40 protein-coding genes and 1 tRNA gene are annotated in these 49,353 nt (G+C 52.4%); 22 read left to right on the top strand and 19 right to left on the bottom strand.

Annotation, left to right across the window (positions count from 1 at the left end; all coding sequences use genetic code 11):
- Window positions 1-31: 31 nt before the first annotated feature.
- From FRY97_RS16075 to FRY97_RS16085, 3 genes are read right to left on the bottom strand one after another with little or no spacing between them, the layout of a single operon-like run.
- Window positions 32-802: an SDR family oxidoreductase gene (locus FRY97_RS16075; RefSeq protein WP_147168585.1), complete on the bottom strand. Its 771-nt coding sequence runs from the start codon at window positions 800-802 to the stop codon at window positions 32-34.
- Window positions 803-816: 14 nt separating this feature from the next.
- Window positions 817-1,185: a DUF4345 family protein gene (locus FRY97_RS16080; protein WP_147168586.1), complete on the bottom strand. Its 369-nt coding sequence runs from the start codon at window positions 1,183-1,185 to the stop codon at window positions 817-819.
- A 2-nt stretch (window positions 1,186-1,187) separates the two neighbouring features.
- Window positions 1,188-1,547 carry a hypothetical protein gene (locus FRY97_RS16085; RefSeq protein ID WP_147168587.1) on the bottom strand — a complete coding sequence of 120 codons (360 nt, stop codon included), beginning with the start codon at window positions 1,545-1,547 and terminating at the stop codon, window positions 1,188-1,190.
- Between FRY97_RS16085 and FRY97_RS16090 the strand changes: the two genes are divergently transcribed.
- Complete coding sequence (locus FRY97_RS16090; RefSeq protein WP_246141770.1) at window positions 1,546-2,124, top strand: winged helix-turn-helix transcriptional regulator; 579 nt, start codon at window positions 1,546-1,548, stop codon at window positions 2,122-2,124. The genes FRY97_RS16085 and FRY97_RS16090 overlap by 2 nt on opposite strands.
- 403 nt (window positions 2,125-2,527) lie before the next feature.
- Here FRY97_RS16090 and FRY97_RS16095 read toward each other — a convergent pair whose 3' ends face one another.
- The 4 genes from FRY97_RS16095 to FRY97_RS16110 form a co-directional block, all read right to left on the bottom strand.
- The gene (locus tag FRY97_RS16095) at window positions 2,528-3,229 is read right to left on the bottom strand and encodes a metallophosphoesterase family protein (RefSeq protein ID WP_147168588.1); all 702 of its coding nucleotides are present in this window, start codon (window positions 3,227-3,229) and stop codon (window positions 2,528-2,530) included.
- Between the two features lie 293 nt (window positions 3,230-3,522).
- Window positions 3,523-3,593: transfer RNA gene (locus FRY97_RS16100), tRNA-Cys, on the bottom strand.
- 158 nt (window positions 3,594-3,751) lie between these two features.
- Window positions 3,752-5,500, bottom strand: coding sequence for a T9SS type B sorting domain-containing protein (locus tag FRY97_RS16105; RefSeq protein WP_147168589.1), 1,749 nt, complete (start codon window positions 5,498-5,500; stop codon window positions 3,752-3,754).
- Window positions 5,490-6,245: a hypothetical protein gene (locus FRY97_RS16110; RefSeq protein WP_147168590.1), complete on the bottom strand. Its 756-nt coding sequence runs from the start codon at window positions 6,243-6,245 to the stop codon at window positions 5,490-5,492. Before FRY97_RS16110 ends, FRY97_RS16105 begins: the two co-directional genes overlap by 11 nt.
- Window positions 6,246-6,691: 446 nt before the next feature.
- On the opposite strand from FRY97_RS16110, the gene secA reads away from it, so the two are divergent.
- The 13 genes from secA (at window position 6,692) to FRY97_RS16175 (ending at window position 28,139) form a co-directional block, all read left to right on the top strand.
- Window positions 6,692-10,009: a preprotein translocase subunit SecA gene (gene secA, locus FRY97_RS16115; RefSeq protein WP_147168591.1), complete on the top strand. Its 3,318-nt coding sequence runs from the start codon at window positions 6,692-6,694 to the stop codon at window positions 10,007-10,009.
- A gap of 189 nt (window positions 10,010-10,198) precedes the next feature.
- On the top strand, window positions 10,199-10,849 hold the full coding sequence (gene deoC / locus FRY97_RS16120) for a deoxyribose-phosphate aldolase (RefSeq protein ID WP_147168592.1): 651 nt from the start codon (window positions 10,199-10,201) through the stop codon (window positions 10,847-10,849).
- Between the two features lie 97 nt (window positions 10,850-10,946).
- A complete protein-coding gene (locus tag FRY97_RS16125) occupies window positions 10,947-11,360 on the top strand; it encodes an SPOR domain-containing protein (protein ID WP_147168593.1) in 414 nt (137 codons plus the stop codon).
- Between the two features lie 10 nt (window positions 11,361-11,370).
- Window positions 11,371-12,804 carry a rod shape-determining protein RodA gene (gene rodA, locus FRY97_RS23000; protein WP_147168594.1) on the top strand — a complete coding sequence of 478 codons (1,434 nt, stop codon included), beginning with the start codon at window positions 11,371-11,373 and terminating at the stop codon, window positions 12,802-12,804.
- 37 nt (window positions 12,805-12,841) lie between these two features.
- Window positions 12,842-13,975, top strand: a complete 1,134-nt coding sequence (tgt, locus tag FRY97_RS16135) for a tRNA guanosine(34) transglycosylase Tgt (protein WP_147168595.1) — start codon at window positions 12,842-12,844, stop codon at window positions 13,973-13,975.
- Between the two features lie 449 nt (window positions 13,976-14,424).
- A complete protein-coding gene (locus FRY97_RS16140; RefSeq protein ID WP_246141772.1) occupies window positions 14,425-15,528 on the top strand; it encodes an LptF/LptG family permease in 1,104 nt (367 codons plus the stop codon).
- A 529-nt stretch (window positions 15,529-16,057) separates the two neighbouring features.
- A complete protein-coding gene (locus tag FRY97_RS16145; RefSeq protein ID WP_147168596.1) occupies window positions 16,058-16,591 on the top strand; it encodes an RNA polymerase sigma factor in 534 nt (177 codons plus the stop codon).
- Between the two features lie 142 nt (window positions 16,592-16,733).
- Window positions 16,734-17,834: an A/G-specific adenine glycosylase gene (gene mutY, locus FRY97_RS16150; RefSeq protein ID WP_147168597.1), complete on the top strand. Its 1,101-nt coding sequence runs from the start codon at window positions 16,734-16,736 to the stop codon at window positions 17,832-17,834.
- A gap of 45 nt (window positions 17,835-17,879) precedes the next feature.
- Complete coding sequence (locus FRY97_RS16155; RefSeq protein WP_147168598.1) at window positions 17,880-18,374, top strand: single-stranded DNA-binding protein; 495 nt, start codon at window positions 17,880-17,882, stop codon at window positions 18,372-18,374.
- A 32-nt stretch (window positions 18,375-18,406) separates the two neighbouring features.
- Window positions 18,407-19,831 (top strand): gliding motility-associated protein GldE, encoded by a 1,425-nt coding sequence (gene gldE, locus FRY97_RS16160; RefSeq protein WP_246141775.1) that lies wholly within the window; start codon window positions 18,407-18,409, stop codon window positions 19,829-19,831.
- A 10-nt stretch (window positions 19,832-19,841) separates the two neighbouring features.
- Window positions 19,842-20,447, top strand: a complete 606-nt coding sequence (gene gldD / locus FRY97_RS16165) for a gliding motility lipoprotein GldD (RefSeq protein WP_246141777.1) — start codon at window positions 19,842-19,844, stop codon at window positions 20,445-20,447.
- A 979-nt stretch (window positions 20,448-21,426) separates the two neighbouring features.
- Entirely contained in the window at window positions 21,427-25,395 is a 3,969-nt protein-coding gene (locus tag FRY97_RS16170; protein ID WP_147168599.1) for an ATP-binding protein, read from the top strand.
- 326 nt (window positions 25,396-25,721) lie between these two features.
- Entirely contained in the window at window positions 25,722-28,139 is a 2,418-nt protein-coding gene (locus tag FRY97_RS16175; RefSeq protein ID WP_147168600.1) for a hypothetical protein, read from the top strand.
- A 13-nt stretch (window positions 28,140-28,152) separates the two neighbouring features.
- On the opposite strand, the gene FRY97_RS23230 is transcribed toward FRY97_RS16175, so the two are convergent.
- From FRY97_RS23230 to FRY97_RS16195, 5 genes are all read right to left on the bottom strand, one after another.
- Complete coding sequence (locus FRY97_RS23230; protein WP_262712244.1) at window positions 28,153-28,281, bottom strand: hypothetical protein; 129 nt, start codon at window positions 28,279-28,281, stop codon at window positions 28,153-28,155.
- Window positions 28,282-29,010: 729 nt separating this feature from the next.
- Window positions 29,011-30,087: a recombinase RecA gene (gene recA, locus FRY97_RS16180; protein ID WP_147168601.1), complete on the bottom strand. Its 1,077-nt coding sequence runs from the start codon at window positions 30,085-30,087 to the stop codon at window positions 29,011-29,013.
- Window positions 30,088-30,320: 233 nt separating this feature from the next.
- The gene (locus tag FRY97_RS16185) at window positions 30,321-30,557 is read right to left on the bottom strand and encodes a hypothetical protein (protein ID WP_147168602.1); all 237 of its coding nucleotides are present in this window, start codon (window positions 30,555-30,557) and stop codon (window positions 30,321-30,323) included.
- A gap of 430 nt (window positions 30,558-30,987) precedes the next feature.
- On the bottom strand, window positions 30,988-31,419 hold the full coding sequence (locus tag FRY97_RS16190; RefSeq protein ID WP_147168603.1) for a DUF2147 domain-containing protein: 432 nt from the start codon (window positions 31,417-31,419) through the stop codon (window positions 30,988-30,990).
- 5 nt (window positions 31,420-31,424) lie between these two features.
- A complete protein-coding gene (locus FRY97_RS16195) occupies window positions 31,425-31,784 on the bottom strand; it encodes an MGMT family protein (RefSeq protein WP_147168604.1) in 360 nt (119 codons plus the stop codon).
- Between the two features lie 99 nt (window positions 31,785-31,883).
- On the opposite strand from FRY97_RS16195, the gene trpF reads away from it, so the two are divergent.
- Window positions 31,884-32,528, top strand: a complete 645-nt coding sequence (gene trpF, locus FRY97_RS16200; protein WP_147168605.1) for a phosphoribosylanthranilate isomerase — start codon at window positions 31,884-31,886, stop codon at window positions 32,526-32,528.
- A 571-nt stretch (window positions 32,529-33,099) separates the two neighbouring features.
- Here the strand turns inward: trpF and FRY97_RS16205 are convergent.
- A complete protein-coding gene (locus tag FRY97_RS16205; RefSeq protein ID WP_147168606.1) occupies window positions 33,100-34,575 on the bottom strand; it encodes a hypothetical protein in 1,476 nt (491 codons plus the stop codon).
- A 145-nt stretch (window positions 34,576-34,720) separates the two neighbouring features.
- Between FRY97_RS16205 and FRY97_RS16210 the strand changes: the two genes are divergently transcribed.
- The 5 genes from FRY97_RS16210 to FRY97_RS16230 all read left to right on the top strand — a co-directional run bounded on the left by FRY97_RS16210 (window position 34,721) and on the right by FRY97_RS16230 (window position 39,918).
- Window positions 34,721-35,803, top strand: a complete 1,083-nt coding sequence (locus FRY97_RS16210; RefSeq protein WP_147168607.1) for a lysylphosphatidylglycerol synthase transmembrane domain-containing protein — start codon at window positions 34,721-34,723, stop codon at window positions 35,801-35,803.
- On the top strand, window positions 35,800-36,291 hold the full coding sequence (gene rfaE2 / locus FRY97_RS16215; RefSeq protein ID WP_147168608.1) for a D-glycero-beta-D-manno-heptose 1-phosphate adenylyltransferase: 492 nt from the start codon (window positions 35,800-35,802) through the stop codon (window positions 36,289-36,291). The genes FRY97_RS16210 and rfaE2 overlap by 4 nt, the downstream gene beginning before the upstream one ends.
- A gap of 29 nt (window positions 36,292-36,320) precedes the next feature.
- Window positions 36,321-37,334: a Nif3-like dinuclear metal center hexameric protein gene (locus tag FRY97_RS16220; protein WP_147168609.1), complete on the top strand. Its 1,014-nt coding sequence runs from the start codon at window positions 36,321-36,323 to the stop codon at window positions 37,332-37,334.
- A 76-nt stretch (window positions 37,335-37,410) separates the two neighbouring features.
- On the top strand, window positions 37,411-38,169 hold the full coding sequence (locus FRY97_RS16225) for a zinc ribbon domain-containing protein (protein ID WP_147168610.1): 759 nt from the start codon (window positions 37,411-37,413) through the stop codon (window positions 38,167-38,169).
- Between the two features lie 249 nt (window positions 38,170-38,418).
- Entirely contained in the window at window positions 38,419-39,918 is a 1,500-nt protein-coding gene (locus FRY97_RS16230; protein ID WP_147168611.1) for a tetratricopeptide repeat protein, read from the top strand.
- Between the two features lies 1 nt (window position 39,919).
- On the opposite strand, the gene FRY97_RS16235 is transcribed toward FRY97_RS16230, so the two are convergent.
- The 5 genes from FRY97_RS16235 to moaC all read right to left on the bottom strand — a co-directional run bounded on the left by FRY97_RS16235 (window position 39,920) and on the right by moaC (window position 44,524).
- Entirely contained in the window at window positions 39,920-40,681 is a 762-nt protein-coding gene (locus FRY97_RS16235) for a DUF547 domain-containing protein (protein WP_147168612.1), read from the bottom strand.
- Window positions 40,682-41,227: 546 nt separating this feature from the next.
- Complete coding sequence (locus FRY97_RS16240; RefSeq protein WP_147168613.1) at window positions 41,228-42,097, bottom strand: ATP-binding cassette domain-containing protein; 870 nt, start codon at window positions 42,095-42,097, stop codon at window positions 41,228-41,230.
- Window positions 42,098-42,120: 23 nt separating this feature from the next.
- The gene (gene modB, locus FRY97_RS16245) at window positions 42,121-42,795 is read right to left on the bottom strand and encodes a molybdate ABC transporter permease subunit (RefSeq protein ID WP_147168614.1); all 675 of its coding nucleotides are present in this window, start codon (window positions 42,793-42,795) and stop codon (window positions 42,121-42,123) included.
- 4 nt (window positions 42,796-42,799) lie between these two features.
- Window positions 42,800-43,957 (bottom strand): NTP transferase domain-containing protein, encoded by a 1,158-nt coding sequence (locus FRY97_RS16250; RefSeq protein WP_147168615.1) that lies wholly within the window; start codon window positions 43,955-43,957, stop codon window positions 42,800-42,802.
- A gap of 87 nt (window positions 43,958-44,044) precedes the next feature.
- On the bottom strand, window positions 44,045-44,524 hold the full coding sequence (gene moaC / locus FRY97_RS16255; RefSeq protein ID WP_147168616.1) for a cyclic pyranopterin monophosphate synthase MoaC: 480 nt from the start codon (window positions 44,522-44,524) through the stop codon (window positions 44,045-44,047).
- Between the two features lie 116 nt (window positions 44,525-44,640).
- On the opposite strand from moaC, the gene FRY97_RS16260 reads away from it, so the two are divergent.
- Entirely contained in the window at window positions 44,641-45,261 is a 621-nt protein-coding gene (locus FRY97_RS16260; protein ID WP_147168617.1) for a hypothetical protein, read from the top strand.
- Window positions 45,262-45,496: 235 nt separating this feature from the next.
- Here FRY97_RS16260 and FRY97_RS16265 read toward each other — a convergent pair whose 3' ends face one another.
- Window positions 45,497-46,936, bottom strand: a complete 1,440-nt coding sequence (locus FRY97_RS16265; protein ID WP_147168618.1) for a T9SS type A sorting domain-containing protein — start codon at window positions 46,934-46,936, stop codon at window positions 45,497-45,499.
- A gap of 168 nt (window positions 46,937-47,104) precedes the next feature.
- Here FRY97_RS16265 and FRY97_RS16270 point away from each other — a divergent pair, with 168 nt between their 5' ends.
- The gene (locus FRY97_RS16270) at window positions 47,105-48,553 is read left to right on the top strand and encodes a hypothetical protein (RefSeq protein ID WP_147168619.1); all 1,449 of its coding nucleotides are present in this window, start codon (window positions 47,105-47,107) and stop codon (window positions 48,551-48,553) included.
- Window positions 48,554-49,353: the final 800 nt, after the last annotated feature.

Here is a 49,353-nt window from a genome sequence, read left to right on the forward strand (position 1 = left end):
AAATTGATGATTGTGAAATTGTCCATGATTTTTAATTTTTACTTGGTACAGCTTGTTTGTTGAGTTGTTTGAATATGAAATTTGGGGCAAGGCGGCTCATGAGTTTTAGTTGTTTAGAAATCCCAGGTGTGATTTCTTCTTTTCCGTTTGTAAAATCTCTCCAAAAGATATCGGCCAATTTTTCAGGAGGCATGGGTTTTAAATTATCGTCTTCGGCAATGTCCGCTCCGTGTGCCAAGGGGGTGTCAACGACAGGGGGCAACAATTCAACTACCCTTATATCGTGTAGCTTTAGCTGAGGCCTGATGGACAGTGTCCAAAAATGTAAAGCCGATTTTGTACCTGAATAAACTGGTGCCTGAGCAAATGGCACATAAGCCAATCCCGAAGAAACATTGACCAAAGTTGCGTTCTTGCTTTTTTTAAGCAGGGGAAGGAAGTAATGCAATATCCTGATGGGCGAATTGTAGTTGATTTCAATCTCCTGCATTTGTTTTTGCAGGTCGTTGCTTTCATTTCCTGAATCTACTAAATTCATTATGCCGGCATTGTTGATAAGGACATCAATGGCGCCAAATTTTTGTTGAACATCATTTGCCAACGTTCTCACTTCTGCATCATCTGTTACATCACTTTGGTAGATATGAATTTCAGGGTTTTCTTGTTTTGCCTTTTCGAGCTTGCCAAGGTTCCTACCTGTAATGAGAACGGTATGGTCATGGGCTAAAAACTTTTTGGCTAAGGCAAGCCCAATACCTGACCCGCCGCCTGTTATCAGCACTTTTAGATTGGATTGTTTCATTTAGTAATTTTAGTTTAAAGTGATCCTGAATTGAGCAGTTGGGTATGAAACCAAAGCATCAAGGCAGTTGGAATTAATTCAATTAGGATAAGAAAAACGAGAAAGGGGGTTACAGGGTAATTGATCAGTGCAGCTGCTCTGACAATGCCGCCAATGAAAACAGCAATCATCAAAAAGCGGAACAAGGCTGTTTCAGAAGGATTCAGAGCCACAAAAAAGAACGCCAAAGATGTAGCCATCCAAATGGCGGCCACATAGCGATGATTGTTATCTGTAAGCGGATCCGTTGCGGCAGGGTTGTATTTTGCTGTGGTGCCGATGTATCCTGTGACAGCAGCAATAACCCCATATAGTGCTAGGAAAACACGAATGAATAGGAGCATTATCAGGGCGTTTTAGAGTTTGGTTTGAGAAAGCAATAGGCAGCAATAATGATGGGGATGGCAAAGGGGATATGTTTTAAGATATCGCTTGCTCCTGCATTGGGGACGAAGCTGCCCCAAACGAACAGGTCTACCACAATCACCAACAAAAGGGTTGTTAAGTGGAAGTAACCCGCCAGCCTGAATTGTCTAAAGGAGATTGCCAGCAAAACGAAAATGGGCGGAAGGGCATCGCCAACGGCTTTGAATATGGCCAGGATTTTTGCGAATCGTACCGCAGCATCTGAGTCGGGGGGTATCGAGAATGAACCTTCTGCCGCAGCAGGGTGTACTATCCAAAAAGTGCCAATCCCAATCAGCATGACAGCGGATGTTATACTTGGCCAAATGCCAATCTGTATGCCTTTTGGCTGGCTCTTAAAGGCTGAAAATGCGGTTTGTCCCATTTCTTTTGTTAACTTTACTACTAAATCAGTAGCGAAAGTAGCCAAAAGTTCTTATTACTACCAAATAAGTAGCAAAAAAATGAAAAACAATTTTCGCTCAGACTGTCCAATTGCCTGTACCTTAGACATATTAGGTGACAAGTGGTCGCTTTTGATAGTCCGGGATATGTTAGTTCAGGGGAAGAGGACCTTCAAAGCGTTCTCCAGTTCTCCAGAGGGGATTGCTCCAGGCATTTTGTCTTCAAGGTTAAAATGGTTAGAGGAGAACAAGCTGATAACGAAGCAGAAATTGCCTGATAATAAAAAAGAAAATATTTATCTGTTAACGGAGAAAGGTATTGCTATTGCTCCTATTATCACAGAAATCATATTATGGAGTAGTGCAAATCTAGATATGCAAAATACAGTTTCAGGAATGATCAAAGATAAATCAGCATTTACTGAGGAAGTTCAAAATAATTACAGGCAGATTGTTCGTTCGCTAATAGGCTGATTGGGTTGCCGCCAGAACGGTATATGGCGCAATAAACTAAAAGGGCAAAGAGCCTTTCAGGGTTTTGTTGCTATTGAAAATCAAAGCTTTAAAAGCCTGGGATCTGCGCTAGGTTTTCGTTTAGCCCGCTGAACGCAAATTTAGCGGCTTCGGCAGAAGCCTGCCGGTCATGTTGGCCCAGCAGGAGGGTAGGGGCCCTTTGCTTTCAGGGCTAAAACGCTCCAAATAAGCTCTTAAACCCCTTCGCAGCGCTAGGCCAATGATCATCAGAAGAAACAGCAGCAAAGCCTAGAGAGCTGCCTAGTACGCGAACCGAGGCCCACAGGCTTTCGGTAGCAGTGCGAGCGGCGCACTGTGGCCCGGTCTATGCGTCAGAGCGGTCTGCCCGATTGTAAGTAAGGCTTTAATATTTGCAATGCTCTTCAATGTTTTCCTGAAAATACAATTTCCTGTTTGTTATATCAAAAGCACACAAATGGCCTAGCCCATGGATTTTGCTCGCTGAGCTGTAGGCTCCACAATCAATGTTTAGGATTTTTTTCTCCTCAAAGCCATTCAGCTGTTCTTCAATTTCCTGACGTGTTTGTGGTGTATGGCCATGAATGATCTTCCTGTTTTTCAGCCAGCCATAGTCAACATTGCCATACCAGTCTCTTATCCATAGTAGATCTTCAGTATGTTCTAGGGGGTTTTCGAAGTCAAAATTTATACCTGCATGGACAGCAATAAAATCATCATCCATGATGTAATAAGGCAAGTTCTTGCAAAAATCTATATACTGAATTGGAAGTTCAGTCAAGTTTTTTATGCCAAAACTGTTTTTCAGTTCTTCATCAGCCATATCATGCCAACCTTTGACGGTTTCAGCATTATGGTCATATATTAGCATTTGTTCATGATTGCCTCTTATTGGATATACGCGGCAGCCCTTTTTCTTCAAATTTACTATTTCGTCAATTACACCTTTCGAATTTGGGCCTCTATCAACATAATCTCCAAGCAGGTATAAGGTATCTGATTCAATATTGAGATTGATCTGATCTAGCAGTTTCAGAAAAGTAGCTAAACATCCGTGGATATCCCCAACTAGTATTTTTCTTTCCATTTTTCTTTTCCTTACTTAAACTCAAAGGAATACCTGCGCGGGCGCAAACCAGATTGTCGTTTTATTGGGGGGCCTGCCCCTGCCAGCAGGCAGGGGCAGGCCCCTTCCTTGCGGAGGGGGCAGGCCCAAAAGCAAGCAATATTCGGATATGTAGCCGGGATTGGGTGTGCTGCGCTGAACGGGAGGTGGGCTGCAACTAGGGTGTGTTCTTCGTTTGTTTGCTATAGGTAGCTCGATTTGGGATGAAACGAAAACAGCCCCTCCGCAGAGGCGGAGAGGCTGTTTAACAGTTGAGGTTGGGAGCGGATTCGAACCGCCGTACGAGGTTTTGCAGACCTCTGCCTAGCCACTCGGCCACCCAACCCTTTTGCGCTATCTGAAAGCGGAGTGCAAATATAAACCTTTTTTTAATTCAGCATAGAAGTTTGCCGGCAATATTTTTCCAGAAAGGTTTCAGTAATTATCAACCCGGGAAAGGCAGTATGAGTTCAATACCTTCCCCGGGTTTTTTCTTAGGGCTGTCTAGCGGACGAGCACGACCTCGCCAGATTCTTCGATGACTGTGCCGGAGGCTTGGACGATGCGCAGGGTATAGCCATAGGAGCCGGTGTTGGCCAGCTCTCCATCGGAGGTGCCGTCCCATCCTTTGCCAGGCTCTTGCGTTTCAAAAACCTGGCCGCCCCAACGGTTGTAGATGGTGAGCTGGTAGGCGGTAGGCACGCCAAATTGGAGAAAAGGCTGAAAGGTATCGTTGCGGCCGTCCCCATTGGGCGAAAAGGCAGTAGGGATGTATACCTTGGCTTCTTGTACAGCGCAAGCCAGATTGGACCGGCTGACGACTTCTACAGAGAGGGTGTCGTTGAGGTCTACGGTAGCAGTGGCTTGGGCGAAGTAGCAGGCCTGCACTTGCCCGGGGTCGTTGAGGTTGATGACGTCAGTGGCTCCAAAGGTATTGGGGCCGAAGCTGCCAATATCGGTGGTGGTGCCATCTGGCAATTGCCGGAAGATGCGGTAATCCTGTACGACCCCCAATCCGTTGGTATAGGGGGTCCATGTTATGGTGTTCTGCCCGTTCTGTGCGTCTACAGCGAGGAAGATGGTAGATACTTGGTTGGAAGTGGTGGGTGCCCCGCAGACATCGGTAGCGACGATCTGATAGGTGTAGCTGCCTGTGGAAGGGGCGGCCGCGGCATCTGTATAGGTGTTGTTGGGCATGAGGGGCGGCGCGGTGGCCTGTGCGTCCACGTCTGTGAACCCACTGCCATTGAATGCCCGCTGCACATTGTAGGCAGCGAGTGCAGCATCTGGGTTCCAGGCCCAAGTCACCTCGATGCCGTTTGGAGAAACCGTTGCGTTGGTGGCGGCGAAGGTGGTCAGGCCCTCAGTGACCACGGCTTCCACGCACAGTTCCGGAGAGCTTGCCGTATTGCTGCCGTTGGCCTGGTTGGCAACTATGGCAAAGCAGTAGGTGCCGGAGGTGTTCACCCCGTTGAATGCGGCAGCTGTCTCGCTTCCGGCAACGGTACTGGCGAGCAGGCGGGTGCCGTCAGGCGCAACCTCAAAGATGTCATAGGAGCCCACGGGCCATCCCTCATAGGGCGTCCAAGTGAGCGCAACGGATCGTTGGCAGGGGTCTACAGCGCCGTCCGCTGCAAGTGTCATCGTGGTATGGGGCGGGCTGACGAGGCTTTTGTTGCCACAGGCATCTATGGCTTCGATGAAGTACGTTTCCTGCCGGTTGAGGGGGTCGGCGGTATTGTCTGTATAAGTGGTATTGCCGAAAACGGTGTCGAGGACAATTGTGCCCATGCCGGGCTCTTGCCTGGAGACGATGTACCCGACGACTTCGGGGGAGGCGCTCGCTTCCCACGAAAGGACAACCGCAGTGCCCGATACGGAGGCAGAAAGGATAGGGGATTGCAGGGGGATGAGGTTGTCGAGTGTGTCTGAAGAAAGGGCCGGCTCCCCGGGGCAGTCAGCATCCGTTTGGAGATAGTAGTACCAAGTGCCTGCACCTGCGTTGTTGTGGAAGAAGAATTCCTGTGCAGGGTCGGTCACTGTTCCAATAAGGCTGTAAGGCCCGGCTTCATTTTGGCTGCCAAACACCAGATAGGCGTTGAAGGGGCCGCAGTTGTTGACAGGGGCTTGCCAGCTCAGGGTATCGTTAGCGACACAGATCAGCTCAGGGGCATTGACCTGTGCTTGTGCCGGCAATGCGGTGAAGGCGAGGGCAAGGCCCAGTGTGAAACGGAAAAAGGCGTTAATGTTCATGGTTTATCTTTTGTTCAAACTGTTCTTCCAATACTTCCATAGGGTAGCGGCGGTGTAGGGCATAGCTCAGTTCCATGCCCGGGCCGATCTGCTTGTCGTAGTAAACCAGCCCGAGCCCTTTTGCATAGACCTCCCGTCCGGCATATTGCTGCTCGAAGACGCCATTTTGGTCGTACTCCAAAAGCTCTTGTACAGAAAAGACGACGGCGTCTAGATTTTCCCCCAGCACGGCCACAACGGTATCCTTGAGGTAGCGCCGGTTTTTGGTAAGTGTAATGACCGCACCGCTGTCCTGAGGCGGCGACCATTGCAGCTGATAAAGGAATACGCCATTGGAGTCGGTCACTTCAAAAGGGAAGGCTGCGCCTTGCAGCACGTCCACCTCTGTGCGGTCCTGCAGCCCGCTGCTGTCTGCCCGGGCTTCATAGAGGAAGACATCCTCTACCAGCATGCCGTTGCTGACGAGCTCCTCCCGCACAATCTGACGGGGGATGAGGTCATGTTCGTAGTAGGTGCCGGTGAGGTAGATGCCGTCTTCCCTGAGGTAAGAGCGGTAAAACCAATAGATGGGCGTAAGGGAGTCGATGGCAACGGGCCGGTATTCATAGACCAGGCCGTCTTCCAGCTGCTTGAGCGGGAGGTAGTAGTCCCGTATGTCCTTGGGGCTGCCGCTTTGACAAGATGGCAGGGGAGCTACAGCGAAAACAGCAGCTGCTGCCAATATTGGAAATATACTCCGCTTCATGGTTCTGACGTTGAAGAAATTGCAGGGTTGCTAATAAGGATAACGGGCAGAGCGGTTTTCAATTGCACCTTGGTGCCCGTCAGCCCTGCTGTCTGTCGCATAGCGCAAACCGGTTGGTGCTTTGGGCAGCACAGCAGTTGCCAGTTTTTATCCATATTGCATACAAGCAGCAACCTTAGCCTGTTCAGAATGTTGTAAAAAACAGTTGGCAGCTAAGGCCTTAAGCCTGCTCCCCCATGATTTGGGCTGCCTCCCAACGATGCCCGCCTCGTGCCAATTTGGCACAGTGTGTAGCCTTGGTATAATATGTGTGTAGAAAAGTTTGGGCAAGTGCCAGCAGCGCTCAATGCTTTCTGAACAACCTACACGCGTGCTGACGGTTCATAGCCGCAAATATATTTATCTTTGGCACAACTTTAGCCAACTAAAATTGGAAATTTTCATATATGTTTCAGTCAATAGCAAAATCCCTGAAGAAGGTATTCGGTACCAAACAGGAGCGCGACGTCAACACCTACACGCCCATTGTAGAAGAGATCAACGAGATTTTTGAGGGGCTTTCCAGCCTTTCTAATGACGAGCTGCGCAACAAAACCCGCGAATTCCGCACTCGGATCGCAGAGCACCTCTCTGGTATCGATAAGGATATAGCCGAAGCCCGAGCCGAAGCCAATACCGAAAAAGACATTTACCGCAAGGAAGAGCTCTTTGCCGAAATCGATAAGCTGCGCGAAGAGCGCGATCAGCATCTTGAAGAAGTGCTGAAAGCCATATTGCCCGAAGCTTTCGCGGTAGTGAAAGAGACCGCCCGGCGGTTTTCCCAAAATGAAACTTTGCGCGTGGCCGCTACCGAGCACGACCGGGAGATGGCGGCCAACCCTAAAAAGGGCTATGTCCGCATAGAAGGGGAGGAGGCTGTCTGGAACAACTCTTGGACGGCAGCTGGCGGCGAGGTGACCTGGAATATGGTCCACTACGACGTACAGCTGATCGGCGGTATGGTGCTCCACGATGGCAAAATCGCGGAGATGGCTACGGGCGAGGGCAAGACCCTCGTGGCCACCCTTCCGGCCTACCTCAATGGTTTGTCTGGCAAAGGGGTGCACGTGATTACCGTCAACGATTACCTGGCCCGGCGGGATGCTGAGTGGGTGGGCCCTATATTTGAATTCCTCTTTTTGACCATCGACTGTATCGATAAGTACCGCCCGCACTCTGATGAGCGGGTGAAAGCTTACCAATGTGACATCACTTACGGTACGAACAACGAGTTTGGCTTTGATTACCTGCGCGACAATATGGTGCGCTCCCTGGATGAACGGGTGCAGGGCAAGCACCACTTTGCCATGATTGATGAGGTCGACTCGGTATTGATCGACGACGCCCGTACCCCATTGATCATTTCTGGCCCTGTACCTCAGGGCAGCGAAGATCAGGAGTACATCGCTCTGCGCCCTTCTGTTGAAAAACTCATCGCTGCGCAGCGCAAAATGGCGACAACCTATTTGGCAGAAGCCAAAAAGCTCTTCAATGAAGGGAAGACTGGCTATCAGGAAGGGGAAGCGGGCATGGCGCTGCTGCGTGCTTACCGCGCACTGCCCAAATACCGGCCCCTCATTAAATTCCTGAGCGAGGACGGTGTGAAGGTCAACCTCCAAAAAGCGGAGAACTTCTACATGCAGGAGCAGTCCAAGAATATGCACATCGTGGATGAGCCCCTGCTGTTCACCATCGATGAGAAAAACCGGAATGTGGAGCTGACGGAAGCTGGCGCTGAGTACCTTTCTAAAGGGACAGACGACCCCGAGTTCTTTGTCATGCCTGACTTGGCCACTTCCATGGTTGAAATCGACAACAACGATCGCCTAAGCGAGGAGGAGAAGCAGACGGAAAAAGCCAACCTCAGCCAAGACTTCGCGGTCAAGTCCAAGCGCCTACACTCCATCAGTCAGCTGCTCAAGGCTTATACGCTGTTCGAGAAGGATCAGGAGTATGTGGTGATTGACGGGCAGGTGAAAATTGTAGATGAGCAGACGGGCCGTATGATGGAAGGCCGCCGATATTCCGATGGGCTGCATCAGGCCTTAGAGGCCAAGGAAAATGTAAAGGTGGGGGACATCACGCAGACCTACGCCACTGTCACGCTGCAGAACTACTTCCGGATGTACCACAAGCTGGCGGGTATGACGGGCACAGCAGAAACCGAGGCGAGCGAGCTTTGGGAAATCTACAAGCTTGATGTCGTGGTCATCCCTACCAACAAGCCTATCGTGCGTGATGACCGCGAAGATTTGGTATTCAAGACCGCCCGCGAGAAGTACAATGCAGTGATTGAAGAAGTGGTACAGCTTACACAGCGGGGGCAGCCGGTATTGGTTGGTACCACTTCGGTAGACATCTCTGAAAAGCTGAGCCGTATCCTGAAGCAGCGCGGCATTGACCACAACGTGCTCAACGCCAAGCAGCATCAGCGCGAAGCCGAGGTAGTTGCCGAGGCGGGCAAACCGGGCAAAGTGACGATTGCCACCAACATGGCCGGCCGGGGTACCGACATCAAGATTTCGGAAGAAGTCAAAAAGGCAGGTGGCTTGGCGATCATCGGCACAGAGCGGCACGATTCCCGGCGGGTAGACCGTCAGTTGCGGGGGCGTGCAGGCCGTCAGGGAGACCCCGGCAGCTCTCAGTTTTACGTTTCCCTTGAGGACAACCTCATGCGCCTTTTCCAATCTGAGCGGATAGCCAAACTGATGGACCGCATGGGCCACGAAGAAGGCGAGGTCATTCAGCATTCTATGGTGACGAAGTCTATCGAGCGTGCGCAGAAGAAGGTAGAGGAGAACAACTTTGGCATCCGTAAGCGCCTGTTGGAGTATGATGATGTCATGAACATACAGCGGGAGGCGATTTACAAGAAGAGGGACAACGCCCTTTCTGGGGAGCGCCTCTCTGTTGACCTGAACAATATGTTCAAGGCAATGGTAGAGAACCTCGTGGCTGCTTACCGCGCCGAGGACAACTTTGAGGGTTTCCGCCGCGAAGCGATGAGCCTCTTGGCATTTGACCCACAAATGGATGCGGCGGACTTCCGGGAAGCGGCAGAGGAGGAAGTAAGCGCTCGTATCCTAGAGCAGTTCGAAGTTGCGTATTCCCGAAAAACAGATCGGGTGATCGAGGCGCTGATGCCGTTTTTTATTGAAAAACACGAGGAGCGCAATCAGATCAAGCGCATCATGATCCCGTTCAGCGACGGGCGTTCCAAGGCATTGGCTGTGACGGCTGAGCTGGAGGAGGCGATTCAGACCAAAGGCGAGTCTATCCGGCGGGATATCGAAAAAGCGGTAACGCTGGCGATCATCGACGAGCGCTGGAAGGAGCACCTCCGGTCGATGGATGAGCTCAAGGAGTCGGTTCAGGCCGCGTCCTTTGAACAGAAAGACCCGCTTGTCGTCTACAAAATGGAGGCTTACAACCTTTTCGAACAGCTGATTTTTGAAATCAACGAGCAGGTCACTTCCTACCTAGCTAAGGGGACGCTCGTCTTTTCGGATGGCCGGACCTTGGAGCAGGTGCGGGAGCAGCGCACGGACTTGAGCAAGGTGCAGACGAACCGCTCGGCAGAGGAGCAGGCCGCGCGCTCAGCCGCAGAGGGCGTCAGCCGCAGGCCAAAGCCGCAAACGATAGTCCGCTCTGAGAAAAAAGTAGGCCGGAATGACCCTTGCCCATGTGGCAGCGGCAAAAAGTTTAAGCAGTGCCATGGCCGCTAATGTGCTGATGGCTAGCTGTTAAAGGAGCGCCCGGGCCTTTTTTAGGCTCCGGGCGCTCTTTGTATTGGCGGAAAGGGCTGCCGGGTTTAACAGTTTGGCGGTGCCGCCCGGGCAGGTGAAGCCGGATTTTTGTGATATATTGCGGGTTGAACAGATATAATTCCATTAGAACAAACCCTGAATACCACGATGAACTTGAACAGTTACATCGATCATACCCTGCTCCGCCCAGATTGTACGACCGATGACATTGAACAACTTTGCACAGAGGCTAAGGAGCATCAGTTTGCAGCGGTCTGTGTCCCCCCTTTCTTTGTCAAGCTGGCTGCTGAGCTGCTGGAAGACAGCCCGGTCAGGATTGCTACTGTAGTAGGCTTTCCCATGGGGTACGCTTCTACGCCTGCTAAGATAGAGGAGATCAAGAGAGCCATAGACGAAGGGGCGGACGAAATTGACGCTGTGCTCAATATCTGTGCCCTCAAAGCAGGCAATATCAATTATCTGACCAATGACATCGATAGCATGATTACTGCTACCCATCTCAAGGGTAAGCAGATCAAGATCATACTGGAAACTGGCCTGCTGACGATGGAGGAGGTAGAGCAGGCTGCGCAGATCTGCTTGGACAAGGAAGCAGATTTCCTCAAAACATCCACGGGCTTCAACGGGGGAGGTGCTACCTTGGAAATGGTCAGCTTCCTAGGCCGCCTTGCCGGCGGGAAAGCCAAAGTGAAGGCTTCCGGGGGCATCCGTACCCGTGAAGATGCCCTAGGGTTTATCGAAGCCGGCGCACAGCGCTTGGGCACTTCCTCTGGGCTGAAGCTCATCGGGGCGGTGTAGCCTTGCTGGCAGCAGAGGGATTTGTCGTATATTTGTGTTCTTATAGCCCGCCGGGCTACTTCCCGGCATAAAGTCTAGTAAACCAAATGTGACTGCCATGCGATACCTTCCTGCGCTCATTGTCAGCCTAATTTCTTTGCTCAGCCTGCCCGCTTTCGGGCAGCGCAACATCATTATTGAAGCGGACAAGCCCATTGCTCAGATGATGGCCCGCTACGCAGAGATCAACAAAAGCAAAAAACTGGTAGAAGGCTGGCGGGTGCAAATCCTGGCCACCCCTGATCGTCAGCGCCTGGAAACGGTCAAGCAGTCGTTTCAGTACCGTTACCCCAATGTACCTGTAGACTGGGAGCATGCCAAGCCCTACTACAAGCTCCGTGCTGGGGCCTTTAGCTCTAAGGTTGAAGCGATGCGCCTCAAGTACATCCTCGAAAAAGACTATCCTGGCATATATCTCGTTAAAGATGATCAGATTACCCCTCGCGAACTGATTAGCACAGGGGGGTACTGAAAAGGATGATATGCGGAGAAGAAGACAACAAGCTGGTGTGGGCGGCGCAGTGCTGGGCCGTATAGACTGGATGACATTCTGCCTTTTTCTGGGGCTCGCTGTCATTGGCTGGATGATGATTTTCTCAGTCAGCTATGAAGAGTACCGTCAGTTGGGCCCTTCCGGTTTCCTGAGCACTTCCGCTGGGAAGCAAGCGATCTGGCTGGGCATCTGCGGGGGCATCTTTGCGTTCATCATGCTTTTTGATCATAAATTTTGGCAAACCTTCGCCTATCCTGTCTACGCCTTCAGTATGCTGATGCTGGTGCTGGTGTTGTTTTTGGGGACGAATATCAAGGGGGCCACCTCTTGGTTCTCCTTCGGAGGGTTTTCCTTTCAGCCATCTGAGCTGGCTAAGTTTGGGACCTGCCTGGGCGTTTCTGCTTTCCTGAGCGCCTACAGCACAGACCTCCGCAATGCACGGGCACAGCTGACCGTCTTAGGGCTCCTGCTTGTGCCCATGCTGTTGATCCTGCTTCAGCCGGATGCCGGTTCAGCTTTGGTCTTTACGTCCTTCCTGGTCGTCCTTTTCCGGCAAGGCCTTTCCTCTACTTATTATATCGTAGGCGGGCTGTCCATCATGCTATTGATTCTGGGGCTGGTATTCCCGCCCCTGCCCATCATGATCGCCCTGGCGCTGTTGGGCACTGCAGTGTTGGCCTATCAGCTGCCCGCTCAGTACAAGGGGTATGCCCTTGGAGGAGTGGCAGTGCTTGGGGCTGGGAGCTACTTCTTGTACGGGCTAGACTACGGCTGGCATGTGCTTGGCGCACTTGCTGTGGCCTTCCTCGTGGCGGCATTTGCTGCTTATCAGAACCGGAACGGGCGCCTGGCTTTCCTGTTGGCCATCTTTCTGTTGGCGGGCAGCGGGCTGGCCTACGCTGCCAGTTATGGGTTCAATCAAGTGCTGAAGCCGCATCAGCAAGACCGGATCAACGTTTGGCTGCAGCCTGAGAAATGTGACGAAAGGGGCTCCCTCTACAACCTGGCGCAGTCCAAAACAGCGATTGGTTCGGGCGGGCTTGAGGGCAAAGGCTTCCTCAACGGCACGATGACCAAGCTCAATTATGTGCCTGAGCAGTCTACCGACTTTATTTTCTGTACCATTGGGGAAGAGCAGGGCTTCATAGGCGCTATGGGCATTGTTGTCCTCTTTTTATTGCTGATGCTGCGCATCACCGTGCTGGCAGAGCGGCAGCGCTCCGCTTTTGCCCGGAATTATGCCTATTGTGTAGCTGGCATCGTGTTCATACACGTATTCATCAACATTGGGATGACAATGGGGCTGATGCCGATTATTGGCATACCTTTGCCGCTGATCAGCAAGGGGGGGTCTTCCCTGCTCGGCTTCACCCTCATGATAGCGGTATTGCTGAAAATGGACAAGCACCGCATGCGCGCCTGATGGGGCGGCTTTTTCCAAGTAAAATAACCCACTGCCTGTGTTTTCATATACGCTGCAAAAGACTGCCACCGACTGTGGCGCCCGTGCCGGGCAAATTGAGACCGCTCATGGGGTTATCCAAACCCCTATTTTTATGCCGGTGGGCACCCTGGGCACAGTGAAGGGCGTGCATCAGCGAGAGCTTGCCGAGGACATCCGAGCTCAGATCATTTTAGGGAATACTTATCACCTTTACCTCCGCCCGGGGCTTGATGTATTAGAAGGGGCTGGCGGGCTGCACGCTTTTAATGGCTGGAAGAAGCCCATACTGACGGATAGCGGCGGGTACCAGGTCTACTCCCTTAGCGGGCAGCGCAAAATAACGGAGGAGGGCGTTACCTTCCGCTCCCATATAGACGGCTCCAAGCACTTTTTCAGCCCTGAGCGCGCTATAGATATTCAGCGCAGCATAGGGGCCGATATCATCATGGCTTTTGACGAGTGCCCCCCCTATCCTTGCGATTACCGCTATGCCAAAGACTCCATGCACATGACCCACCGTTGGCTCAAGCGCTGTATGGCGCAGATGGGAGCTACCTCCGGGCGTTATGGGTATGAGCAAACGCTGTTCCCCATTGTACAGGGCAGCACCTACCCCGATTTGCGGAGGGCTTCCGCCGAAACTATTGCCGAGGCGGGGCAGCCGGGTAATGCCATTGGCGGGCTTTCGGTGGGGGAGCCAGCTGAAGATATGTACGAGACCACAGAGCTGGTATGCGGCATCCTGCCCAAAGAGAAGCCCCGCTACCTCATGGGGGTAGGTACGCCAGACAACATCCTCGAGTGTATTGCGCTAGGAGTGGACATGTTCGATTGTGTGCTGCCTACGCGCAACGCTCGCCATGGGATGCTCTATACTGCTCAGGGGGTCATCAATATCAAGAATGCAAAATGGAAAGAGGACTTTAGCCCTATCGACGAGCATACGCCATGTTTTGCCAGTCAGCAGTACTCTAAGGCTTATGTGCGCCACCTGATGCACACCAAGGAGCTCCTGGGGCCACAAATTGCCAGCTTGCACAACCTTAGTTTTTACCTTTGGCTGGTAGGGGAAGCCCGGAAACACATTCTGGAAGGGGATTTTCTGCCTTGGAAAAACCAAATGGTTAAGCAAATGCAAAGGAGGTTGTGATGGGCGCCAACCAGATTGTCGTCTTTTTTGGGGGCCTGCCCCTGCCCGACGGCAGGCGCCGCTATGCTCCGGGGCTCGCTGCCCGCTCGGCCCCTCGCCCTACAGGCGTCGGGTCTGGCCTTCGGCCACCCCTGCGCAGCGCTAGGCCAATGCCAGGCTAGAGCCTGACAACTTAGGATTTTTGAAAATATGACGCCGCTATTTTTTCGGCTGCCGAGACAAAAAACGTAGGCATAGCCTACACGAAGCGTGGGGATAAGGGGCTCCACGATGAAGTCGGCGAGGCTTTTTGGCGAAGAGAGACGGAAAAAGAGCAAGTCAGAATTCATAAATTCTGGGTTGTCAGGCTATAAAGCCCGAAAAGCACAAACACCTGCGACATTTTGGTTCACGGCCGTTGTGATTGTGCTGCTTTTCTGCCAACTTTGCGGGGCATTTGCCCTAAACCAATGCGAACATCCTCCATGCTGAAGCTACTAGACCGGTACATCATACAGAAGTTTTTGAGCACTTTTTTCTTCACTGTGCTCATCTTCACGATGATTTCCGTGATTATCGACTTCAGCGAAAAGGTGGAGAAGTTCATAGAGAGCGATATCACCCGGTACGAGATTTTTGTCATGTACTACCCGGGGTTTATTATGTTCATTGCAGGCCTGCTCTGGCCGCTGTACACGCTCATCGCGGTTATCTTTTTCACCTCCCGCCTGGCCTACAATTCTGAAATCATCTCCATTTTCAATGCAGGAGTAAGCTTCCGGCGCCTTATGCAGCCTTATCTGCTCGCTGCAGCCTTCATCGCTGGGCTGCACCTTATCGGCAACCACTTCCTCATACCGCTTGGCAACAAGAACCGGCTCGATGTAGAGCATGCGTATATCTGGACCAATAACGACAAGGGCAAGACACAGGATGTCCACATGTTCGTGGCCCCGGAAACCAAGGTCTACATCAACTATTACCGGAAACGGGACAGTACGGCCAGGAAGTTCCGCATGGAGCAGTTCAAAGATGGGGAGCTGGTGTACCTGCTCAAAGCCAATACCGCAGAATGGCAGGGGCCTCCCAACCGCTGGAAGCTGAGGAATTACGAGATACGGACCTTCGATGGCATGGATGAAGAGCTCATCCTTGGCCGGGGCAATGAGCTGGACACGGCTTTCAACCTGACTCCGGAAGACTTTGTCGATTACAAGGAACAGCATACGATGATGACGTCTGTGGAGATTCAACAGTATATTGCTGCACAGCAGGCAAGAGGGGTGGGGAACACCAAGAAGTATGAGATCGAGTTCCACCGCAGGAGCGCTGAGCCGTTCACCATTTTTATCCTTACCATCATTGGCATGTCTATCGCTGCCCGGAAAGTGAGGGGCGGTATTGGGCTGCACCTGGCTATGGGGGTTGGCATAGGGGCGCTGTTTATCTTTTTCTCCCGTTTCGCGGTCGTCTTTGCTGCCGGGCAGGTCATCCCGGTCATTGTGGGGATATGGGCGCCCAACGTCTTGTTCAGCCTGGTAGCCGTCTATTTGACGCGCAATGCGCAGATGTAGCGCTTAACGGGCGCTGGCACAAGGCTGCCGTAAGCGCTCCGCTTTCAATTGTTTTACGGTATCGGACTAGCGCTGCGAAGGGGTGGCAAGCCCGGTAGGGCCGAGCGAAGAGCGAGCCCCGTAGCATAGCGGCGCCTGCCGTCGGGCAGGGGCAGGCCCCCTCGCATCCTGTAGGGGCAGGGCAAAGCAATCCGTTTGTTGAACAATAGCCGTATTTATGTTTAACAACATCCCTTCGGGCGGCCTTCTGCGCCCATTCTGTTTAATAAAAGTATGAAATCAGGCAGGCGCGATTCCACAAAAAAGCATTTTTTTCATTTTTTTTTGAAAGTTGCAAATAAATGATCATTTACGACATTTTACACAATGATTTGTTTATCAATAAGTTGTGAAATGAATTCTTGAATGTGGTCACATCTTTCCGGTTTTAGAGGGCTGCTAGGGGTATGAAATGTTGTATTTTGTTTAACTATTGGTTATCTTTGATTCAACAGGAGTTAAAGCATTCATACACAAAAACAGTTCAGCCATGTCTGCCAACGAATTTTACGCCAAGTTTGACCAAATGTCAGTTCTGTTGAACTCATTTGCATACAACCTGACCAAGAATACAGAAGACGCAAAGGACCTTTTTCAGGAAACGGCCTTCCGCGCATTGACCAACCGCGACAAATTCCGCCCCGGGACGAACTTCAAGGCTTGGCTCTTTACCATCATGAAGAACATCTTCATCAACAACTACCGCAAGAAGGTGAAAGCCAATACCATCATGGACTCTACCGACAACATGTACTACATCAACTCCGGCAGTGTTGTCATCTCGAACAAAGCAGAATCTAACATTATGATGAAGGAGCTCACCCGCATGATTGAAAGCCTCGATGACAGCATCAAGATCCCCTTCCTTATGCACTACCACGGGTACAAGTACCAAGAAATAGCTGATCACCTGGAGCTTCCGCTGGGCACGGTCAAGAGCCGTATCTTTTTTGCCCGCAAGGAGCTGAAGGAGGTTATTGGCAAGCGCTACGAAAGCAGCAAAGAGCTCCGGCAGCGGATGTAAAGCTGTATTGGCAAGGCTGGCCAATTCACGATATTTTTTGTCTGGCAGATGCCAGGCTTTGACCAAATAAATAGCAACGGTTGTTCAACCTGCCCGGTTGGCAACCGTTTTTTTATGGTGCTATCCGGATGAAGATCAGTTTATGAAGCAAGAGAAACTCCACTTTTTTACTGAGCGGCTTGCAGCGTGGTTTGCAGGCAACCACCGGCCACTGCCCTGGAAAGGGGAGCAGGACCCCTACCGGATATGGCTTTCCGAGATCATCTTGCAGCAGACCCGTGTAGAGCAGGGCATGCCCTATTTTGAGCGCTTCTGCCGTGAGTTCCCTACGGTGGCCGATTTGGCCGCTGCCCCGGAGGATGCCATCATGAAAGCATGGGAAGGGCTGGGGTACTATTCCCGCGCCCGCAACCTACATGCTGCTGCCAAATATGTGGCCTATGAGCGTGGCGGGGTTTTCCCTGCCACTTATGAGGGCATCCGGCAGCTGAAAGGGGTGGGCCCTTATACTGCTGCAGCGATCGCTTCCTTTGCCTACGGGCTGCCCTATGCGGTTGTAGACGGGAATGTGTACCGGGTCCTTTCTCGGTTTGGCGGCATAGCTGAGCCTATTGATTCTGCTGGGGGTAAAAAAACATTTGCGCAGCTGGCGCAGCGCGCACTGGAAGTGGCCCCTCTGCCTCCGGGCAGCTATAATCAGGCGATTATGGACTTTGGGGCGACCCACTGCAAGCCCAAGGCTCCTTTTTGCACAGATTGCCCGCTAAGCCGTGAATGTTCAGCTTTTCAGAAGGGTAAAGTGGGCCTGCTGCCGGTTAAGGAGAAGAAGATCAAGCGCAAAAAACGTTTCTTCCATTACCTGGTGGCCAACTATGGGGCAGAAGTATTGATACATAAGCGCACCGGGCGGGATATATGGCAGAACCTGTATGAGTTTCCCCTCTTGGAATGGCCAGAAGCGGCTGCTTCCGAAGAACAGATCCGGCGAAGCGCGCCTTGGGCAACACTCATTGGAGACCGGGGGGCGGTCGTCCGGCAAGTCTCTCCACCACAGCAGCAAGCCCTGACACATCAGCAAATACAGGCTGTCTTTTGGGAAGTGGAAGTGGAGGGGCCGCCGCCCGCCGCCTCAGAATTAGGCCCCTTCATCCGGGCCGAACGGAAAAACTTAAGTAAATTTGCCTTCCCGAAAATCATAGATTGTTATTTAGGCGATAATTCGCTATATTTAAAATTGGTCTAGCCAAAACGGCTGGCCCGCTTATCTGTAAAGAACTAAAACCAGCTTATGGTCAACCGCGTCATACTTATTGGCAACTTGGGGCAAGACCCCGAAGTGCGCCGGCTAGAAAACGGAGCAGCTGTCGCCAAACTCCGCTTGGCAACCAATGAGAATTACAAGGACAAGTCTGGCCAATGGCAGACCTCAACCGAGTGGCATGATGTCGTGGCTTGGCGTACTCTGGCCGAGCGGGCAGAAAGCCAACTGACAAAAGGGGCTCAAATCTATGTGGAAGGCAAGCTCACGCACCGGGTCTGGGAAGACCAAGATGGCAATAAGCGCAAAACGACGGAAGTCGTAGCCAATTACTTCCGGATGATCGGAGGACGGCGGGAGGACAGCAGCGGCTCCGGTGGGGGCTATTTCCCTTCTCCTGAGGACGAAGGCCGCACTGCGGGCACTATGCGGCCTCCATCTAGCGAAAGCAGCGAGCCTGCTAAGCAGGCGGCGGCTGATCCCGGCGCAGATGATGGCAGTGCAGATGATGACTTACCTTTCTAATGCTTCTCTGGCGCGCTTAAGCTGATTTCCCCTTGGAACCGGAACCTGGCCCTTTACTTGTTGCATTTGACCCTGCCTTGCTGTTGCTGAGTACGGGCGCCTCTGGCCTGTGGCTGGGCGCAATGGGCATCTTAGTCCTCTTGGTTTCTTCTGCTTTGATCTCCGGCTCTGAAGTAGCTTTTTTTTCACTGAACTACCGGGATTACGACCGGCTGGGGCAGGAAGGTACGGGCAGCAGCAAAACCATTCTGTGGCTGAAGGAAAAACCAAGGAAGCTGTTGGCCACTATCCTCATCAGCAATAATTTCATCAATATTGCGATTGTCATACTTTCAGACTTTGTGCTGAAAGCTGCTTTGCCGGAATCGGTTTTCAATGAGTGGGCATCCGCTTTGTTGGGGTGGTTTATAGAGCCTGGTGCTGAGCAGGTAGCCTATTGGGGCAAGGGCATCAGCTTCTTCATTACGGTAGTGGGGGTGACCTTCCTCTTGGTCCTCTTTGGGGAAGTGGCGCCCAAAGTCTACGCCCGCATCAACAACTTAAAGCTGGCCCGCCTTATGGCCCGGCCCTTATCTTTTCTAATGCAGGTGTTCCATCCGTTCAGCAGTGTGCTGGTCAACTCTACGAAGCTTTTTGAAGCTCGGCTTGAGCGCTCTGCTGTGGGCGGCAATACGAGCCGTGCGGATATCGATGAGGCGATAGAGCTGACGGTCAGCCAAGAAAAAGGTGCTGGGCAGGATATTGATATCCTTAAGAGCATTGTCAAATTCGGCGATGTGACGGTCAAGCAGATTATGCGCTCCCGGGTCGATGTCGTAGCCGTGGATTTCCGGATAGGGCTGAGCGAACTCCTGGAAGTGATTCAGGAGTCGGGCTATTCTCGCATCCCTGTTTACGAAAACGACTTCGACAACGTGACCGGCATCCTTTATGTAAAGGACCTGCTAGGCCATCTGCAGGACCCGGACGATTTCGAGTGGCAGGAGCTCATCCGCCCCGATGTGCACTACGTGCCGGAGGCTAAAAAAATCAACGATCTGCTGAAGGAGTTTCAACGGGAACGATTGCACATGGCGGTGGTGGTCGATGAGTACGGCGGAAGCTCTGGCATAGTCACTTTAGAAGATATCATGGAAGAGGTGATTGGCGAGATCAAAGACGAATTTGACGACGAGGTGGAGGTCGTCTACAAAAAAATAGACGATTTCAATTACCTGTTTGATGGTAAAACCCTGCTCAATGATGTTTGCAGGATTGTAGGCATTGATACGAACACTTTTGATGACGTCAAAGGGGAAGCAGACTCCCTGGCGGGGCTCATCCTGGAAATTAGGGGGCAAATGCCCAAACCGGATGCAGAAATCGTACAAGGCGCATACAAATTCAAGGTCGTAGCCGTTAATAAGCGCAGGATTGAACAGATTGTGGTCACCCTGCCAAAGGGGCCATTCAATTAAAATAAGTACTATGCGTATTTCCCGGATGATTTTGCTCGTCATACTCCCTTTGTCAGCCATGTTGGCAGGTTGTGAAGATGAGCCGCCGCTGACCCCCAAGCCTCGGGCTTTCCCCAAGGTGGACTATCCGGAAAAGCGCTATCAGGAGTTTGACAAAGATTACTGTGCCTTTACTTTCGAATACCCCGTTTATGCGGAGGTGCAACAGGATACTTCCTTCTTTGAGGAGCTGCCCCCTCACCCTTGTTGGTTTGACCTGTACTTCCCGGCTTTTGAAAGCCGGCTTTACTGCAGCTATGCGCCCATCAATTCGCCTGCAGAGTGGGAGGGGCTAAGGCGGGATGCTTTCAATATGGCAGACTGGCACAACAAGCGGGCTAACTATATAGATGAAATCATCATCAGCAATCAGGAGGCCGGCGTAGGTGGTGTGGCTTTTGTCATGGAAGGGCCCTCTGCTTCCCCTTTCCAGTTTTTCCTGACCGACTCTACCTCCCACTTCCTGAGGGGGGCTTTGTATTTCAATACCGAGGTGCGCCCAGATTCCATGGCCCCCATTTATGAGTTTATCGAAGCGGACCTGCTCCGGATGATCGAGACTTTTGAGTGGGATTGAGGCGTTTCCCGTCAGCATTGAGCTTTTAAGGGGGGGCGGGCATCGGCCAAGTAGCAGATAAGCGGTAATCTGTTGTACATCTGCGCAGTGCTGTCTCTCGTTTGCCTGCTGAAGTATCGACATATAGCAGGCCCTTGCCGTGGTTGTAGATGAGGTGAAAGGGGGCAAGAGCGCTCTGTTGAGGCTGAGGCTCCGGGCGTTTTCCCGCGGCAATTAGGACAGGCTTTGGCCTGGGCAAAAATATGTTGGCACCTTACTCGGGCGCAAACCAAAATATCGCAGGTGTCTGTGCTTTTCGGGCTTTATAGCCTGGCATGGACTAGCGCTGCGCAGGGGTGGCCGAAGGCCAGACCCGACGCCTGTAGGGCGAGGGGCCGAGCGGGCAGCGAGCCCCGTAGCATAGCGGCACCTGCCCGTTGGGGCAGGGGCAGGCCACTAACCGGACATGGCGATTTGTAGATTATCACCTCTCTTGATTGGCGGAGCAGCAGTCAGCCTGCTATATCATGCCTGTTTGATGCGGCTGTGCTTTGTCCTAAATTTCAACCCGGGCATGTCCTGAAATTACTTGCTTGTCCGGTTTAAACTCCAGACATTGTGAAGGATCCAAGCATATCCCCTCTTGTCCGTTTCTTGGGATCATATATTGAATGGCGGGGGGGCTTGGGCAAGGTTTAACTAAGCCTTGCCTTTAACGATAGACACTAAAAACGATTTGAGCACTTGTTTGGAGTTTTTCCTGTTGTAAATCAATGTTTTATGAGCATGGTGTTCTCGCTGGGTTTTCATTTAGCCCGCTGAGCTCAAATTTAGGGCCCTGCGGCCATGCTGGCACAGTAGGTGGGCATAAACCTTTGAAATTTATGACATAAACGCTCCAAACAAGCTCTGGCGAGCCCTGCTTTAGTTAGGTGTATGAGCTTTCGTTTTTCATTGCTGTGATGCACTAAGTGTAGCGGTTAAAAATACACGTGCACGAATGGGTGATAAGATCAAGCAGTGGTGGATTTTCTTAATGATTTCTATTTTAGGGCCTGGATATACCCTGCAGAGCCGGGCAGCAACTGAATATCCAACGTTGGGTAAAAGGAGCATTTCCAAAACGGAAGGCCTTTCTAGCGATGAGGTGACAGCTATGGCTTTCGATAGTGAGGGCCGGCTATGGCTGGGTACAGATGGGCGGGGCATCAACGTGGTGACCAACGGAGAGGTCAAGGTGTTTCAGTACAGGCCAGGGGCGTCCACTTCTCTAGCTTCTAATGTGATCAATGATATTGTAGCAGTTCCATCAGGTGAGGTTGTTATCAGCACTAATATGGGGATAAGCCAGTTTTCCCCATTCACCGGAGACTTTGTTAACTACTTCCCGGATGCATTGATGGTTGATGGGGAAGCTGTAAAAGCCAAAAATAGTTATGATCTTGAGTATGACGCTCACACGGGCCTAGTATGGGGGGCATCTTATTCTGTATTGTTCTCATTTGACCCTGTAGGGGGAGAAGTTTGTGAGTACCCGCTTGCTTGGGAGACGACCTCAGATCAGCTTAAGCACATGCCTGTCAACCTGTATGCAGTAGCTGTAGACCGCGACTATGTGTATACTGGCGGTTTAGGTGTTCTTTGGAGGATGAGCAAGTCTAGCAATAGATTCGAGCAAGTTGCGAACGTGGGGGAGCCCTCTGCTATCCTCAGCGTTTCGCTGCGTGGGGCAGGGTTAATTCATATACAGACCAAGCGAAATGAATATCTATATAGTATCACGGACAAAAAACTCCTATTCTCAAAGGGGAACGGGTTGGATGAAGTTGCAAAATATTGGAGTTACCTCGATGATCAGGTAACATCAGCGAGCGATTCGCACATCCTTGCAGAACGCACTGAGCGAGGGGTGGAAATACAGACAGGGCTGAGCCGGCAAATCAGGCATATCCGCACAGCATCTTCAGCAGCATGTGAGCGGTCTGTCGGGGAGCAAGGAGCTTGGCTGGCTGGCCCGGCTAGCTTGTTCCGGTTTGGTTTTGAGAAAGCGATTGAGGTAGATAGTTTCCCATTGCCATTGCACTTAAGGGGTAAGGTGACCTGTCTCGAAGATCTCGGCCGGTTTGTGGCCATTGGCACGCAAGTAGGCGTTTACCAGTTTGACAAAAAGCTAGAAAGGCTGGCTAAGGTAGCGTTTCCACCGTTCTTAACTGAGCGAAGAGATGCTCATTGGGTGTCTGATATGGAGCAGTTGGGAGATGAGCTGTTGGTAGGTGGCACCTGGCCGTTTTGGCTGGAGATAGCCGAAAATGGGCTGCAGCCTAAACCAGTTGAGCGCCCAATTTTTGCAGCGCCCCATGTTTATCCCCGGATAGACAAAGCAGGGCAGGGAAATACATTCGTTTTCTCCCCTTACGGCAGCCCACTGCTTGTAGAATGGGATAGTGTTTTGGCAGGCATCCGTTCGGTCAGCAGTTTGAATGCTTTTTTTTACATGGATGTGCAGGATGTAGCATGGGATAACAGCAGAAACTGCTTTTGGGCCGTTGGCAAATCTTGGGGGCTTTATGGCTTTCGCAAGAAGGCTGGCACAACGGAGCTAGAGCTCTTTCACCATGTTAAGTGGTTAGGAGGGACAGACCAATTGAGTAGTGTTATGCCAGACAGTGCCGGCCGGCTTTGGCTAGGCTCAGATGAGGGGCTGATTTGTTATCAGCCAGAAGACAGAGTCTGGCATCAGTTGACAGCTTGGGAGGGGCTACCATCTAATGCACATTTTGACGGTGGGCTAAGGATGCTGCCCGGGAATATCCTTTTGGGGCAAACCAAGGAGGGGGGCTATTACTTTCAGGTTGACAGTATTGTGCCCTTCCTTCATCCAGTAAGGGGCGAGGAACTTAGCCTTTCCAATTGTCGGACACTGTCTACATCAGGTAGGGTAGTGAAGCAGTTGAATTACCCCAACACCTTCCCGCTTTCATTGGCCTTATCAGGTAAAGAGGTGGGGCTGCAGATGAAGCTTGGCGCAAAGCTAGGGGCCTTAAGAGAGGGGCTTCAGCATCTGTATTTCCGTAAAGGGGAAGAAGAGTGGAAGCAGCTTGATGAAGGGCTTGTAGTGACCATCCCGTCTTTGAAGCCAGGGCGTCACTCCTTGCAAATTGGGAGCCTTGCTGGCAATGGCGAGATTGAAACGATCAAAGATATTGCCTTGTATAAAAAACCGGATTGGTATCAACACCCAGCACTTTATATAGTTTTGATAGGGGTATTTGGGGGGCTACTGGCTCAGTTGGTCCGCTACCGGGAGCGAGCATTGAGTGCCGCGAACCGAAAGCTACAGGACACTGTGCGCGAGCGTACCCGGCAAATAGAAGAAGAGCGGAATCAAGTATTGGCTTACTCCAAGGAATTGGAAATGCTGAATAAGCAAAAAGACCAGCTTTTCATCAACGTCATCCATGAACTAAAAACCCCATTGGCAGTGCTTAATGGCCCTTTCAACTATCTAGAACGGGTTAATTATCTTCCTGACCGTGATAAGGTCAAGTCCTTTTCTTTGCTAGCAAGTCAAAGTTTGCAGGATATTCAAAGCCTGATGGAGGGGCTGAACCAATTGGTCAATCTGTCTAAAAAAGATAGGCCTAAGCCTGAGCTCACCCCTGTCTGGCTGTACTTGTTTCTCGTGCAGCGCTTTAACATGGGTAAAGCACTGGCCCATTTTCATGGTGTCAACTTAGAATATCGCGTAGATGTGCCGAAGGGGACGAGCTACCTTACAGCCCCTTCTTATTTGTCGGTTATCTTAAATAACCTCATAAACAATGCGGTGAAATACACCCCGCGGTCTAGAAAAGTAGTTGTTGATGCGGCATTGCAAAATCAGGTCTGTAAGGTGGTTGTCCGGGATGAAGGGCCTGGCATACCGGATAGTTTTCTGGAAAAGGTTTTTGACCGTTTTTTTCAAGTGCCAGGTGATGGGAAAAGCGGCGGTCTGGGAGTAGGCTTGGCCATTGTGAAAGACTACTTGCAGCAGTTGGGCGGAAGCGTGACGGTGAGCTCGCAGCCCGGCAAAGGTGCTGTTTTTACAGTTCAGGTGCCAGTTGAGGAGGCAGGGGCGGAAGCTCAAGCCCTGCCCGTTGTGGAGCAGCCTGCACTTGCCCTTGGCCCGGTTGCAGCTGTAGAGCATACGGATAACAAGCCAAGGCCTGCTATTGCGATTATAGAGGACAACCCTCAGATGCACAGTTTGTTTGGTGCATTGCTCCGTGGAACCTATCATATCCATGCTTTTTCAGGGGGAGAGCACTTTATAGAATGGGCAAAAGATATCACACCTGATCAGTGGCCTGACTTGATCATTACGGATATCATGATGAGTGATGGCAATGGGCTTGAACTGATTAAGTGGCTTAAATCAGAGGAGGCTGCAGCCCTCGTGCCAGTAATCGTGGTTTCGGCGCTTGATTTTTATCAAACCCGTACAGAGGTGCACGCTTTAGGGGTTTATGACTTTTTGCCAAAGCCGTTTTTTCAAGAAGAGCTCTTGGTGAAAGTCAAAAGGTTGTTGATGATTAACCACACCCGCGTTTCTGCCCGTCAGGAATTACAAAAGGAAGGCGCTAAGTTCAGCGCTCCTGAAGAGCTGCACAGTATTAAGGAGAAGGTAGAAGCGATCGCACGGGAGTCTATCGCACGGCAGAATATCAGCGTCGGGGAAATCGCTAAACGGATTTTTATCAGCCGAAGGCACCTCAACCGCCTGCTGCAGGCAGAATCTGGGATGTCAGTTAATGAGGTGATTAGGGAGGTGAAGCTACAGGAAGCTTATCAGCTCATCAAGTCGGAAAAAATGACCATCCGTGAGGTGTCATTGAAGGTTGGCTACAGTAGCCCATCTTATTTTTCCCGCTTGTTTGAAGCACGCTTTGGCATAAAGCCGTATCAGTTGCAGCAAAATTACTCCGTTTAGTACGGTTGCCGTTAATGTACTGCGGTAGAATGCCAAATTTGAGCCCTAAATATCACTATTCAGCCAATAGTTGTGTGTCCCCCCATGTGTCTCAAAAATGAGCGGGCAGCCCTTTGGTGCTATCTATCTTTGTAGCATCGTTGGCAAATAGAAGTGTGCTGCTGCTGTAGCTGCGTTTGGGCTTGGGATTGCCCATTGTTGATGCTTCAGCAAGGCTAAGCTATAGCGCTAGCAGATGTGTCATGGTTGAAAAGAGGCAGCTTCTAGGGTTTGCCGAAAACAACATGCTTGTTACCCCCCTGCATTTCTATAAAAACCAGATTGGTATGAGAAAGCAAAAACACCTTGCCGTATTGTTCATTTTGTTTTTTTGGGCCGTGCATTCATCTGCACAGCCTCTTCTTGTAAGCTTCCCCTTGACAGAAGATACTGCTCCCGCTATAAATGCAGCAGGCATAGAAGTAGAAGAACTGCAGGCCTCTGACATTACGGACTTGACGATTACTGATTTGGGGGCGCAAGGGGCAGGGTGGCGAAGTACGCTGACCAATGCTTATTTTGAGGTAATACTGCGCCCGGCTCCAGGTTATTTTCTCGAGCTTACTGGGCTGGAGTTTGACTGTATAAAGACCATAGACGGTATTCAGCGTTTTGAAATACAGTACAGTCTTCAGAATGATTTTTCAAACTCAGCGATTTGGATGGATGAGGAGATGGAAGCTACAGAAGATGTACAGAGTTTTGCTGCCCCTGCTACTAGCATAGTGGTAGGGGAAGGGCAGGAATTGCGTCTCCGTTGGTTTGGGTTCAACCCAACATCTTCAAAGAGCAAATGGACATTGCTGTCCAATACGCTCAATCTTTACGGTGTTGCCAACCTTGTTGCTAATGTCAGTTTGAATTCTGATATAGTTTCAGCAAACAGCCCATCCACAATAGGGGTGCCTTATTTGGCTTACACTAGCGCAACAGGCCTTACTCCAGCCAATGCTTTTCAGATGGGAGCGTTTACAATACGGGATGGGGGTGCAGCAGCAGATGCAGATAATAACCCGACTGTATTGGAGAGTATCTCTTTTAACTTTTCTAATCCAGATCTGCTAAAAACAGCAATGCTGTTTTCTGATGGACAACAGTTGGCCGAAGTGCCTGTCTCTGGCCAGCTCGTTACTTTCAGCCAGTTCAGTATACAGGCTGAGGACGACAGCGGTATAGGCCTGGAGCTTTTTGTTACTTTCAACGAAAACAATGTCTTAGACGGGGCACCAGTTTTTGCTGAAGTTTTTCAAGTCGCTGTCGGGGCAGGAAGCTCTTACTTTTCATCTTCAAACGCGGGTGGCGCTCTGTCTAATACTTTGCTGACAGAGGTTATCGCCACCGATCTAGCCTTCAATACAAGCCCGCCTGACGTAGCAGAAGGCTCTACAATCAGCGATGCGGTGATCATTTTAGCGGTAGATCAGTATGGGCATCGGGATTTGGGTTTCAACGAAGTCGTTGCGGTCAATGCAGTAGGCACTGCTCTTACAGAGAGCTCAGTGACAGAGAAAACGATGAGTGCAGGGGTCGCCAGCTTCAGCCAGCTAGCCTTTGAAGGTATAGGGGACGATGTTTACCTGTTGGCTTCCAGCCCGGCCCTTCTAGAAGAGGCGCAAAGTGCCCATTTCAATGTGACGGCTACTCCAGCTGCTTACATCAGTGAGTTCCATTACTTGGACAGCGATGGCAGCAACAATAACAATTTTGTTGAAGTTGCCATCGGAAACGCTTACTTGTCAGAGCTAGCCGATTTCGGATTGACGCTTTATAATGGTGGTGACCGAGCACTGAGCAGTTATGCCAGTACTACTTTAAATAACTTTATTCAGGGGCAAAGCACGAGCAGTGGGTTTACTTACTTTTATTGGGAGACTGGCCTGCAAGATGAGAGAGAGGGCATCGCTCTTTCTTATCAAGGGGGGCTTTTGGAGTTTATCAGTTATGGAGGGAGCTTTACCCCCTTGTCAGGCGTGGCGGCAGGTGTGCAAAGTGAGGATATTGGTGTAGTGGAGACAGAAATGACCGTACCACTCACCGCTATACAACGGATAGGAGATTGTTCTGGCACTTGCCCTATAGGTTTAAATTGGAATGCCGGTGGTATAGCAACCCCAGGGGGTGAGCCGATTACTGAAGAAGGGCCGCTTGCCGTCTCGCTTGCTGCATTCACTGCAGAGGTATTTGGAAGGGAGGTACTGCTCCGATGGCATACCTTAACTGAAGAGCATAGTCATCAGTTTATACTTGAGCGCAGCCAGGATGGGCGCAATTTTACAAATATTGGAGAGGTGCCCGCAGCAGGCTACAGCCAGTCTCCGCAACATTATCATTGGGCAGATAGGGCGCCTTCATCAGGCTATCATTACTACCGGCTTTGGGAGGTCGCTTTGGATGGTACGCAGTCCATTTGTGGCTCAGTACAAGTACATCTGAGTGCAGAGGCTGCATTTGAGCTTGAGGCTTATCCCAATGTGTTTTCTGATTTTGTACAAGTAGAATGGACTGCAGCAGCAGGCGCTGTTGAGGGCAGCCTGCTTGTACTAAACTACCAAGGGCAGGTTGTATATCAAAAGGCATTGGGAAAGTTAGCTTTTTCAGAAGGCGGCCTTAAACTCACTGATGTAATGAATTGGCCTAAGGGAGGTTACCTGCTCGTGATTGAGGCTGGGCGATCAGTGAGGTCTGTGCATTTGCTAAAGCAGTAGGGGTAAGCCTTATTTATTCTCCAAAGATCGTTTTCTCTAATTGTTTAGGGGTAGAATCATGCAAAGATGCTTGCGAATACCCCTTGGGTATTTCTTCCCGGATAGCAAAACCGCTGTCCGGGCTTTTCAGTTTGCGCTTCATACAGCCGCTTTTGAGGCCATAGCCTGAGGCTCCATACAGTAGGCGCGCAGCGAAATCTTGAGTTGTCGGACTAGAGCTTGCCAAAGGGCCCCTGCAAGGGCTACGGCGTAGCGAGCCTTGAGGGGCCTAAACATAAAATGCAGAGGTTTTCATTTGGACGTTAGCCGTGGCATGGAAAGGTAAGGCCCGTACAAACTATCGATTGATGGCCTATGCCCTGATCACGAATCCAACTGTCTGGGGTCAGGCCCTCTGCACGAGAAACCTACTAATTGAACAAACTACCTTCAGGTAGGACAATAGCAGAAAACAATATGAATAGCAATGGTATCCTGTCTTTAATGTAAAGATAGCAGGGGCAGTGCTCCGAAGCTGTTAATGTTGAGACCATCTGGCAGCTCAATTGGGACATTAGGATAAGCGAAAAAGTGTCCCGCTGTCTAGCGGGACAGACCGATTACTAAAGTCTCAACACGCTCTAAAAGTTGCTATACACTTGCCTCACCCAGAGGAATAGAGTTGCATTTGTGATTTGAATCCAGCCAATAAAAACAGCTGCTTGGCACAAAGTGGCCAAGCAGCTGTCGATGCAAGCACCGCCCTACTATTCAGTGGCACAGTGCTCTTCTATTTGATGCGGGCTCGGCCAGCATCTCAAAGCTAGGTCCGAGCTGTATGTCAGCCCATTCGAGGCTTACATACAGCCGTCTTGATCCCTAAAGCTGCTATCTATTCAGCTTTAGCCGACTTCTTTTTCTTATCCTTTGCATCCTCTTCCGCCGCAGCTTCAGGCTCGATCCCGTTGATCTTGGCCTTGACCTTGCGCTCGATTTCCAAGGCTACCTCAGGGTTGTCATCCATAAACTGCTTGGCGGCTTCCCGGCCCTGAGCAATTTTGGCATTGTCATAGCTATACCACGCCCCGCTCTTTTGAATGATGTCATGATCTACGCCGAGGTCGACAATCTCACCTGTTTTAGAGATGCCCTCTCCGTACATGATATCAAACTCTGCAATGCGGAAGGGGGGCGCAAGCTTGTTCTTGACCACTTTCACTTTGACGTGGTTGCCCACTACGTTGCCCTCTTTATCCTTGATCGCAGCGCCAGACCGGCGGATGTCAAGCCGCTGAGAAGCATAAAACTTCAGCGCATTGCCCCCCGTTGTCGTCTCCGGGTTGCCGAACATGACCCCAATCTTCTCCCGCAGCTGATTGATGAAGATACAGCAGGCCCCGGTCCGGCCGATAGTGGCGGTCAGTTTCCGCATAGCTTGAGACATCAGGCGGGCCTGCAAGCCCATTTTAGAGTCGCCCATTTCGCCTTCGATTTCACTGCGCGGCACAAGGGCAGCAACAGAATCGATGACGATGATATCAAGCGCCCCTGAACGGATCAGGTTCTCAGTGATTTCCAGCGCCTGCTCTCCATTGTCTGGCTGAGAGATCAGCAAGTTTTCGGTATCTACGCCAAGAGCTTTGGCATACGCACGGTCAAAAGCATGCTCTGCGTCAATGAAAGCCGCTATGCCACCGTTCTTTTGGCATTCCGCTATAGCGTGGATAGCAAGCGTCGTTTTACCGGAAGATTCCGGCCCATAGATCTCTACGATCCGCCCTTTGGGGAAGCCATTGACACCAAGTGCGATATCCAGGCTAAGGGAGCCTGATGGGATAGCTTCTACTTCGATGACCGACTCGTCGCCCAAGCGCATGATCGAGCCTTTGCCATATGTCTTTTCTATGCGGTCTACCGTAAGCTGTAGGGCTTTCAGCTTGGCTTCCCGGTCTTGTTTGCTCTCTGCCATGTGGAGTGGTTTTATCAAGGATTTGTTGTAGTACGAAGCAAAAATAAACACTTCGTTTATTAAATTCAAGTAAAAACAGAAAATGTTGTTAAAAACAGCCCGTCCGGGGCTGAACGGGCCCAACAAGCCCGAAAATAGGAAAAACTGATGGTTCCCGGGCCCCCTTCAACAGCAAAGCCCCTGAAAACAAGTCGCTTTCAGGGGCTTCTGAGCTCAAGGGGCAGTGGCGCGCTTCATACGTGGCGCTCTACGGCCTGCCCTTCACTGTAGCTCAAGATTTCCTTCAGGGTGCCCGGGGCCGGGCTGAAGGTCACTTTGGGCAACATTTGGTATGCCGCTTTGAGCTCGTTGTACGCTTCAAATAGCCCGAAGTCCCGAGTAAGCGCTTCCTCGATGCCGAGCCGTTCTGATACGGTTACCTCATTGTAGAGGTATCTGACTAAGTGGTTTGTTGTAAAGATTTGCTTCATAGAAGTTATCAGGTTAGTTCCGAATAGGTTATACACGATTAGAATCCCCTTTAAAACTAATAAACCCCCTCCAATATTGCAGGCTCAGCAGGATTTTTAACATACTCAGGGGCCTGAATGGCCAACGGCTTAAAAACAACGTTTTCTGAGCTCAGGTGCGCCCCCCCCCAGCGGCTTGGCTGGCCCAATGCCCACAGTAGCGCCTAGCATAAATCACAAGGTATTGGCTTTCAGTGTAAAGTGAGCTGGTGCAAAACAATTGCCGTTTTGGAGGGCAGCGCTCTGCTCAATGGGATGGGGCCTGCCCCTGCCTGAGGGCAGGTGCCGCTATGCTACGGGGCTCGCTGTCCGCTCGGCCCTAGCGGGCTTGCCACCCCTTCGCAGCGCTAGGCCAATGCCCCCTTAAAGCTGGCCAGCTATCGGTTTGTGCTTACTCAGCACGGTACCACGTCTGAGTACGGTAAAGCCCGGTCCAATGCACCCCACGTACTTTCAGCTCGTCGGGCTTGCCTTCCTCAAACCAAACGGAGCAGCCGTACTCGTTGCCAGACTCGGGGTCGAGTATAGTGCCTTTCTTCCAATGATCACCATAAGCCTTCAGCCCTTCCAAAATGCGCATGCCTACCAGCTTCTGCCCTTTTTTCTTTCCCGGGCACTCCGTGCAGGCCTCATCCTGTGCCGAGTGCAGCAGCTTGCTGATCTTCCCGTGGTACGCCCCGTTTTCCTCAAAGATCTCTACATAGGATTTGGCTTCCCCGGTCTCATCGTCAACTGTCTTCCATACGCCTGCCGGCGTGCCTTGTGCCTGCAGCCCGAGCACAGCCATAGCTACAAAGGCTAATGTCAAAACAATTTTTTTCATGGCATTTATCCGGGTTTTAACGCTTCGATTTCAAAATCGTCGCCCAGTGCTTTAGGGTGCCAAAAGTGGGCTTCGAAGTCCTGTACCCGCCCGTCTGCCACAGCTACGCCTTCTGCCTGCAGCAGCTCTTCCATCATCGTGGGGGTGGGGAAATGTGCCCGCCCGCTCAGCTCGCCTTTCCTGTTGACCACCCGGTGGGCAGGCACATCATGGCCTGCAGCAAAGCTTTTGTTTAATGCCCAGCCGACCATGCGGGCAGAGCCGAGGGCCAGGTAGTCGGCGATAGCGCCGTAGGTGCTGACCCGGCCCGGCGGTATTTCCCGTGCGACCGCAAAAACAAGGGTGTGATAAGTAGGGACAGCCATGGCAAAAATGGTTAGGTGGGCGTAGGCAAATCATTACTTTTGCCCTCAATCGTCAACAACGCAGGGCCAAAGTGGTTCTTGTCAAAAATAGGGTGCACTATGCTAAAAACCAAAATCAAGGCTTCCTCTATCACCAACCTGACCGACGCCCGCTACTTCGCAGCTTGGGAAGCAGAATGGCTTGGCTTTAATCTTGACCCCGGTACCGAAAACTATGTGAGCCCTGCCACGGTGCAGGCCATGAAGGAATGGGTCGACGGCGTCAAAATTGTCGGGGAGTTCAATCAGCAGGAAGCACGGGATATCCTTACTTCAGTGGACATCCTCGGTCTAGACGCTGTACAGCTGGGCACCTTTGCCAGCCTTGAAACGCTGCAAGCTTTACATGCCAAGGAAGTCCCGGTACTGCAGGAGCTTGTAGTGGAGGAGTGGTCCGACCTCAGCGCCCTGGCCACCCAAATGGAAGCCCGCAGCGGCCTGGCGGCCTACTTTCTTTTAGATTTTGCGAAAAATGGCCTGAGCTGGGCAGCAGCCAAAAGTAACGTTCTGGCAGAGCTGCGGCAGCTGGCTGAAGATTTCCCCCTCCTGCTCAACCTGCCTTTCCCGGCAAGCGAAGTGGAGGAGGTGCTCGAGCAGACTGGCGCAGCAGGCTTCAGTGTACAGGGTGGGGAAGAGGAAAAGGTCGGTTTTAAATCGTTTGACGAGCTAGACGACCTCTTCGAGGCCCTTGAGGTTTTCGAATAGGCTTGGCCCGTCTTGGGGATGAGCTGTTGCTGACCGCGCGCGCAGGCCTCCCAAGGGAACGCCAGGGTGTGAGAAGCGGAGGGCTATTCCGGCCCTATAAGAGCGTGTTGGGACTTTAGTAACCGGTCTGTCCCGCTAGACAGCGGGACACCTTTTCGCTCATATTTCCCTGGCGCATCAATCCAAACGGGCGTGAACCAAAATGTCGCAGGTGTTTATGCTTTTGGGGCTTTATAGCCTAGTGGTCTGTCAAGTGTTAATTTATGGGTTGAGTGGGAGCGGATTTTGAGGCTGATCAAGGCGGATGTTCCCGCGCATAGCAGCGCTACGTAAGGGGTTGTCCAACGAAGAGTAGCCTCAAAAGTCGCCGCAGGCAACCCCTAGTTTTAGCCTTGACAGACCACTAGCATTGGCCTAGCGCTGCGAAGGGGCGGCAGGCCTGATAAGGCCGAGCGGATAGCGAGCCCCGTAGCATAGCGGCACCTGCCGTCGGGCAGGGGCAGGCCCCCCATCCTTGCGGAAGGGGCAGGCAAAAAAGACGACAATCTGGTTTGCGCCCATCCAAACCGCTTCAATGGCTCCTGATCTTGTAGGAGAGGGTGCCACAGAGCGCCCCTTGCCCGGGCTCGAATACCCATTGCTTTGCATGGTCCAAAAGCTGCGCCTGCAGCTCAGGGGCGGAGGAATCGCTTGCGGACGGATTGAAAGTAGACCGTACGACCTTCCCCTCTGCATCTATACAGACATTAATGACAATCTGTGCGTCAGGCGTATTGGCCAGCCGCAGGCCGGGCGCACTTACAACCCTCCGTGCTTTCAGTGGCCCATTTACGGTTGCGGGCCATTCCGGGCTGTCTGGCCTGCGGGGGATACGGTGGGCCTCTGCTTTAGGCTGCTTCTCCAAAGGGAATTTAATCGCCTTTTCGGGCGGCGCTTTTTCCAGGGCCATATTTTCTTCCTTCCATAATGCGCTGTCTAAAGGCTCCGGCTGCTCTTTGCTCCCCGGTTCGCCAACTGCCACATCTGCAGGCTTTGCCGCATTGTAGGGCCAGAACCACCAGGCTGCGGCTACGAGGAGGAGGGCAACACTAGCTGCGGAAGCCCAAGGGAACCTCGGGCGGGGAGCCGGCTGCCCGGGAAAAGCCGTTTGCTGTGTGTTAGGCTCCCGGTAAGCCGGGGAAGGCTCGTAAATGAGCTCCGGCATGATGTCTTCTGACAGGGGGGGCACGGCGGCCCCGCTCTCTTCTGCGGCAGGGGCAGCGGCGGCTTTCTTGCCGGGGGGCGGATTGCGGAAAGCTACGGAAAGCCCTGATGCCCGGAACCCGGCCTCCCCTTCAGGTAGCTGCTGCGGTGCTTCCGCCGCGATGCGGACTTCCTCTTCCCAGGTAATGTTGCGTTTTTCCTTTTCCCCGTCTATGGCTGCAATGACGGTGAGCTTGAGCAGGAGCGGGAAAGTGCCTGCCCGGAGCGGCGTGACGTAGAATGTCCATTCTGTATACGCTCCATGTTCCAGAAACTGGCGTTCGTCGTGGTAGGACCGTATCTGGAAAGCGGCGTCGGCGTTGGGGTCGATCAGCTCTGCTTCCATTACTTTGGAGACGGCTATATCGCGCACTTTCACCTCAGCGCTCAGTTCTAGGTTGTCGGCAATCACTGCCCGGTCGTAAGCTAGGCGGATGATGCAAGTCTCAGCGCGCCCAAGCTGCATCTGCCTCGGGATTTTGTGGAGGAGCACGCCCTTCGGTGCGGGGGGCGTAAATCCAGCAGCCTCCGGGTTGAAATCAGCCAAGGACAAGGTGTTGACAAACTGCAGGGCCCGCAGGCGTAGGCCGTTGTAGGCAGCATCGAGCTCATCCTGAGAACGGGTGCCCATGATCTGGCCCCTGTTGGTGTCGTTGAGCTGTGACAGCAGAAGGCGGAGCTCGTCACAGCGGGCGCTGTTTTCCGGTAGGGCTTCCAATATAGCCTGCAGCGCTTTGCCGAGCTCCTTGCTGATGGCATTGCGCCACTCGCGTTTCCACTTGCCGAGTTGATCTGCTGTTGCCATAGCGTGCGGGGTTGGGTTGAGCTTCAAGATAATAATAAAAAGGCTGTTGAAGTTGCTTCCGCACAGCCTTTTGGCAATTGCGGGCAGTCCGCTATCTTTGCGCCGCCTGCCAGCTGCTTTTGGCTGCAGCCCAATCAGAGATACTGTGAAAAAAACTATTATCAATATCTTCAAGTTCCTGCTCTTTCTAGGCACAGGCTTGTTTATTCTGTACCTGGTATACAACAGCCAGAATGCGGCCTACCAAGAGGAGTGTGCCCTGAAGGGCATACCTGGGAGCGAGTGCAGCTTGCTGCAAAAGGTGGTGACGGATTTTCAGGAGGCCAATTACTTTTGGGTGCTGATGGTCTTAGCTGCTTTTACACTTAGCAATTTCAGCCGGGCGGCCCGGTGGCGCATGCTCATCCGCCCAATGGGGTACGAGCCAAAGTTCATCAATGCCTTCTTTACCATCGTTTTAGGCTACTTTGCCAACCTGGGCCTGCCCCGTATGGGGGAAGTGGTCCGTGGGGCAACATTCGCCCAATATGAAAAGATACCCGTGGAAAAAGTAATGGGCACCATCGTTTCCGACCGGGTGATCGATGTGATCAGCATACTCCTTGTGACCGGGCTGGCCCTCCTCTTAGAATTTGACACCATCTGGGCTTTCGTCAATGAAAAAGCGGACCTTGGGCGGCTGGCCAACTTGGGCAATCTGCTGCTGGCAGCCGGGGCCATAGGCCTGGCAGGGCTTGGCCTGATTTATTTGTTCCGCAAGCCGCTGTCCCGTACCACGGTCTACCAGAAGGTGTACAACCTGGCAATGGGCTTTTGGCAGGGCATCAAGACCGTAAGTCAGCTAGACCGCCCCTTCCTATTTCTGCTGCACAGCCTCAATGTCTGGTTCATGTATTTTATGATGACCTATCTGTGCTTTTTTGCATTCGCCCCCACATCGGGCCTTTCGGCAGTGGCCGCGCTCACCGTTTTCGTTTTCGGTGGGTGGGGCATCGTTATCCCGTCCCCTGGCGGCATGGGCACCTACCATTTTCTGGCCCAAACGGCACTTGCCATGTACGGCATCAGCGGAGACGATGGCTTTTCTTGGGCGAACATTTCCTTTTTTTCCATTCAACTGGGCTGTAATGTCCTCATTGGCCTGTTGGCCCTGGCTCTCCTCCCTGTCCTCAACCGGGGGTATGAGCCGGAGCCGGTTTTGGCTGCAGCCCCAAATAGGCGTTCATGATTGCTGAGATACAGGCGAAAATCGAATTGGACGTGCAGCGTGCAGCGCAGCGCGTGCGGCAGTGGTCTGCTGAAGGGCAGCGGGTGGTTTTCACCAATGGCTGTTTTGACCTCCTGCATTATGGGCACATCCACTATCTGGCAGAAGCCCGTGAACTGGGCGCGCGCCTCGTCATCGGGCTCAACGATGCGGCATCGGTCAGCAGGCTCAAAGGCCCTGGCCGGCCGATCAACGATGAGCAGACCCGCCTGTGGCAAATGGCGGCCCTGCAGTTTGTAGACCTCGTGGTCCCTTTTAGCGAAGATACGCCCCTGCTGCTTATCCGGGCCTTGCGGCCCGATGTGCTTGTGAAAGGGGGGGACTACAGCATCGCTACCATTGTTGGGGCAGAGGAAGTGCTCAGCAGGGGCGGGCAAGTTGAAGTCCTGCCTTATATTGAGGGCTACTCCACGACATCCATAGAAGCAAAAATCAGGAAGGGGCACTGAGGCCCTGCACCACAAAAGTACAACCCGATATGACCCGTATTCATGACGTGATGCAATACTTGGAAGCCGTGGCACCGCCGGTGTACCAGGCTGATTATGACAACTCTGGCCTGCTCGTAGGGGATGCCGGGCAGGAGGTCCAGCAGGTGCTCTGTTGCTTGGATTGCACCGAGGCGGTGGTAGAAGAGGCTGCCGCGAAAGGCTGCAACCTGATCGTTGCCCACCACCCGATCGTCTTCCGCGGCCTTAAGCGGTTTACGGGCAAGCATTATGTAGAGCGGGTGGTCATGGAGGCTATCCGCAAAGACATCGCCATATACGCCATACACACCAACCTTGACAGCGTATACTACGAGGGGGTGAACTCAGAGATCGCCCGCCGTATAGGCTTGGAAGATACCCGCATCCTGGGGCCGTCCGGGCGGATGAAGCAGCTGTCGGTGCAAGTGGCTGCCGGCGAGGGGCAGGCGCTGGCCGGGGAGTTGGAAAAAGCTGGCGCAGGCCCTTTTGGGAAAGAGCAGATTGCCTGTGCCATCACTCCTGTGCACGGGGGGGAGCGGGTAGAAGCCGTTTTCCCGGAAGGGCGGCAAAGCGCGCTGATGCAGGCCCTGAAGGGGCTGCCTGTGCAAGTTGCTGTGCTCGAAGGCAAAAGCCCGATGGCTGGTTATGGCATGATCGGGCGCCTATCGGAGCCTGAAGACGAGCTGGCCTTCCTAAAGAGCTTGAAATTGAAAATGGGAGTAGAAATGATCCGGCATACCCCTTTGCTGGGGCGCAAAATTTCTACTGTGGCGTTTTGTGGGGGCGCGGGGGGCTTCCTTTTGGGCGCTGCTCAGGCACAGCAAGCCGATGTGTTTATCACAGCCGATTATAAGTACCACGAGTTTTTTGATGCTGACGGCCGCTTGGTCATTGCAGATATAGGCCACTTTGAGAGCGAGCAGTACACAATCCCTCTATTGCAGAAGCTTATTTCTCAGAAATTTAGTAAATTTGCGGTTTATGCTACTACAGTAAAAACCAACCCGGTACGTTACTTGTAATATAAAACTAAGCCTGTGCAAACTTCAGGCAGCGGCTTGCCGCTTATTCCGATAACTAAAATCAACCATTTAGATAATGGCAGGAGAACCTACTGTTGCCGAGAAGCTGAAAAGCTTGTACGAGCTACAAACCGTTGATTCCAAAATTGATGAAATCGAAATCCTAAAGGGGGAGCTGCCAATAGAGGTGAGCGACCTAGAGGACGAGATCGCAGGCCTGGATACCCGTGTCAACCGCCTCAAAGGGCAAATCGAAGATTACAATAAGGAGATTTCCAATCATCAGGCCAATATCAAAGAGGCTGAAGCTCTGATTGAGCGCTACAACTCCCAGCTCGATAATGTGAAGAACAACCGGGAGTACGATGCCCTGATGAAGGAGCTTGAGATGCAAAACCTCGAGATACAGCTGTCGGAAAAGAAAATCCGTGGCGCTGAAAAGGAGCGGGAGCGCAAAGAAGAAACGCTGAAAGCTACAGAAGACCGCCTGGCCGGCAAGCAGAAAGACTTGGAGACCAAGAAGGTCGAGCTTGAGGAGATCATCAAAAAGACGGAGAAGGAGGAGCAAGCGCTCCGCAAAGCTTCCGAAAAGGCGCGCAAAGGTATCGAAGCACGCCTGCTCAAAGCTTACGACCGTACCCGCACCAACTACCGCAACGGCCTGGCTGTGGTCACCGTTGAGCGGAGTGCCTGCGGTGGGTGCTTTAATATGATCCCGCCTCAGTTGCAGCTGGAGATCGCTATGTCCAAGAAAATCATCGCATGTGAGCACTGTAGCCGCATTTTGGTGGATGACTCCATCGCTGCGGAAGTGGAAGACAGAGCCACTGCTTAAATCAGCCGGCCCCAAGGGGCTGAAGCTGTACAGGGAAGCCCCGGCTGAACAGTCTGTTCTGTCGGGGCTTCCAGCTTTCAGCAGCTTGCACAAGAAGGAGCGTGGAAAAATCCGTTGGGCGTGCCAGAAATGTTCCGCCCTTCCCGTATTTTGCACCCTCTGCTAAACGCCCAGCATGCCCTAAAATCTTGCTGTGCCCATACCTAACAGCCCGGCCGGGCCGTTAGGGTACACCAAACCACACCAACTATGTACACCTTTCGCCCCGTCCTGACGGCCCTTCTGCTCACTTTTTCTTTTTCCATGGCATCCGCTTCGGGCAAAGATTTCCGCTACACGCCCCAAGCAAGGGAAGCCTATGCTAAGGCTACCAGCCTCCGCTTTGGGGAGGCCTATGCCCTGCTTTCTCAAATCCGCCTGACAGACCCCGGCAACCTCGTGGTCTACCACATTGAAAACTATATCGACTTCTTCAAGATCTATATCAATGAAGACGAAAAGGAGTACAAGGCCTTAGGCGAAAAGCGGGACAGCCGGTTGGAGAAAATCGAGCAGGAAGGCAGCCCGGAATCGCCCTATTACCGCTTTGTCCAGGCTGATATCCGTTTGCAGTGGGCGTTGGCGCAGCTGCGTTTTGGAGACTATTTCAGCGCTTTCACAGAAGTGAGCAAAGCCCACCGCTTATTGCAGGAAAACCAAGCGCTGCACCCGGAATTCCTGCCCAACCAAAAAGATTTGGGCATTCTGCATGCCATGGTCGGCACCATCCCCGACAGCTATAAGTGGGGCATCAAAGTACTGAGCGGGCTGCGCGGCACCGTTGAGGGGGGGCGCAGCGAGCTGCAGCAGGTCATCATCAAAATGAAAGACGACCCGGGCTACGCCTTCGGGCAAGAGACTTATGTGCTGTATGCTCTGCTCATGCTGCACCTCGAAAAGGAAGAAGACGCTGCATGGGACATTCTGCGGCAGGCAGGCTTATCCCCCGCTGAGAACCCCTTGCATTGTTTCTTAGTGGCCAATATGGCCATGCGCACCGGCCGCAATGATAAAGCGGTCGAAGTACTGGAAAAGCGGCCCTCTGGCCCGGGCTTTCATGAGTTCCCTTACCTGGATTATATGCATGGCCTGGCTAAGCTCCGCCGCCTGGATAAGGATGCTGCCCCTTACTTTAAGCGCTACATAGCGGCTTACAATGGGCGGAACTTCATCAAGGAGGCTCACCAAAAGCTGGCCTGGCAGGCCTTGGTCAATGGGGACCAAGCTGGGTATGCCAAGCAGATGCAAACCTGCCTAAGTGTCGGTTATGATGTGGCAGGAGGAGATAAGGACGCACAGCGGGAAGCGGAGAGCGGGAAGCCTCCTCACTTAGCACTGCTCAAAGCCCGGCTGTTGTTCGACGGCGGGTATTATTTGGAGGGGCATGAACTGCTGCAGGGGCTGGATGCTGGGCAGCTCGGGGCAGATGCTCAGCTGGAATACCACTACCGAATGGGGCGCATGCTGCATGGCCTGGAGCGCTACCCCGAGGCGCTGAAGTCCTATCAGCGGGCGTTTGTGATGGGCAGCGAAAGCCCTTTGTTTTTCGCCTGCAACGCAGCTTTGCAAATGGGGCTGATCTATGAAGAATTGGACAAGCCCCAGGCGGCGGCCAATGCTTTTGAGCGGTGCCTCAGCTTAAAGCCGGAAGCTTACCGCACCGGGCTGCACCAACAGGCCAAAGCCGGGCTCAGCCGCCTGAAGGGCTGATTCACTGCTTGTTCAGCCCCCAATCGTACGTTAAATAGGTGAGGTTTGCCCCTTTGTCGAGTGTTATAGGCGCGTACTGATTGATGTACCCGATTAGGCTTTTCCCGGTGGCTTTAAAATCGGCACTGTACCAAGTGAAAATCTTAGACAGTTGCGCCGCGTCTGTGCTGAGCTGGTTCTTTTTTTCATCGGCCAAAAAGGCTCGTGCTGCCTGCGTGAGCTGTGCATCCAACTTTTCAGCAGTATAAGCCCGGTTGGCCAGTTTGGGGCAGGAGATGGCCGCACAATTGACCGCGAAGTGTATCCTTGGCTCCTTGAAGCGTGGCCGGATAATGCCGTGCTCTATATTGTTCAGGTCGTAGGTTTCCCCTTCAATCTCTATGAATTTAATATCCCAGACCGTATTCACAAAAGGGATACCGTTTTTGATGTCTTTGATGCTCGCCACAGGGTAATGGTCTGCAACGAGCTTGACGGTAAAGGCGTTGTACAAATTGATCCAATAGGCCAGGCGCTCATCCCGGCTCCAATTTTTATCGTTGGGGTGGTTCTGCCGCAGTAGGCCGAGGTAGGCGTTGAGCTGAGCGCTGTCGCGTATAAAGCCTTCGTAGTCCACCAGCCCGTCATCGGATACATGTTTTTGCAGGAGGCTGTCCCATATTTGATGGGAAATGGGCTGAGAGGAAGAGCGGACTTTGCCCACCTTGCAGCCGGTGAAGGCGAAGGCTAAAAAGGGGAACAATACAAGCGGCAGGTATTTCATGCTGTCGGAAAGTGTTTTTTTTAGGAAACAGCTGGGAGGGGGCAGAAGTTATAGCCCGATATGCCGATAATCGCCTCTGAGTAGGTTGGGCGTGAATCAAAAGGTCGCGGGCGTTTGTGCTCTAGCCTGGCATCGGCCTAGCGCTGCGCAGGGGTTTAAGAGCTGTTCGGATTTTACCCTTCGGGCTGCTCTTGCCAACTTTTGTCCTGCTCTTCGTTGTTTTTCGGTCACGTAGCTAGGCTATTGGATTCAAGAATGGGGCCCTTTGTCCCATTCTTGAATATAAAACGCCTCGATCAGGGCAAAATTTGGCTGCGTTCGCTCCAAAAGCAAAATCTGAACAGCTCTAAGCCCGACAGGGCCGAGCGGATAGCGAGCCCCGGAGCATAGCGGCACCTGCCTTTTGGCAGGGGCAGGCCCCTGAAAAAACGACAATCTGGTTTTCGCCCCGTAGGTTTGGGCAGGAAAGGTATTGAAAGACAGGTGTTTGTGTTTTGCCCCCCTGCTGTCTTGGGCTGCCCGCTAAAGGTATCCGTGCTTTGGCTGCTAGCGCGAAAGTATAGCCTGATGGGCTTCAAAGCGGACTTCAACGCGGTCGCCAGGCTGCAGCCCGCGCAGATCGGCAATAGCAGCGGGCACCTGTACCACATTGGTGCCAATAAGGACGCTCATCAGGAAGCTGCTGCCGGCTTCCTCTATATGGAGCACTTCGCCGGAAAGCAAAAAGGAGCCGTCGGGCGCATTCGCCAAGGCTACCTCATCAGGCAGCTCCGGCTGAGAGATGGCCCCGTGGTCTAACCGCACTACCCGGTCGGCTAGTTTGAAAATCTCTTGATAATCGTGGCTGACAATCAGGGTGGTCAGCCCAAAAGCTTTATGTAGCCGTAAGATATAGTTCTGCAGGCGTGCCCTCATGCGCTGATCGAGGGCAGAGAGGGGTTCGTCCAGCAGGAGCAGGCGTGGGCGCCTTACCAAAGCTCGGGCTAAGGCCACCCTTTGTTGTTGCCCTCCGGACAAACGTGCGGGGTAGCGCCCCATCAGCTCTTGCAGCTCAGTGATGTCTACGAGCTCGCTGATGATGTCTTCGGGGGCCCCCTTGGGCAGGGCGTAGTGCAGGTTTTGCGCTACGGTCATATTCGGGAAGAGGGCGTAATCCTGGAAGACGAGCCCGACGTTGCGGTCTTGTACCCTGAGGTTGATACCTTGGCGGGTATCGAGCCAGGTTTCCCCAAATGCGGAAATGCTCCCTTCTGCTGCTGTTTCCAGCCCTGCAATCATCCGCAGCAGTGTGGTTTTGCCACTGCCAGATGGGCCAGTCACGGCAAGGAACTCGCCGGCCTGTGCTTCTAATTCGGGCTGCAGCAAAAGGGGCCCCGTTGCTGCGTGCAAGTGTTTTTTTAGCCGGATGCGGATCATCGTGCTTAGGTTGAGAGGAGTTGCTAGGCCGTGCGCAGCATCCGTCGGTTAATGAGGTAGACAGCGGCCAGTATCGTAAATGCAAAGGCTACCATGGCCAGGGCATATTGATTGGCCAGGCCATAGTTCATGGCTTCCACTTCATCGTAGATGGCAATGGAGGCGACCCTGGTTTGGCCAGGGATATTGCCGCCTATCATCAGGATGACGCCAAACTCGCCTACAGTGTGGGCAAATGCGAGGACGATACCTGTGAGCAGGGCCGGCTTGATGTTGGGCAGCTCTACTTTAATCAAGGTTTCCCAACGGGACTTCCCTAGGCTGTAAGAGGCTTCTGCCAAGTGGCGGGGCAAGTTTTCAAAACCAGACTGCAGGGGCTGCACCATAAATGGGAGGCTGTAAATGACAGAGCCGGCTACCAGCCCGCTAAAGGTGAAGACGAGCTTGAGGCCGGCAGTTTCGCTCAGCCAGGCCCCCAATGCCGAGCTAGGGCTGAAAGCCAGCAAAAGGTAAAAGCCAAGTACAGTGGGCGGCAGTACCAGCGGCATGCTGATCAGGGCCTCTGCCAGTGGCTTGGCCCGGCTCTGGCTTTTGGATAAACCATAGGCGAGCGGGATGCCCAGTACGAGCAAGATAAGGGTAGTGGCCCCAGCCAGTTGAAAAGTAAGCCAAAGGGTCTGCCAAAAACTGCTTTCCATACGGTTATGGTGCTTTAAGGAGTACTTCTATGGCTTCCCGTTCCTCGGGGTTGTTCACATTGCGCAGCTTATCGGGCTCTTCAGGAGATAGTAGCTCTATGTCGCTGTTGATGAGTACTTTGCGTGGGCAGGAATAGCCTTGTGCGAGAAACTGAAGTAAAACCGGGTATGCCCGAGGCTCCCAAATGGTGATGAGGGGCTCCGGGAAATCGGTGGCCGGGTTGTGGAAAGCCGTAGCCAGTTTAGAAGCATTACGGTAGCCAGCCAGCTGGGCAAGCACACTGTGGTCGAGCAAGGGAAGGTCGCAGGCAGCCACCAGCCACGCTGCTTCGGGGTGCTGCCGGAAAGCAGATAAGATGCCTCCGAAAGGGCCTAGCCCACTGAAAGCATCGGCTAGCGGGCTGCTGACTTCCCCCGCCTGTTCAGGGCGGCAGGAGGTATACACCTTTTCACAGATACTGCCCATCAGCTGTGCCAAGTGCTCCCGCTGAGGTTGGCCATGGTAGTTGATGAGGCCTTTATCTTCCCCCATGCGCATACTTTTGCCCCCGGCGAGCACTAGCCCATAGAGCGGGGCGAGCAGGGCTTTGAGCTCTTTCTCCACAAAGAGCGGGATGCCGGCATCGTCTGCCAGCTTCATCTGCGGGATGTTGTTAAAGCCTTCGAGCGCCTCGCGCAGCCATGGGAAGGGCTCGCTTACCCCGTCAGCCAAGAGGATGAGCCGGACGTCGGTCAGGCGGTCCAGCTTTCGTTTCAACGATTCCTCCTTTTTGGGGTCTACTACTACAATTTGCCGCTTGCCAGGGAAGTGGTTGCCGTTGATGATGACGGCGTCCTGCATATTGAGCAATGGGCGGAACTGAAAAGCATTCAGCCCGCCACGGAAATCTAGCCGGTGGTAGCCTATCTTATCCGTATATACAAGGTGGGCACCGTGCTGCATAGCTTGTGGCTGCCCATTTTCATCGCCCTCCCCCTTATGGTCAGCATCGACATAGCCAATTTGGAAAATCTCGCTAAGGCGGTCGATAATGGCATAAGCCAGCCGTTGGACGTTGCCGCAAGGCGTACCTAGTATAGCCCACTCATTGCGGTGGAACTGGCCGTAAGCAGGCCTCGAAAGGCTTGCATGTTTTTTATGTTTAGGCTTGGAGTCCTCCATGATCATCAGTTTTTAATGCTGGGCGTACCGGTATCCTCCGAAAAGGCCCAATGGATAGAAAGGCTGCACAGGCTTTTGAGCTGAGGGTCAGCCTTCCCGTTTGAAGTCCCGTTTCCCACCAGTTTTTTCCATGAGCTTCACCTCGCGGATAAGGATGTCGTGTGAAAAGGCTTTGCACATATCGTAGACAGTGAGCGCAGCTACAGTTGCGCCGGTCAGGGCTTCCATCTCTACCCCTGTGCGGGCAGTGATGCGCGCAGTGCAGTCGATCACCACTTCTCTAGCTTCATTAACATGAATGTCGACGTTGCAGTTGTCTAGCCCGAGCGGGTGGCACAGCGGGATCAATTCGCCCGTTTTCTTGGAGGCCATGATGCCTGCCAAGACAGCCGTTTGGAAAACAGGCCCTTTGGCTGTCCGGATGTCTCCGGCTTCGAGCTGATCCATAATCTCCTGCCCAAGGGCTACTATGGCCCTGGCCCGTGCGCTACGCCGGGTGACGGCTTTTTCCCCTACGTCTACCATATTGGGGTTGCCCTTTGCATCGAGGTGGGTAAAAGAACTCATGCTTGTTTCAATTTTGCTCAGCACCAAGGTACACAGTACGCTGCATAAAGAACAATTTTGTGGCCGGATATGAGGCGCGGCCAGGCGAAACCCCTTCGAATGCCTACTTTTGCAATATGGAGTATATTATGCATAGCTTTTGGGGCTTTCTGAGCATGGCATTGGGAGTGGCACTGCCCGGGCTCGTCAATATGACAACGGTAAGGGAGTGTATCAAACGCGGCTATGCTGCTGCCAACCGGTTCAATATAGGGGCTGCCGGGGCGGTGTTCATTCACGGCTATATCGCCATTGCTTTTGCCGGGCTTTTCACCCGCCACCCGAGCTGGCTCAGTTACCTGCGGCAGGCTGCAGTAGCCCTGTTTGCTGCTTTGAGCTTCGTTTTTTTAGTGCAGGCCCTGCGCAGGCAGGTAGCTAAAGGGAGCCGCAGAAAGGGGAGGCCTGTGCTTAAGGGCTTCGTAGTCTCTTTTTTTAATGTGCTCAATGTGCCCGGTATTTTTGCTTTTGGCACCCTGCTCCGTGCGCGAGACCTCATTACCTTCAGCAGCCCCTACCGCTTGTTTTTCATATTGGGCGCAGCGAGCGGCGCTTATGCTGTGCTTACGGTTTATGCCCGCTTTGCCCGCCGGGTAGAGCAGGCCGGGGCCACATTTTATAAGCAGCTGAATTTTGCGCTCAGTGCCCTGTTCCTGGCCCTGGCCCTCGTGCAGCTCGTGCAGCTTTGGTATGGCGCTTAGGTGCACAAGTTTTGCTTGGCGCAAACCAGCTTGCCGTTCTTTTGGGCCTGCCCCCTCCGCAAGGATAGGGGCCTGCCCCTGCTTGGCAGCAGGTGCCGCTATGCTACGGGGCTCGCTGTCCGCTCGGCCCTAACGGGCTGGCCACCCCTCCGCAGCGCTAGTCCGGTGCCCTCCTAGGGCTAAGGCCTGCCCTGTAGTATTGGCTTCTAATGCGCTTGTGCCAGCTGCCCGGTGGTTAACGTGCAATGACCATCCGGCTTATGGCCTGCCGGTCCCCATTTTGTGCTTTGAGGATGTATATCCCCTCTGGCAGATCAGCGATCTGCAAGCGGAAATCAGGGGTCGTGCTGTAGGCGGCCTTTACCGGCCGCCCCTGCAGGTCTGCTATGATCGCGGTGAAGCCTTGGCTGAACCCCTGCGCTTTTAGCCACACGGCATCTCCAGCCGGGTTAGGATAAACCTGTACGGCTGGGCTGGGCAGAGAACGGCTTCCGCTTTGGCTGATGAAGGACTCGTCCACTAGCAGGGTGGTATCCGTTGTGATTACGTTGGTGCTGAGCGTATCCCCTTCGGCCCCTATGAGGGCGAGGCCAGTGATGACCGTGGTGAAGGGGATCTCTGGCTCGAACCGCCCCATGATGATATCCGAGCTGACGATGAAGTTGACAGTGGCCAGGCGGCTCTGCCCTGCAGCGCCGCCAATATTCTTACGGGCCCAGGCAATATCATAGCGGCTTTCGCCAAATTCGAGCAAGTCTCTTTCCGTCCGTAGCAAGGCTTCAGACGTGCCTAGGAAAGCTTCTTCGTTGTAGTCGACAGATATAGAAAAGGGCAGGGTCAGTTCATAGGGGTAGGCAAAGGAGAGCGCAAGGGCGTGCAGGTCTTGTGCCGGGTAGCTTTCCGAACCGGCATAGATTCCAGCAGTGACGTGCACAAACTCGTTTCCTCCATCAATAAGGTAGTGGTCTTCGTCAAATGCCAGGTACACAGGCGGGCTGCCTTCGCCCCCTGTTGCAACAGTTGTGTTGAGGTCTGGGGCGTAATTTTCCTGTATCGCGGCCACGTCGTAGTCGTCGATGAAGCCATCCCCATCACAGTCGAAATGTTTATAGTTGACGCCTTGGTTGCTATGCGCCCAGTCTGGGCCAGCATTGGGGGCCCAAAGGGTAGGGTGGGAAGCATCTGGCAGGTAAGTGCGTGGAGGGCCCGCCAGCCCGTAGCCTAGCCCAATATTGGGAAGGTCATAGATGTTGGCTTTGCGGTCGCCATTGGCATCACCCGGGTAGATACAGTCGCTCAGGATGCACAAGTCTTCATCCGAGCCGGAGGTGACCGGTGCACAAAAGCTATCGGTACAGCCTTGTGGCCCAAAGATAGAGAGGCAAACCCATGCGGTATCCCCTTGTGGCACTTCAAAATGAAGGGTGGCGGTTTGGGCAGGTGCTGGAATGGGGTACCCGTTGATGCTCCAGCTTAGGCTATCCTGAGGGTTGTGCCCGTCTGAATAGGCATAAAATGTGCCATCCAGCGCTTCTGTGAATAAAAAGTGGGCCTCGCAGTTGGGCGGCCCGGAAGAATATGCCGTAAGGGGCTGCCACAACGAGAGCAGGAGGAGCGCCGCCCTGATGAGCGCAGCGCGGAAGCGGAAAGCAGTTGGTGTATGGTTGGTTCGCATGTCAGTAGATCTTTTTCCCAGATGGTCTTTCACTATGCAAAAGTGCAGGGCTAAATGTTTTAACAAAAGGACGTTTTTGTTGTTTTGTTTCTGTTTTTAGAGGATTTGTGCTTCTTAAGTTGTTGTTTTTTAGTTTTTTAGGTTTTAAAAAAACAAGTATTGTTCTAGATGGAGAAGTCTAAACTATACACTTTTTTAGCTTCCTTTTCAGGCAGCATGCTGGAGCGTTTCGAGCTGTTCTTGGCTTCTCCTTATTATACAGAGCAAAGGGAGCTACTGCTGCTGTTCAGAAAACTGAAGGCACAATTGGAAAAAGAGGTAGGATTAGGAAGTAAACAATTATCCAAGCAATTGGTTTGGAAAAGCTTGTTTGAAGCTAGAGTTTCGTATAATGACTTGGCCATGAGGCAGTTGCAAACAAGCCTGCTGCAGATGGCATACAGGTTTGTCCATGCGGAGGCTTCGGCCGGCCGGCCAGAAGAGGAATGGCTGTCCGTAATGGCAGCAACAAGGGCGCCCCATATGGAAAAGCATTTCCGTGGAGTAGTGCGCAAAATGGAGCGGCAGGCGGAGCAGCCCCCGACGGCGCATTCTTTCGAGTACAGATACCGTTTTTACCTGGAGCGGCATTGGCAAGTGGAAGCCCGTAGCGAAAAACTTCAAGATGCACAGTTTTTGGAAGCTGCAGATTACTTTTTGGAGGTGGGCTATCATTTGCGCAAGCTCAAGCACTACTGCGATGCGGTGGGCTATGAGCATTTTATGGCCGCCCCTCCTAAAATTTATCTTCGGGAAGGCTACCTCGATTACCTTGGCGGGCAGCCTTTCCTAGCCGAAGAGCCTTGGCTTAAAGCCTTTTATTATACAGCCCGTATGCTCACCGATCAGGATGGGGAGCCCTGGTTTTTTGAACTGCGAGAGCTTTTGTTTTCTAATTTGGGGGAGTTCCCCGCCGAGGATGCACGGGCGCTTTGCATCCACCTCAGCAATTTTTGTATCGATAAGAAGATCAATACAGGGGAAGCTGCTTACTTTGGAGAGCTTTTTACGGTCTACCGCAGAGGGATAGAGTCGGAGCTGTTGCTCAGAGAAGGGCAGCTGAGCTATCAGGATTATAAGAACATCATTACGGTAGGCCTGCACATCAAGGCTTACGATTGGGTAGAGCAATTCATAGAAGGCTACACAGACCGCCTCCCTGAAGAGCATCGGGATAATGCCTTGGCGTACAACCTGGCCAAGGTCTACTTCCATCAGGGGGCTTACGGGCGTGTCATCGAGCAGTTGAGGGAGGTGGAGTACGAATCATTGGTGTATGCATTAGGCAGTAAGCTGCTCCTGCTCTTGACTTATTACGAGGCTGGGGAGTTTTTAGCGCTGGACGGGCTGCTCGATAGCTTTCGGATATACCTTAGGCGCAACCGGCAGATATCTAAGGAAGTGCGGCAGCAGTACCTGAATGTCATCCGGTTTACCCGCCGCCTGTCCAATCTTTCTCCAGGGGATGAGAAGGCGTTGCTGAAAATCCAAAAAGAGGTGGAAGCGTGCGAAGCGCTCGCCGGACGGCAGTGGCTGATGGAGAAAATAGCGGGCCTCAAGCCGGTATCAGCACGATAATTTGGGGCAAATAGGGTAACACAAATACTACATTTGCTTGTAATTAACTGTAGGACAAGTATTTGTGTTGGATGAAGAAAAAAGTTATTTGATTGCAGGGGTTATCGTAATTCTGATTAATATTGCACCATAACCCAAAAGAAGATAAACAACACTCACCAAAAAGCGCGGCCGGCGTTAAATGATTTTGCACCCATTAATCCTGATCCGGCCTTTCCTAACACCTGCTATGTCTCATTGACAGACACTAACAGGACACCACTAAATTTTTAGGCTCAAGACGGCTGTAGAGCCGCCTATCGGATAGCTGTAACCTGGTTTCAGCTTTATTTGCTGTTGACATTGATTAAGGTGTCTTCAGTGATGCTATGCTGTGCCTGAAGGTTTGTTTTGTAGCGAGCCTGTTTTGAAAGTCAAAGGTTTAACATCTGCCAACTGTACTTAGCGTGATTGGCAGGCTTCTGGCGAGCTAGTTCAAAAATTGAGTTCGGCAGGCTAAATGTTTATAAGTCTTTGATTTACAGATCAGAACGGGCTCCAAGCGTGTGCAAGCAGTTCAAGTTCTCCGTTCGCTTGGCATTTAAAAGCTTATTTGTACCTAAAAAACCCGAAGGAATTAAAGAGCCTTCGCTGGTTTAGCATTGGCAGGCTCTTAGAAGTTTTGTTTTTGTTCGTGAACTTCTTTTTTGCCTGTTACCCGGAGCCGCTTTCTCAGTAGAGCTCCTGGGTAACTTTTTTGATTTTAAAGAACAGTAAACACACTATCTGGACAGCACTCAAAGCGCATTTTTTAACTGTTT

The sequence above is a fragment of the Phaeodactylibacter luteus genome (assembly GCF_007993045.1).
GTDB classification, from domain to species: domain Bacteria; phylum Bacteroidota; class Bacteroidia; order Chitinophagales; family Saprospiraceae; genus Phaeodactylibacter; species Phaeodactylibacter luteus.

Excerpts from the sequence above, each read along its gene's own strand:
- FRY97_RS16075 (WP_147168585.1), bottom strand. The coding sequence starts at position 802 with ATGAAACAATCCAATCTAAAAGTGCTGATAACAGGCGGCGGGTCAGGT.
- FRY97_RS16080 (WP_147168586.1), bottom strand. The coding sequence starts at position 1,185 with ATGCTCCTATTCATTCGTGTTTTCCTAGCACTATATGGGGTTATTGCT.
- FRY97_RS16090 (WP_246141770.1), top strand. The coding sequence starts at position 1,546 with ATGACAGCGGATGTTATACTTGGCCAAATGCCAATCTGTATGCCTTTT.
- FRY97_RS16085 (WP_147168587.1), bottom strand. The coding sequence starts at position 1,547 with ATGCTGATTGGGATTGGCACTTTTTGGATAGTACACCCTGCTGCGGCA.
- FRY97_RS16095 (WP_147168588.1), bottom strand. The coding sequence starts at position 3,229 with ATGGAAAGAAAAATACTAGTTGGGGATATCCACGGATGTTTAGCTACT.
- FRY97_RS16105 (WP_147168589.1), bottom strand. The coding sequence starts at position 5,500 with ATGAACATTAACGCCTTTTTCCGTTTCACACTGGGCCTTGCCCTCGCC.
- FRY97_RS16110 (WP_147168590.1), bottom strand. The coding sequence starts at position 6,245 with ATGAAGCGGAGTATATTTCCAATATTGGCAGCAGCTGCTGTTTTCGCT.
- secA (WP_147168591.1), top strand. The coding sequence starts at position 6,692 with ATGTTTCAGTCAATAGCAAAATCCCTGAAGAAGGTATTCGGTACCAAA.
- deoC (WP_147168592.1), top strand. The coding sequence starts at position 10,199 with ATGAACTTGAACAGTTACATCGATCATACCCTGCTCCGCCCAGATTGT.
- FRY97_RS16125 (WP_147168593.1), top strand. The coding sequence starts at position 10,947 with ATGCGATACCTTCCTGCGCTCATTGTCAGCCTAATTTCTTTGCTCAGC.
- rodA (WP_147168594.1), top strand. The coding sequence starts at position 11,371 with ATGCGGAGAAGAAGACAACAAGCTGGTGTGGGCGGCGCAGTGCTGGGC.
- FRY97_RS16140 (WP_246141772.1), top strand. The coding sequence starts at position 14,425 with ATGCGAACATCCTCCATGCTGAAGCTACTAGACCGGTACATCATACAG.
- FRY97_RS16145 (WP_147168596.1), top strand. The coding sequence starts at position 16,058 with ATGTCTGCCAACGAATTTTACGCCAAGTTTGACCAAATGTCAGTTCTG.
- mutY (WP_147168597.1), top strand. The coding sequence starts at position 16,734 with ATGAAGCAAGAGAAACTCCACTTTTTTACTGAGCGGCTTGCAGCGTGG.
- FRY97_RS16155 (WP_147168598.1), top strand. The coding sequence starts at position 17,880 with ATGGTCAACCGCGTCATACTTATTGGCAACTTGGGGCAAGACCCCGAA.
- gldD (WP_246141777.1), top strand. The coding sequence starts at position 19,842 with ATGCGTATTTCCCGGATGATTTTGCTCGTCATACTCCCTTTGTCAGCC.
- FRY97_RS16170 (WP_147168599.1), top strand. The coding sequence starts at position 21,427 with ATGGGTGATAAGATCAAGCAGTGGTGGATTTTCTTAATGATTTCTATT.
- FRY97_RS16175 (WP_147168600.1), top strand. The coding sequence starts at position 25,722 with ATGAGAAAGCAAAAACACCTTGCCGTATTGTTCATTTTGTTTTTTTGG.
- FRY97_RS23230 (WP_262712244.1), bottom strand. The coding sequence starts at position 28,281 with ATGAAGCGCAAACTGAAAAGCCCGGACAGCGGTTTTGCTATCCGGGAA.
- recA (WP_147168601.1), bottom strand. The coding sequence starts at position 30,087 with ATGGCAGAGAGCAAACAAGACCGGGAAGCCAAGCTGAAAGCCCTACAG.
- FRY97_RS16185 (WP_147168602.1), bottom strand. The coding sequence starts at position 30,557 with ATGAAGCAAATCTTTACAACAAACCACTTAGTCAGATACCTCTACAAT.
- FRY97_RS16190 (WP_147168603.1), bottom strand. The coding sequence starts at position 31,419 with ATGAAAAAAATTGTTTTGACATTAGCCTTTGTAGCTATGGCTGTGCTC.
- FRY97_RS16195 (WP_147168604.1), bottom strand. The coding sequence starts at position 31,784 with ATGGCTGTCCCTACTTATCACACCCTTGTTTTTGCGGTCGCACGGGAA.
- trpF (WP_147168605.1), top strand. The coding sequence starts at position 31,884 with ATGCTAAAAACCAAAATCAAGGCTTCCTCTATCACCAACCTGACCGAC.
- FRY97_RS16205 (WP_147168606.1), bottom strand. The coding sequence starts at position 34,575 with ATGGCAACAGCAGATCAACTCGGCAAGTGGAAACGCGAGTGGCGCAAT.
- rfaE2 (WP_147168608.1), top strand. The coding sequence starts at position 35,800 with ATGATTGCTGAGATACAGGCGAAAATCGAATTGGACGTGCAGCGTGCA.
- FRY97_RS16220 (WP_147168609.1), top strand. The coding sequence starts at position 36,321 with ATGACCCGTATTCATGACGTGATGCAATACTTGGAAGCCGTGGCACCG.
- FRY97_RS16225 (WP_147168610.1), top strand. The coding sequence starts at position 37,411 with ATGGCAGGAGAACCTACTGTTGCCGAGAAGCTGAAAAGCTTGTACGAG.
- FRY97_RS16230 (WP_147168611.1), top strand. The coding sequence starts at position 38,419 with ATGTACACCTTTCGCCCCGTCCTGACGGCCCTTCTGCTCACTTTTTCT.
- FRY97_RS16235 (WP_147168612.1), bottom strand. The coding sequence starts at position 40,681 with ATGAAATACCTGCCGCTTGTATTGTTCCCCTTTTTAGCCTTCGCCTTC.
- FRY97_RS16240 (WP_147168613.1), bottom strand. The coding sequence starts at position 42,097 with ATGATCCGCATCCGGCTAAAAAAACACTTGCACGCAGCAACGGGGCCC.
- modB (WP_147168614.1), bottom strand. The coding sequence starts at position 42,795 with ATGGAAAGCAGTTTTTGGCAGACCCTTTGGCTTACTTTTCAACTGGCT.
- FRY97_RS16250 (WP_147168615.1), bottom strand. The coding sequence starts at position 43,957 with ATGGAGGACTCCAAGCCTAAACATAAAAAACATGCAAGCCTTTCGAGG.
- moaC (WP_147168616.1), bottom strand. The coding sequence starts at position 44,524 with ATGAGTTCTTTTACCCACCTCGATGCAAAGGGCAACCCCAATATGGTA.
- FRY97_RS16260 (WP_147168617.1), top strand. The coding sequence starts at position 44,641 with ATGGAGTATATTATGCATAGCTTTTGGGGCTTTCTGAGCATGGCATTG.
- FRY97_RS16265 (WP_147168618.1), bottom strand. The coding sequence starts at position 46,936 with ATGCGAACCAACCATACACCAACTGCTTTCCGCTTCCGCGCTGCGCTC.
- FRY97_RS16270 (WP_147168619.1), top strand. The coding sequence starts at position 47,105 with ATGGAGAAGTCTAAACTATACACTTTTTTAGCTTCCTTTTCAGGCAGC.